Annotated in this window: 51 protein-coding genes (2 of these 51 running past the window's edge); 25 read left to right on the top strand and 26 right to left on the bottom strand. The window is 43.5% G+C overall.

The features are described from left to right. The 13 genes from BDI_RS07085 to BDI_RS07025 all read left to right on the top strand — a co-directional run. Nucleotides 1-664, top strand: partial view of an MraY family glycosyltransferase gene (locus BDI_RS07085; RefSeq protein ID WP_005856244.1) — the 3' portion only. 479 nt of this gene lie to the left of the window's left edge; the window shows 664 of its 1,143 coding nt (coding positions 480-1,143); the start codon falls outside the window, past its left edge; the stop codon is at nucleotides 662-664. Between the two features lie 51 nt (nucleotides 665-715). Then, nucleotides 716-1,474 carry a DNA-binding domain-containing protein gene (locus BDI_RS07080; RefSeq protein ID WP_011966450.1) on the top strand — a complete coding sequence of 253 codons (759 nt, stop codon included), beginning with the start codon at nucleotides 716-718 and terminating at the stop codon, nucleotides 1,472-1,474. A 137-nt stretch (nucleotides 1,475-1,611) separates the two neighbouring features. Then, on the top strand, nucleotides 1,612-1,953 hold the full coding sequence (locus BDI_RS07075) for a hypothetical protein (RefSeq protein WP_011966449.1): 342 nt from the start codon (nucleotides 1,612-1,614) through the stop codon (nucleotides 1,951-1,953). A gap of 225 nt (nucleotides 1,954-2,178) precedes the next feature. After that, nucleotides 2,179-3,990: an aminotransferase class I/II-fold pyridoxal phosphate-dependent enzyme gene (locus tag BDI_RS07070; RefSeq protein WP_011966448.1), complete on the top strand. Its 1,812-nt coding sequence runs from the start codon at nucleotides 2,179-2,181 to the stop codon at nucleotides 3,988-3,990. A gap of 84 nt (nucleotides 3,991-4,074) precedes the next feature. Beyond that, nucleotides 4,075-5,325 (top strand): oligosaccharide flippase family protein, encoded by a 1,251-nt coding sequence (locus BDI_RS07065; protein WP_011966447.1) that lies wholly within the window; start codon nucleotides 4,075-4,077, stop codon nucleotides 5,323-5,325. 6 nt (nucleotides 5,326-5,331) lie between these two features. Continuing rightward, nucleotides 5,332-6,291 (top strand): LicD family protein, encoded by a 960-nt coding sequence (locus BDI_RS07060; RefSeq protein WP_011966446.1) that lies wholly within the window; start codon nucleotides 5,332-5,334, stop codon nucleotides 6,289-6,291. Beyond that, nucleotides 6,284-7,249 (top strand): polysaccharide pyruvyl transferase family protein, encoded by a 966-nt coding sequence (locus BDI_RS07055; RefSeq protein ID WP_011966445.1) that lies wholly within the window; start codon nucleotides 6,284-6,286, stop codon nucleotides 7,247-7,249. Before BDI_RS07060 ends, BDI_RS07055 begins: the two co-directional genes overlap by 8 nt. A 54-nt stretch (nucleotides 7,250-7,303) precedes the next feature. Beyond that, nucleotides 7,304-8,281 carry a glycosyltransferase family 2 protein gene (locus BDI_RS07050; RefSeq protein WP_011966444.1) on the top strand — a complete coding sequence of 326 codons (978 nt, stop codon included), beginning with the start codon at nucleotides 7,304-7,306 and terminating at the stop codon, nucleotides 8,279-8,281. Between the two features lie 388 nt (nucleotides 8,282-8,669). Further along, nucleotides 8,670-9,572 (top strand): hypothetical protein, encoded by a 903-nt coding sequence (locus BDI_RS07045; protein WP_127908268.1) that lies wholly within the window; start codon nucleotides 8,670-8,672, stop codon nucleotides 9,570-9,572. Continuing rightward, nucleotides 9,550-10,707 carry a glycosyltransferase gene (locus BDI_RS07040; protein ID WP_011966442.1) on the top strand — a complete coding sequence of 386 codons (1,158 nt, stop codon included), beginning with the start codon at nucleotides 9,550-9,552 and terminating at the stop codon, nucleotides 10,705-10,707. The genes BDI_RS07045 and BDI_RS07040 overlap by 23 nt, the downstream gene beginning before the upstream one ends. A gap of 175 nt (nucleotides 10,708-10,882) precedes the next feature. Further along, a complete protein-coding gene (locus tag BDI_RS07035) occupies nucleotides 10,883-11,374 on the top strand; it encodes an acyltransferase (RefSeq protein ID WP_227742544.1) in 492 nt (163 codons plus the stop codon). Between the two features lie 14 nt (nucleotides 11,375-11,388). Further along, nucleotides 11,389-12,306, top strand: a complete 918-nt coding sequence (locus BDI_RS07030; protein WP_049762303.1) for a glycosyltransferase family 2 protein — start codon at nucleotides 11,389-11,391, stop codon at nucleotides 12,304-12,306. 51 nt (nucleotides 12,307-12,357) lie between these two features. Continuing rightward, nucleotides 12,358-13,449 (top strand): DUF1972 domain-containing protein, encoded by a 1,092-nt coding sequence (locus BDI_RS07025; protein ID WP_011966439.1) that lies wholly within the window; start codon nucleotides 12,358-12,360, stop codon nucleotides 13,447-13,449. Nucleotides 13,450-14,009: 560 nt separating this feature from the next. On the opposite strand, the gene BDI_RS07015 is transcribed toward BDI_RS07025, so the two are convergent. Beyond that, nucleotides 14,010-14,303 (bottom strand): nucleotidyltransferase family protein, encoded by a 294-nt coding sequence (locus tag BDI_RS07015; protein ID WP_011966437.1) that lies wholly within the window; start codon nucleotides 14,301-14,303, stop codon nucleotides 14,010-14,012. A 668-nt stretch (nucleotides 14,304-14,971) separates the two neighbouring features. On the opposite strand from BDI_RS07015, the gene BDI_RS21020 reads away from it, so the two are divergent. The 6 genes from BDI_RS21020 to rho all read left to right on the top strand — a co-directional run bounded on the left by BDI_RS21020 (nucleotide 14,972) and on the right by rho (nucleotide 22,572). Continuing rightward, entirely contained in the window at nucleotides 14,972-15,145 is a 174-nt protein-coding gene (locus tag BDI_RS21020) for a hypothetical protein (RefSeq protein ID WP_005856296.1), read from the top strand. Nucleotides 15,146-15,265: 120 nt separating this feature from the next. Next, complete coding sequence (aspS, locus tag BDI_RS07005; RefSeq protein WP_005856298.1) at nucleotides 15,266-17,023, top strand: aspartate--tRNA ligase; 1,758 nt, start codon at nucleotides 15,266-15,268, stop codon at nucleotides 17,021-17,023. A gap of 111 nt (nucleotides 17,024-17,134) precedes the next feature. Beyond that, a complete protein-coding gene (locus tag BDI_RS07000) occupies nucleotides 17,135-18,232 on the top strand; it encodes a Nif3-like dinuclear metal center hexameric protein (protein WP_011966435.1) in 1,098 nt (365 codons plus the stop codon). A 1-nt stretch (nucleotide 18,233) separates the two neighbouring features. Next, on the top strand, nucleotides 18,234-18,998 hold the full coding sequence (locus BDI_RS06995) for a zinc ribbon domain-containing protein (protein WP_005856302.1): 765 nt from the start codon (nucleotides 18,234-18,236) through the stop codon (nucleotides 18,996-18,998). 73 nt (nucleotides 18,999-19,071) lie between these two features. Further along, nucleotides 19,072-20,388 (top strand): tRNA lysidine(34) synthetase TilS, encoded by a 1,317-nt coding sequence (gene tilS / locus BDI_RS06990; RefSeq protein ID WP_005856304.1) that lies wholly within the window; start codon nucleotides 19,072-19,074, stop codon nucleotides 20,386-20,388. A gap of 201 nt (nucleotides 20,389-20,589) precedes the next feature. Further along, nucleotides 20,590-22,572 (top strand): transcription termination factor Rho, encoded by a 1,983-nt coding sequence (gene rho / locus BDI_RS06985; RefSeq protein ID WP_011966434.1) that lies wholly within the window; start codon nucleotides 20,590-20,592, stop codon nucleotides 22,570-22,572. A 93-nt stretch (nucleotides 22,573-22,665) separates the two neighbouring features. Here the strand turns inward: rho and BDI_RS06980 are convergent, their stop codons facing one another. Next, nucleotides 22,666-23,946 carry a DEAD/DEAH box helicase gene (locus BDI_RS06980; protein WP_011966433.1) on the bottom strand — a complete coding sequence of 427 codons (1,281 nt, stop codon included), beginning with the start codon at nucleotides 23,944-23,946 and terminating at the stop codon, nucleotides 22,666-22,668. Between the two features lie 136 nt (nucleotides 23,947-24,082). Here BDI_RS06980 and BDI_RS06975 point away from each other — a divergent pair, with 136 nt between their 5' ends. Continuing rightward, a complete protein-coding gene (locus BDI_RS06975; protein ID WP_011966432.1) occupies nucleotides 24,083-25,951 on the top strand; it encodes a PAS domain-containing sensor histidine kinase in 1,869 nt (622 codons plus the stop codon). Nucleotides 25,952-25,953: 2 nt separating this feature from the next. On the opposite strand, the gene BDI_RS06970 is transcribed toward BDI_RS06975, so the two are convergent. The 14 genes from BDI_RS06970 to BDI_RS06920 all read right to left on the bottom strand — a co-directional run bounded on the left by BDI_RS06970 (nucleotide 25,954) and on the right by BDI_RS06920 (nucleotide 40,605). Then, the gene (locus BDI_RS06970; protein ID WP_005856312.1) at nucleotides 25,954-26,778 is read right to left on the bottom strand and encodes a transporter substrate-binding domain-containing protein; all 825 of its coding nucleotides are present in this window, start codon (nucleotides 26,776-26,778) and stop codon (nucleotides 25,954-25,956) included. A 9-nt stretch (nucleotides 26,779-26,787) separates the two neighbouring features. Then, the gene (locus BDI_RS06965) at nucleotides 26,788-28,869 is read right to left on the bottom strand and encodes a putative porin (RefSeq protein WP_010182819.1); all 2,082 of its coding nucleotides are present in this window, start codon (nucleotides 28,867-28,869) and stop codon (nucleotides 26,788-26,790) included. Nucleotides 28,870-28,973: 104 nt separating this feature from the next. After that, complete coding sequence (locus BDI_RS06960; RefSeq protein WP_005856316.1) at nucleotides 28,974-29,516, bottom strand: 2-oxoacid:acceptor oxidoreductase family protein; 543 nt, start codon at nucleotides 29,514-29,516, stop codon at nucleotides 28,974-28,976. 18 nt (nucleotides 29,517-29,534) lie between these two features. Then, the gene (locus BDI_RS06955) at nucleotides 29,535-30,299 is read right to left on the bottom strand and encodes a thiamine pyrophosphate-dependent enzyme (protein WP_005856318.1); all 765 of its coding nucleotides are present in this window, start codon (nucleotides 30,297-30,299) and stop codon (nucleotides 29,535-29,537) included. Nucleotides 30,300-30,311: 12 nt separating this feature from the next. After that, nucleotides 30,312-30,482, bottom strand: a complete 171-nt coding sequence (locus BDI_RS21015) for a hypothetical protein (RefSeq protein ID WP_172580096.1) — start codon at nucleotides 30,480-30,482, stop codon at nucleotides 30,312-30,314. Between the two features lie 5 nt (nucleotides 30,483-30,487). Beyond that, nucleotides 30,488-31,567, bottom strand: coding sequence for a 3-methyl-2-oxobutanoate dehydrogenase subunit VorB (locus tag BDI_RS06950; RefSeq protein WP_005856322.1), 1,080 nt, complete (start codon nucleotides 31,565-31,567; stop codon nucleotides 30,488-30,490). A gap of 14 nt (nucleotides 31,568-31,581) precedes the next feature. Continuing rightward, nucleotides 31,582-31,809 carry a 4Fe-4S dicluster domain-containing protein gene (locus tag BDI_RS20180; RefSeq protein ID WP_005856324.1) on the bottom strand — a complete coding sequence of 76 codons (228 nt, stop codon included), beginning with the start codon at nucleotides 31,807-31,809 and terminating at the stop codon, nucleotides 31,582-31,584. A 65-nt stretch (nucleotides 31,810-31,874) separates the two neighbouring features. Beyond that, nucleotides 31,875-31,940, bottom strand: coding sequence for a hypothetical protein (locus tag BDI_RS20175; RefSeq protein WP_232044565.1), 66 nt, complete (start codon nucleotides 31,938-31,940; stop codon nucleotides 31,875-31,877). A gap of 210 nt (nucleotides 31,941-32,150) precedes the next feature. After that, the gene (locus tag BDI_RS06945) at nucleotides 32,151-33,068 is read right to left on the bottom strand and encodes a DUF368 domain-containing protein (RefSeq protein WP_005856327.1); all 918 of its coding nucleotides are present in this window, start codon (nucleotides 33,066-33,068) and stop codon (nucleotides 32,151-32,153) included. Nucleotides 33,069-33,085: 17 nt separating this feature from the next. Beyond that, nucleotides 33,086-34,543, bottom strand: coding sequence for a tetratricopeptide repeat protein (locus tag BDI_RS06940; RefSeq protein WP_011966431.1), 1,458 nt, complete (start codon nucleotides 34,541-34,543; stop codon nucleotides 33,086-33,088). Between the two features lie 10 nt (nucleotides 34,544-34,553). Continuing rightward, on the bottom strand, nucleotides 34,554-36,293 hold the full coding sequence (locus BDI_RS06935; RefSeq protein ID WP_008778287.1) for a glutamine--tRNA ligase/YqeY domain fusion protein: 1,740 nt from the start codon (nucleotides 36,291-36,293) through the stop codon (nucleotides 34,554-34,556). 52 nt (nucleotides 36,294-36,345) lie between these two features. Further along, entirely contained in the window at nucleotides 36,346-37,599 is a 1,254-nt protein-coding gene (locus BDI_RS06930; protein WP_008780456.1) for an Nramp family divalent metal transporter, read from the bottom strand. Nucleotides 37,600-37,946: 347 nt separating this feature from the next. After that, nucleotides 37,947-39,266 (bottom strand): sensor histidine kinase, encoded by a 1,320-nt coding sequence (locus BDI_RS06925; protein ID WP_009276068.1) that lies wholly within the window; start codon nucleotides 39,264-39,266, stop codon nucleotides 37,947-37,949. Next, a complete protein-coding gene (locus BDI_RS06920; RefSeq protein ID WP_009276067.1) occupies nucleotides 39,256-40,605 on the bottom strand; it encodes a sigma-54-dependent transcriptional regulator in 1,350 nt (449 codons plus the stop codon). Before BDI_RS06920 ends, BDI_RS06925 begins: the two co-directional genes overlap by 11 nt. An 86-nt stretch (nucleotides 40,606-40,691) precedes the next feature. Here BDI_RS06920 and BDI_RS06915 point away from each other — a divergent pair, with 86 nt between their 5' ends. Then, nucleotides 40,692-42,089 carry an MFS transporter gene (locus BDI_RS06915; protein ID WP_005856339.1) on the top strand — a complete coding sequence of 466 codons (1,398 nt, stop codon included), beginning with the start codon at nucleotides 40,692-40,694 and terminating at the stop codon, nucleotides 42,087-42,089. A gap of 5 nt (nucleotides 42,090-42,094) precedes the next feature. Here BDI_RS06915 and BDI_RS06910 read toward each other — a convergent pair whose 3' ends face one another. Further along, entirely contained in the window at nucleotides 42,095-43,441 is a 1,347-nt protein-coding gene (locus tag BDI_RS06910; protein ID WP_011966430.1) for an MATE family efflux transporter, read from the bottom strand. A 319-nt stretch (nucleotides 43,442-43,760) separates the two neighbouring features. On the opposite strand from BDI_RS06910, the gene BDI_RS06905 reads away from it, so the two are divergent. After that, nucleotides 43,761-44,324 (top strand): Crp/Fnr family transcriptional regulator, encoded by a 564-nt coding sequence (locus BDI_RS06905; protein ID WP_008780459.1) that lies wholly within the window; start codon nucleotides 43,761-43,763, stop codon nucleotides 44,322-44,324. A gap of 85 nt (nucleotides 44,325-44,409) precedes the next feature. Continuing rightward, the gene (locus BDI_RS06900) at nucleotides 44,410-45,789 is read left to right on the top strand and encodes an MATE family efflux transporter (RefSeq protein WP_011966429.1); all 1,380 of its coding nucleotides are present in this window, start codon (nucleotides 44,410-44,412) and stop codon (nucleotides 45,787-45,789) included. 22 nt (nucleotides 45,790-45,811) lie between these two features. Here the strand turns inward: BDI_RS06900 and BDI_RS06895 are convergent, their stop codons facing one another. From BDI_RS06895 to BDI_RS06870, 6 genes are all read right to left on the bottom strand, one after another. Further along, nucleotides 45,812-46,585, bottom strand: coding sequence for a prephenate dehydrogenase (locus BDI_RS06895; RefSeq protein ID WP_005856360.1), 774 nt, complete (start codon nucleotides 46,583-46,585; stop codon nucleotides 45,812-45,814). An 8-nt stretch (nucleotides 46,586-46,593) separates the two neighbouring features. Beyond that, nucleotides 46,594-47,664: a bifunctional 3-deoxy-7-phosphoheptulonate synthase/chorismate mutase type II gene (locus tag BDI_RS06890; protein WP_005856362.1), complete on the bottom strand. Its 1,071-nt coding sequence runs from the start codon at nucleotides 47,662-47,664 to the stop codon at nucleotides 46,594-46,596. Between the two features lie 34 nt (nucleotides 47,665-47,698). After that, nucleotides 47,699-48,877, bottom strand: coding sequence for a pyridoxal phosphate-dependent aminotransferase (locus tag BDI_RS06885; protein WP_011966428.1), 1,179 nt, complete (start codon nucleotides 48,875-48,877; stop codon nucleotides 47,699-47,701). Next, the gene (locus BDI_RS06880; RefSeq protein ID WP_005856371.1) at nucleotides 48,852-49,697 is read right to left on the bottom strand and encodes a prephenate dehydratase; all 846 of its coding nucleotides are present in this window, start codon (nucleotides 49,695-49,697) and stop codon (nucleotides 48,852-48,854) included. The genes BDI_RS06885 and BDI_RS06880 overlap by 26 nt, the downstream gene beginning before the upstream one ends. Nucleotides 49,698-49,972: 275 nt before the next feature. Further along, entirely contained in the window at nucleotides 49,973-50,809 is an 837-nt protein-coding gene (locus tag BDI_RS06875; protein ID WP_005856373.1) for an AraC family transcriptional regulator, read from the bottom strand. Between the two features lie 95 nt (nucleotides 50,810-50,904). Beyond that, nucleotides 50,905-51,486 (bottom strand): HdeD family acid-resistance protein, encoded by a 582-nt coding sequence (locus BDI_RS06870; RefSeq protein WP_005856375.1) that lies wholly within the window; start codon nucleotides 51,484-51,486, stop codon nucleotides 50,905-50,907. A gap of 159 nt (nucleotides 51,487-51,645) precedes the next feature. On the opposite strand from BDI_RS06870, the gene BDI_RS06865 reads away from it, so the two are divergent. Then, complete coding sequence (locus BDI_RS06865) at nucleotides 51,646-52,050, top strand: lipocalin-like domain-containing protein (RefSeq protein WP_005856378.1); 405 nt, start codon at nucleotides 51,646-51,648, stop codon at nucleotides 52,048-52,050. A gap of 124 nt (nucleotides 52,051-52,174) precedes the next feature. On the opposite strand, the gene ybaK is transcribed toward BDI_RS06865, so the two are convergent. Continuing rightward, entirely contained in the window at nucleotides 52,175-52,657 is a 483-nt protein-coding gene (ybaK, locus tag BDI_RS06860) for a Cys-tRNA(Pro) deacylase (RefSeq protein ID WP_005856380.1), read from the bottom strand. Between the two features lie 3 nt (nucleotides 52,658-52,660). Then, nucleotides 52,661-54,787: a Tex family protein gene (locus BDI_RS06855; RefSeq protein WP_011966427.1), complete on the bottom strand. Its 2,127-nt coding sequence runs from the start codon at nucleotides 54,785-54,787 to the stop codon at nucleotides 52,661-52,663. A 152-nt stretch (nucleotides 54,788-54,939) separates the two neighbouring features. On the opposite strand from BDI_RS06855, the gene BDI_RS06850 reads away from it, so the two are divergent. Beyond that, nucleotides 54,940-56,448: a sensor histidine kinase gene (locus tag BDI_RS06850; protein ID WP_022192859.1), complete on the top strand. Its 1,509-nt coding sequence runs from the start codon at nucleotides 54,940-54,942 to the stop codon at nucleotides 56,446-56,448. A 22-nt stretch (nucleotides 56,449-56,470) separates the two neighbouring features. Here BDI_RS06850 and BDI_RS06845 read toward each other — a convergent pair whose 3' ends face one another. Continuing rightward, nucleotides 56,471-57,671: the 3' portion of an ATP-binding cassette domain-containing protein gene (locus BDI_RS06845; protein ID WP_011966425.1), read on the bottom strand. Its footprint extends 158 nt past the window's final position; 1,201 of the gene's 1,359 nt are visible here — the last part of the coding sequence; its start codon lies beyond the right edge, outside the window; the stop codon is at nucleotides 56,471-56,473.

Genomic DNA, 57,671 nt, shown 5'->3' with positions numbered 1-57,671 from the left:
GGTTTTCGCCGTGGTTTATGTGACAAACGCTATCAACCTGATTGACGGGATCGATGGTCTGGCCTCCGGTTTGTGCTGTATCGCCTTATCGGTCTTGAGCGTGTTCTTTTTCATTCAAGATCAATGTGTTTATGCCTTGCTCGCTATCTGTACGCTGGGAATCCTCATGCCTTTCTGGTGCTACAATGTCTTTGGCAATGCCAACTGCGGGCATAAGCTCTTCATGGGCGATGCTGGGAGTTTGACGTTGGGCTACGTGATCAGTTTCCTGATCATTCATTTATGCGTATCGAATAGTACCTCTACGGAGCGTTCGAATCCTTATTTGGTGATTGCCTTTTCCACGGTCTTGGTACCGTTGCTGGACGTGGTACGTGTGGTGCTGCGCCGCCTTCGTGAGCACAAGAACCCGTTCTTGCCGGACAAGAACCATTTCCATCATAAGTTGTTGCGCACGGGTATGCGGGTGCGGATGGTGATGGTGACGATCATTTGCGTGTCCGTTTTCTTTATCGCATTGAATATTGTATTGGCTAATCATTTGAATGTCAATTGTATATTATTTTTAAACCTGTCTCTATGGACGGTTCTTCACTTGGTGATCGATTGGCTGATCGCCCGGAATCGGCAGAAGAGGGAATCGGCATTCGACAAGAGGTTCTAGACAAGGAAAGCCGGGAAGGGCAATTCCGTCCTTCCTATAAATCAAAATACCATGAAGAAAGTATTGAAAGGCTGGCTCATCGATAATGCGGTGACCACCGACAACAAGACGGACAAGATCTTGTTACTGGCCTCGGCCGGAAGTTTAACTTTGGATGACGTGTTGGAGGAGATGTACAAGCAAGACACCGGTCTACGCCCGGAGACGATGCGTCACTCTGTGACCCTCTACCATCGGATAGTAATGGACTTGATCTTAAACGGCTATAGCGTGAACACGGGTCTGTTCCGTGCCGTCCCCCAGTTGAAAGGCGTGGTTGAGGGCGGCGCTTGGAACAAGGAGAATAATTCCATCTACGTCTCTTTCACGCAAGACAAGGCTCTGCGCGAGGCGATCGCCAAGACCGTGGTGGAGATCCTCGGCGAGAAGTCTAACATCATGTACATCCTGGAGACCGAAGATCGTAAGACGGGCTTGAAAGACGGCAGCGCCACTGCGGGTCACAACTTCTTCGTCCGTGGGGCGATGTTGAAAGTGGTTGGCGACCACGAGTCGGTAGGTGTTACGCTGACCGACTCCAAAGGTGCCACCACGAAACTGACGGACGACCAGATCACCATCAACAACCCTTCTTCGCTCACGTTGCTCCTGCCGGCTGATTTGGCGGAAGGTGAGTACACGCTGACTGTGACGACGCAGTATTCGAACTCCTACACGCTGAAAGTACCCCGCAGTATCAGTACCCCGATCTGGATTGGCGGCAAACCGGCTGATGGAGGCGGTGACAGTGAGAGTCCGGATGAGGTTTGATGATCTTATGAGCTAGTGGTTCTTTGTCCCAAGTGTTGAGACAGGTAATTCCCAAGGCATGGGAGTTATCAGTCCCAATGCTTGGGACAAATGAGGAATACAGAACCTTGTGTTAAATGAATTAAAGGAAGGAAAGAATGGAATCAATTTATCATCATACATCATTCAATGTTTTAAAGAGTATTGTAACCGATACCGGATTAAACTTTAGAGCCAGTAAATATAGTAACTATATAAATGGCGAGTATGAATGGATCAAGGATAAGGCGAATGTTGCGATTCAGGAGATGTGCGAGGAGCAGGGCGAACCTTTTGATAGTGATCCCAAAGAACATAATCCTGATGTTTTTTCAATGTGTTTACATGACAAAAGAGGAAAGGGAAGAAAAACAGCAATGAAACGTGTTTATGATAAATGCATGGTTGGGCCTGATAACTATCAAGAGGATTTGTCGGTCTGTACTTCTTGCCTCAAATAGGAAGAATTTGAATAAGAGAAGGAGTATAGGTATATGATGCCTAAATATAACCGGATCCTTTTTAGTATGATAAACAAATAACATATGAGTTAAGTGCGGAGAGTCGTGTGATGGGAGACTGCTTAGTATGGTTCTGTGAGAAAGGAAGGTTAAAGTTTCCCTCTCTTTACTTGACCTTGAAACATCTTTTTGATAATTGAAATATAGACGTACAAACTAATTAATATGCAAGCGATTATTTTAGCGGCGGGTATGGGAAAACGCCTCGGGGAATTGACTCGTAATAATACAAAGTGTATGGTGAAAGTTAATGGTACTTCCTTGATAGATCGTATATTAACTCAGCTTTCCCTGTTGGATTTGTCGAAAGTAATAATAGTTATCGGATATAAAGGGGATCTTCTACGTAACTATATTGGTCACAAATATAAAGGATTGAAGATAGAATATATAGAAAATCCAGTTTATGATAAGACGAACAATATTTATTCGCTTTCCTTGGCAAAGAAAGAGCTGCAAAAAGATGATACATTATTGATAGAATCAGATTTGATATTCGATGATACTCTTTTCCCGATGATTGTCTATAATCCATACCCTAATTTAGCGCTGGTAGCAAAGTACGAGACTTGGATGGACGGAACAATGGTTCGCTTGGATGAGGAGAATAATATTGTCAATTTTATTCCTAAGAAAGCCTTTAAATACGGAGATGTAGATTATTATTACAAAACGGTTAATATCTACAAGTTCAGCAAAGAGTTCTCCACTACGAATTATGTTCCCTTTTTGGAAGCGTATACTAAGGCTCTGGGCAATAATGAGTATTACGAGCAAGTGCTTCGGGTGATTACACTGTTGGATAAATGTGAATTGAAAGCCTTGCCTTTGCAGGGGGAAAAGTGGTATGAGATAGACGATGTGCAGGACTTGGACATTGCGGAAACGATTTTTGCCACAGAAGAAGATCGCTTGTCGCTTTATCAAAAGCGCTATGGTGGTTATTGGCGTTTTCCGAACTTACTAGACTTCTGTTATTTGGTCAATCCGTTTTTTCCACCTCAGAAGTTGAAGGATGAGTTGAAGGCTAATTTTGACGTGTTATTGGCTGAATATCCTTCTGGAATGCGTGTTAATTCGTTACTGATAGCTAGGTATTTTCATATTAAAAAAGAGTATGCCGTAATTGGGAATGGTGCGGCTGAGCTGATCAAGTCTCTTATGGAACAGATAGAGGGAAAGATTGGTGTCATATATCCGACGTTTGAAGAGTACCCAAATCGTTGCGATAAGGAACAGCTAATTTGCTTTACGCCGGATAATAGGGATTTCTCTTATTCTGCTTCCGATTTGAGAGCTTTCTTTTCTGATAAGCCTATTTCTACTTTGCTGTTGGTAAATCCTGACAATCCTTCTGGGAATTTCATTCCATACGCTGATTTGTTGGATTTGATAGCATGGGCACAACAAAGAAGAATCCGTATGGTGGTTGACGAATCATTTGTCGATTTCAGCGTAGGTTATGAAAATAATACTTTGTTGTGTGATGATGTATTGGAACAATATGAGAATCTGGTAGTGATGAAGAGTATTTCCAAGTCATACGGTGTTCCCGGTCTTCGTTTAGGCGTGTTGGCTTCGGGTAACATCGAGTTAATCAAGAAGATCAAAAGCGATATCTCTATTTGGAATATCAATTCGTTTGCCGAGTTCTATATGCAGATTTACGGGAAGTATGAGAGCGACTATAAGAAAGGTTGTGAAAAGTTTATCGCAGAACGCCAACGCTTTTATGAAGATTTGCGATCAATACCTTTCTTGCGTGTGATACCCTCACAGGCTAATTATTTCTTATGCGAGGTGACAGATAAATATAAAGCTACAGAACTTACACAACTCCTTTTGAAACATTGCAACATTCTTGTTAAAGACTGTAGCACAAAATCAGCCTTTGCTTGCAAACAGTATATTCGCTTGGCTATACGCAACAGAATTGATAATGCTTATTTCATAAAAGCACTTAACGAACTTTTGTAATAGAAATTGTTGTTCCACTGATTATTGATATACGGGGAAAATGCAATATCTCCGATTTGGGTAAATATACTTAATATCTATAAAATGATTTCTTTCTTAAAACTGGAAAATAATAAAACAGCAAAAACGTTATTTGCCAATTTTACTTATTTGTCAATTCTAGAAATCATAGGATTATTACTTCCCTTGATCTCATATCCATACGTTATAAGGACTGTTGGAGCCGATAACTATGGGGTAGTTGTTTTTTGTCAAGCTATTATTGCGTATGTAGTTATTATAATAAATTTTGGTTATAACGTTTCTGCAACAAGGAAAATAAGTGAAAATAGAACTAATGTGTTTAAAATTAGAGAAATATATTCAAGTATTGTATATCAAAAGCTATTGATATTTGCGATATGCTTGGTGAGTGGGTTGTTCGTATTAATATTCTTGAAATATGATTACTCTGTTATTCTCCTTGGATTTATAGGACTTTGCATTCAAGAAGTGTTTTTTCCTACATGGTTGTTTCAAGGACTAGAAAGGATGAAGTTTATAACAATTATCACTTTTGTGGCAAAGTGTTCATGTCTAATTTTAATTTTTTTGTTCGTACATGATAAAAAAGACTATGCTTGTATTCCAGTATTATATTCAATAGGAGGTTTTTTTACATCAGTATTATCGGTTATTATCCTTAAAAAAAAGTTCGATATATATTTTGTGAAGGTGTCTAAGTATAGGATGAAAGAGGATTTTTTAGAAAGTCTTCCTTTTTTTACATCTCGTTTATCTGCTATTGTCATGGAAAGAGGTAATGTCTTAGTGATAGGAACTTTTTTTTCTTATGATATGGTTGCTATATACGATTTGTGTGCTAAGATAGTTTCAATTTTAAAAACTCCATTTTCATTAGTAGCACAAGTTATATATCCAAATGTAGCTAAGAGTAAAAATATGCTGCTAGTGAAAAAATCTATTAAGATAGTGCTGCTTTTTGGTGCTTTTGTTTGTTTGTTTGTTTACTTATTTGCTCCTAATATTATTTTATTATTAAGTGATACTTCAATGTTAGGGGCCGTTTCGATATTAAAGATTATGGTTTTATATGTTCCAATAGTGGGGATCAGCTATCTATTTGGTGCTTCTGTTTTAGTTGTTAAAGGGTATTCAAGGGAATATAATTTAAGTGTTGTATATTCTGTCTTGTTATATATATTGATGTTATTATCATTTATCAGTTTTTCTAAAGTAAATCTTTATACAATGGCATTGGCTTTTGTTGCACCCGAATTATTTGTTGCGTTGTATAGGATTTGTATCGTTAAATATAAAAATATATTAAATTGATGGCGTATGTTATCTGATAAGCAAAAAAAACATATTTTGGTTAATCGTGATGGTTTGAAGTATTATACTGTTGAAGGGTTGGAAAAAGTACACGAAGAAATGCTACGTCTATTATTGATAATAGATACTATTGCAAAAGAAAATAATATTCCCTATTGGATAGATGGGGGTAGTTTGATTGGTATAGTACGTCATAAAGGATTTATTCCATGGGATGATGATCTGGATATTTCTCTGCTAAAAAAGGATTACCTTAGGTTAATTAAAGAAATATCAATGTATTGTGAAATGCACAATGATGTTGCACTGTTCTATAACGAGCCATTAGTAGAACATACTTGTAACTTTTTTGCCAGTAAAAAAGTATTTTCTCGTACTCAGGGTTCTTGTGTTCTTGTTCCTGTTAAAATAGATATTAGACCTGTTAATTGTATAGTTAAAAATAAAGATAATGTAATAGAAAATAATATTTATAGAGATACTGCAAATTATATCATATTTGGTAAATCTTATGGTTATATGAAAAAAACTTTAAGCCATAAAAATGAACAAATGGATTTTTTAGAATACTATAATTATAAATATGGGTTAGTAGATTCTGGATTAGAAAATGTTATAATGGTTCATCCTTATTTTGAATTTTCTAATACATTTGAGCTTACCTATAATGATTTGTTTCCATTAAAAATGCTGCAATTTGAGAATATGTTGTTGCCGGTTCCGAATAATTATGATTATTTGCTAAAAGAGTTGTATGGAGATTATATGAGTTACCCAAATATTTGCCATAGAGCACCTGTAGCATGTCAAATTTATCAAAGGCAATTGAAAGATAATCGTTTTAACTTGTGCTTGTCGATGTTTAAACATACTAACAGAGGATTGTTGTACAGGATGCGTATTATATTAGTGCAGATAAGATTGTTGGGAGTGTTTGAATATATGAAAATAAAAATTTATGAGTAATCGTGATAAAATTTTGAGTTATAGGGATTTGATAAAGAAAAAGCTGATTCCTTTAATAAATGCTGATTATGTATTGTTGGATGTACCCAACCATCCTAATATTGGTGATAATCTTATTTGGGAAGGAGAACTTCGATTTCTTGAAAATATTCATTATAAGTGTATTTACTCGGCAAATGTTCATAATTGGGATGAGAATAAGATAAAGGATGCCAAAATTATTTTATTTCATGGAGGAGGAAATTGGGGAGATCTGTATCGAGAGTGTCAAGAGCATCGTTTATATATTGCAGAGAAATTTAAAGATAAGCGCATAATAATATTTCCACAAACGGTGTGGTATAATAATAAAAGTATTCTTCCAATAGATTGTAAAATATTTAACAATCATGCGGATATTCATATTTGTTTGAGAGACCAAATGTCTATGGATATATTGTCTAATTATGTAGATGCAAAAAAACTGTATTTACTGCCTGATATGGCTTTCTTTGTTGATGTTGAAGCCATGCCGATGAGAAAGGTAAGGAATGATTGTATATTATTCATGCTTCGCACTGATTCAGAAATAGATGATATAACTTTTAAGTTGGAATCAGATTTTGACGTAAAAGATTGGCCTACATTTTCTAATAATAAATATATTTTATTATTGTACTCATATTTTGAGTATTTTAAAGTGGTGGTTTCTAAGAGATTGCAAAAATGTAAATTTCTAAATGTTTTTGTGAGTCCTATATATGGTTTAAATAGAAAAAATAATAGAGAGCGGTATATTTATAAGGGAATAAATTTTTTTTCGAACTATGAAATTATTTATACAACGCGTCTTCATGGACTAATTTTAGGTATTCTTATGGATAAGAAAGTGATAATTGTTGATAATAAATATAATAAGTGTAAAAATTATTATGATACATGGCTCCGTGAGTTTGATAATATAGAATTGATGAGCTAATTTTTTTCTGTTATAGACATCATTGCGAAATCTTATCTGCAAACATAACAATAAATGAAAGTTACAATTTTACTACCTGCATATAATGCGGCACTTTATCTTAGAGACTCTTTAGATAGCATTATGCGACAAGCATTTAAAGATTTTGATGTGCTGTTGATTGATGATGGATCTATGGATGATACCTCAAAAATCGCAATTGAGTATAGTAATATTGATAGGCGTATAAAGTATTATAAGAATGAGAAAAATATTGGTCTAATCAAGACGCTTAATAAAGGATTATCGCTTGCTAAAGGTGAATATATCGTTAGAATGGATGCTGATGATATAATGTTTGATGATAGGCTTTACAAACAAGTAAAATATATGGATTCAAATCCTGAATGCTTTGTATGCGGAGGGCAAATGGAGTATATAGGAGGCTTGACTGGAATGGCTCCTATTTTGCCTCAAAAATATGAAGATTTACTTTATTTATCTTTGATAAACTGTCCTTTGTATCATCCTACAACTATTATTAGGAACAGTGCGATTAAGCAGTTTGGATTGAAATACAATGACTCATATAAACATGCGGAAGATTATAAGTTTTGGAGTGATATAATTTTTTCACATCCTAACTCTATTGCCAATATCAAAGATGTTGTATTGTTTTATCGTATTTCGAACAACCAAATAACCGCAAAATATAGTGATGAACAAGATTTAATATCAAAAATAGTGAGAAGAGAAAATGTTCAGCATGTTTTAGTGCCATATGGTATAAAGTTGCCGGAAGTAGTGAACTGTGAAATAATTGAAAAGGTATCTTCGCTTATAAGAAAGGAGCATATTGATGCAGCTGAAATTCTGACATTGGTACTATGTATGCTGTATATGTCTATGGAAAATTCTTATGTTAGAATAAAGCATTTTATACTGTCGAATGATTATTCTTTATTTGTTAAAAATTCTTCGAGAATCAAATTGGGATTGTCTGTTTTGTTAAGTGGAATTTTCTCTAATAGAGGGAAAAGATTTGTGATTTAAATCTTATAGTATTCGATTCATTATGCCTAAAGTTAGGTGCTATCAAAATATACTGATTATATTTTGCTTCTTTGTTTATTTCTTTCCATTTAAAGCTTACGGGTTTGATCCAAGGCTTTTAGTCTTTTTGTTTTTCTTTATTTATATGATTAAAGATGGATTGTTACTTAATAGAAAAGTAAAGTGTAGATATATAAAGACTTTGTTTTATCCTGTCTTGATGTCTTTGTTTACAGTGCTTTCAAGTGTTGTAAATACGATAACCGAAAATACGTTTATTATATTTCCTTTTCAAGTTATTTATTTATTACTTCTTTCTTACTGTATATACTATATTACAAAAAGGTTTTGCAAGGTAATAAGCTTTTATGTAATAACACGCTATTTTTTGATGACATTAGTTGTACAGTCTGTTATAGCTATAGTAATGTTTGTCAATCAACCAATATGTTTATTCCTGTTTGATTTACAAGGTATAGATCTTACTAGTAGGGTTATTAAAATGTATTTCGGAGTCCGGTTGATCGGACTCGGTTGTTTCTACTTTGGAGCTGGAGCTATATATGGATTAGGCTTAATTGCTATAATGCCATTCATGTTAAAAGCGAAAAACAAGCAGCAATTAATTAAGTTGATATTGCTATATGTTTATATATTCATTGTAGGTATCTTCTTTGCAAGGACGGCTATGATTGGTTGTGTGTTTAGTATAGTGTATTTGATTTTTTGTATATTAATACCTAAAATGTGTAATAAGGTATTTTTAGTTTTCAGACAATTTATAATCTATCTTACTGTTTTTGGTATAGCATTAGTTTTCATTTATACATCATCTCCCAAATTGCAGGAAGATTATGGTGATATCATTGATTTTGGTTTTGAAGCTTTTATTAATTTAGTTGAAAATGGAGAACTATCGACTGCATCAAGTGATGGATTAACGGAATATCATTTGAGTATATGGCCGCAAAATCAAAAAACATATTATATTGGTGATATGCGTTGGACTAAAGGCGATAGTTATTATGGTGATTCTGATGTTGGGTATGTTAGGTTATTGTTCTATTTTGGTGTTCCTGGAGTAATACTATTTCTATTATATCAATATAGTATAGTTAGAATTTCTGGTTTGATATTTAAAGAACGGATTCTTTCGTTTTTCTTTTTTACGGTGTTTTTTTATGCTTTGATATTATTAATTAAAGGGTATATTGATGTTGCATCATTGATATTCATTTATTTACATTATAAATCATTAGATTCAAAATATGAAAATCGTATACTTTGTTGATGGATTAAACAGAGGAGGCGTAGAGTCGGTTGTTTGTCATCTATCGTCAAGTTTCGCCAAATTGAGGAATAAGATCTATATTATATGTTTGCACAAAGATATGAATGATCTGCACCTTGAAATACCTGAATATATCTCTGTTTTTTACCTTCCTTTTGAAAGTAACAGGAATCATCATGTTAATTATATTCGTTATTTGCCGAATTTAGTGGATTTGTTGAAAAAGATAAAACCGGATATTGTTCATGCGCACAATTCCTCATTTTCATATTTCTTTTTATCTATAGGTATATTGCTATCGAGAACTGTTCCGGTTAATATTAGAAGCATACATTTTAGTGGTTTTTTTCTGGAAAAAAGAACAATCGAAGATAAAATACGTTTTATCTTCGATTGGTGTGCATGTCGATTGTTAAAAACGATAATTATATCTGTTGGTCCTACGGTAAGTCGTGTTGTTAAAAGATTATATACTTCTAATCAACATTTGACGATAGTAAATGGAATTGATACAAAAGAAAAATTTTGTAAACGTAATCTTACGAAATCGTGTATGGGGATTAGTGAAGATAAATATGTTGCTGTTTATGTTGCACGAATTTGTGAAGGAAAGAATCACGATACCCTAATCAAGGCGTGGGAAATAGTGACACAGTATCACCCTTCTGCCTTATTACTATTTATTGGAGATGGCCCACTTAAAGAACAATATCAATCTGTTGTTCATGAAAAATCATTAGATGATAAAATCACATTTACTGGTTCTATTCCCAATATTGTTGAATATCTGTCAATTGCAGATGTTGGAGTGTTTCCCTCAGAATCTGAAGGGCTACCATTGGTTCTTATGGAAATGATGGCTGTGGAACTACCTGTGGTTGCTTCTAAAATACCATCTTGCTGTGATCTAATAGAGGAGAATGTTAACGGTATTTTATATGAAACCTATGATTATAAAGATTTGGCTAACAAAATTCTGAGTGTTTTATGTGATAATGAGCTAAAGAAAAAACTTGGAGAACAAGCTAAGTTGCTTGTTTGTAATCATTACTCCATTGAAAATATGATAAATCGGCATAATATTCTTTATCAGAAGTTGCTATTAAAACAGAATTTTACAGATGCGTATAATTAACAGATTTATTAGTACTGTGAAAGGTGAAGATTTTAAATTAGATTCAAGGGTTCCATTATCTTATGTTATCTTACTTTTCCTGTCACGAGGACTATCCTTGCTTTGGGGTATTATTCGTTTTCGATCAATAAAAAAACTTTTTATACATCCTTCAAGTGTAATGAGGTGTACCTCTATGATTAAAGTAGGAAAAAATTTCAGTGTAGGAAGAAATTGTTATATAAATGCTCTTTCCCAAGAGGGGCTGATATGCGGCGATAACGTATCTATCGGTTATAATACGCACATAGAATTAACAGGTTCTTTACGGTATTTTGGAAAGGGAATGCGAGTAGGAAATTATGTCGGATTAGGTACACATGGGCATTATGGAAGTGGAATGGGCTTTTTAGAGATTGGAGATGATACTATATTCGGAAATTATGTGAGTATACATCCAGAGAATCATAATTATCATAATACAAATATTCCTATTAGGCTACAAGGTGTTAATGGTGTTGGCGTTAAAATTGGCAAGAATTGTTGGATTGGAGCAAAAGTTACGATTTTAGATGGTACTATCATCGGCGATAACAGTGTTGTAGCAGCAGGTGCTGTTGTGCGTGGACAGTTTCCTGATAATTGTGTTATAGGGGGGATTCCGGCAAAAATTATCAAATATATTTAACAATCATTCTATTTATGTTATTATCTATATGTATTCCGTGCTGTAAAAGGATTGAGCAACTAGAACTAACACTTACAAGTATTTTTCAAGATAATTCAGATGTTCCAATAACTGATTATGAGGTTATTCTTTCTGATAATGATCCTCTACATGAAATAGAACTGTTGGTTAATAAATTTGATTTTGAAAACTTAAAATATTTCCATACAGATTGTGAGGGATTTTTAAACTCCTATTGTGTTCTTACATATGCGAAGGGCACATTCTTAAAACTTCATAATAGTCAAGCAAAATTCAAAAAAGGGAGTTTGACGAAAATAATTGATGATATTAGAGGGTCGCAAAATGATAAAGCTTTACTATTCTATTCAAATGGAATGCTTAATAAAAACAGAGTGTTGGCATATGATGATTTTAATTCTTTTATGTATAACTTGTCATATTGGTCTTCGTCAAGCAATGGCTTCTGCATATGGAAAGATGAATTTGATAAGATAGGAGAAATAAAGTTAAATCCTTTATTTCCTCATACCTCCTTGTTCTTGACGCAACATTGTTTAGGAAAATATATTATTAATGATGAATATTTGTTTGATGTTCAAAGGATTCCTAAACGAGGTGGGCATAATAAATTCAAAGCTTTTACTATTGAATATCCGTCTTTGATTGATGCTGTATATAAATCTGGATATATTTCCATGAAATGTAAAAAGCATATATTGAATGATATATTATTCTATTTTCTTCCTACGCTTCTTTTTAATAAATATGTGGCAAGGATAGAATGCTTTGATATATACGGATATAAGCAAAATATTAAGAAGTATTTCCCGTGGTTTTCTTATTATTTGACATATATGTTAATACTTATTGTTCCTTTTAATAAACTATATAATCGTATTAAGAAGCGGTTGAAAAAATTATTTTTTTAGTGTATAGTGGTTGATTTTGCTATGATAATGTGTGTATAATAAGTTGTTTACATGAAATATATAACAATCATTGGTACGGTTGGAGTACCTGCTAATTATGGAGGTTTTGAAACCTTAGTCGAAAATGTGATAGGTGAAAATGCTTCTAAGGATGGGAATTATACGGTATATTGTAGTAGTAAAAGTTATCCTAAGAGGCTTAGTTTGTATAAAGGTGCTTCGTTAAAGTATATTCCTTTAGATGCTAATGGCATTCAAAGTATCTTTTATGATATTTTGTCTTTGATTCAAGCTACACGGAGAAGTGATGTTGTTCTGATATTAGGTGTCTCTGGATGTTGCTTTTTACCCATTTATCGTTTGTTCTCAAAAAAGAAATTGATAATTAATATTGATGGATTGGAACACCGAAGAAATAAATGGGGAAAGTGGACACGGCGATTCTTGAGGTTCTCAGAAAAAATGGCTGTGAAATATGCAGATGTAGTGGTGGCCGATAATAAGGGAATTCAAGATTATGTATTAGAAGAGTATGGTAAACAGGCTGAGTTGATTGCTTATGGTGGTGATCATGTTTTGTGTGACGTTTCTGATATAGAAGATGAAGTATTAGAGCAATATGGTCTAAAAGATGTAGATTATTCTTTTTCGTTATGCAGAATAGAGCCGGAAAATAACGTACATATAACATTGGAAGCTTTTAAACGGACTGGGAAAGAATTGTTTTTTATAGGAAATTGGGAAAGAAGTTCGTATGGAAAGATGCTAAAAGATAAATATGGTGATTGTGAAAATATCCATTTACTTTCCCCAATATATGATGTGAAGGTGTTGAATGTTCTTAGAAGCCATTGTTGCTATTATATTCACGGACATAGTGCAGGTGGTACCAATCCGTCTTTGGTGGAAGCAATGTTTTTTAATAAACCGATATTGGCTTATGATGTGATTTATAATAGAGAGACAACGGAAAATAAGGCGGATTATTTTTCTTCTGTAGAAGATCTTGTGAATTTATTGAAAATGCCTGATTCTTATTATGTTTTAAATGCAGAAAATATGATGGAAATAGCTCAAAGATGTTATCGATGGATAATGATAACAAAACAATATGAGCGTTTATATGGCGTATCTGCAAAATAAATTATTATGCCGTTAATTGAAGATTTTGGCATGTTGATTTATACTGTCCTTCCAAATAGATATTCTCTCCTTTGCAATTCATAAATGTATGATGGACTCTGAATGTATAGACTATTCTTCTTGTCTAACTTACAGACTTTTTGGGTGATACCGAATTGAAGAGTATCATGTCTGTAAGCACTCAATTTAGGGCTGAGATTTAGAATCCGTACCTTCGTTGCGAACAAAAACTTATAGATTTGTGTATAGCAACGAGGATTTAGAGCGATTTTATTTTCAGTACCAAACAGAGTCACTGCCAAGAGGCGAGTCTGTTCAGTCTTTTTGTAAAAGGAATAAGGTTTCTTGTAATATCTTTCAATCAAACAGAAGAGGGAGTAGTTGAGCAGGGAAACCTTCTTTCGAGCTCCTGTAAAATACAGTGAGGGTATGGCAGACGATCAAAAAGACCGATTCATTCAGTACTTGGCGGAACAACATTGGGAAGATGGGCTGACCAAGCGAGCGATCTATCTAAAGCCGTTTGTATCTTTGTCAAAGAGGAACGGACTAATTCTGTATCACACATAAATGCCTTCCTTTTCAATTCGGTTTCTCAAAAGTGAATCCATTTGATCCCGCAATCGGACAATATCGACATTACAGCCGAATAGGGATTGTAAATCTTCCTTTATATGTACCAATGCGAACATATTTGGCTTTGAGGTCTCTAAATAAACATCAACATCACTGTTTTCTGTTTGTTCCCCTCTGGCTACAGAACCAAATATTCCCATACGGGTAATGCTATATTTGGATGCATTCTTCGCCATATAGTCACGCAAGATGTTTATATATTCAGTTGTTGACTTCATGTCTTCTTAATTCATTTTACGCAAAGATATGATAATTAGGTAATATCTACTGTAACATAAGCCGGAAATCCGTACCTTTGGCACACGGCTTTTTCATTTAAGAAATATTGTTCATCGCTTGTTTTTTTGTTAAAAAATCCTTATATCCGTGCGCAGCGATACGGAAGCACCGCCTTAGGTGTTTCATCTTATCGTTCATTCTTATTTTTTTATAGGCGGAATTCAATAGCGATATGATGTTTATATTGTCTTCCGCTTTTGTTTTTGCGATAGCAAAAACAGGATTTATTTTCTTGATATACAACTTTTTACACATAATATTACTAAAGAAGAAACACCTTGACTGTCTTCGTGGCGGCATCATGACTCATTTGAGAAAATTTGTATCTTCAGTCCCTAAATACTGTAGAACAAGCAGGGAGAACTTCAAACACAAACTTGAAGACATACTCATGTTTGTCATATTGAGGAGGCTCAGCAAGTGTATTACCAGAGCTGAAATGGTATTTCTGCCTATGCCGCACTGGCGTGGCTAGGGGTATTGTTCCCTTAAATCAAAGCTTAAATGAAGATACTCCCCATGTTCACGGACAATGTCGCTATCGCTATAAACCATTGGCAGTACTTGCTTGTTTAATAGCCATTATTACGTTAATAAAATAGAGAATATGAGAACAAATGATTCAAAAACATCCGTAGACTCTAAATTGGAGGAGATGGAGGAAAAGTATCCTGTAGAGCAAATCGCTGTTAAAAATGAGAAGAAAATAACGGCCAAGGATGTAAAGGAGGCTGTGAAAGAGATTAATCCCGATACGGACAGCTTGGGTAGCAGAGGGTAAAACGTATTTTAATTTGCTTAAAAGAATAATTATTAAGATTTATAGTATTATCTTTGTGGTTGCGGTTTGTAATAAACCGAGGTATAAAGATTGGTAAATCTAGCAAATTAAATAATAAAGATGTATAGAACAAGAACTTGTGGCGACTTGCGCCTTGCGGATGAAGGTCTGGTGGTTACACTGGCCGGTTGGGTGCAGAAAACCCGCAAAATGGGAGGAATGACATTTGTCGATATCCGCGACCGTTATGGTATTACTCAGTTGGTATTTAATCAGGAGGTTGACGCAGCTCTTTGCGAAAAGGCGAATAAACTGGGCCGTGAATTCGTGATTCAGGTTACGGGTACGGTTCGTGAGCGTTCCAGCAAGAATGCGCATATCCCGACAGGTGATATTGAGTTGATCGTTTCTGAATTAAATGTCCTGAACACTGCGCTTACCCCTCCGTTCACGATCGAGGAGGAGACAGATGGCGGTGATGACTTGCGTATGAAATATCGTTATCTGGACTTGCGTCGTGCTTGCGTTCGTAAGAATCTGGAACTTCGTCATAGAATGGCGTTCGAGGTTCGCCGCTATTTGGATGAGCAAGGTTTCTTGGAGGTAGAGACTCCGGTTCTTGTAAATTCTACCCCGGAGGGTGCCCGTGACTTCGTGGTTCCTTCCCGTATGAACCCGGGACAGTTCTACGCTTTGCCTCAGTCTCCACAGACCTTGAAGCAATTGTTGATGGTTTCCGGTTTCGACCGTTATTTCCAGATCGTAAAATGTTTCCGTGACGAGGATTTGCGTGCGGATCGCCAGCCGGAGTTCACGCAGATCGACTGTGAGATGAGCTTCGTGGAGCAAGAGGATGTCTTGAATATGTTCGAGGGCATGGCGAAACATTTGTTTAAGGTAATCCGTGGTGTCGAGTTCAAGGAGTCGTTTATGCGTATGACTTGGCAAGATGCTATGAAACAATATGGTAGCGATAAACCGGATTTGCGTTTCGGCATGAAGTTCGTCGAGTTGATGGACATCATGAAAGGCCATGGTTTCTCCGTATTCGATAACGCTGCTTACATAGGGGGTATCTGTGCGGAAGGTGCTGCAAGCTATACCCGTAAACAACTGGATGCGCTGACTGAATTCGTGAAACGTCCGCAGGTAGGTGCTAAAGGTTTGGTTTACGCCCGTGTGGAAGCGGATGGTAACGTGAAATCAAGCGTAGATAAATTCTATAGCCAAGAGGTTCTTCAAGAAATGAAGAATGCGTTCGGCGCTAAGCCGGGTGATTTGATTTTGATCCTTTCCGGCGACGATGCGATGAAGACTCGTAAGCAACTTTGCGAGTTGCGTTTAGAGATGGGTAATCAATTAGGCCTTCGTGACAAGGATAAGTTCGTTTGCTTGTGGGTAATCGACTTCCCGCTGTTCGAATGGAACGAGGACGATCAACGTTTCTACGCTATGCACCATCCGTTTACCTCTCCGAATCCGGATGATATACCGTTGTTGGACACGGATCCGGGCGCTGTTCGTGCGAATGCGTATGATATGGTTATCAATGGCGTTGAAGTGGGTGGTGGTTCTATCCGTATCCACGACAGCCAATTACAGGATAAGATGTTCAAGCTGTTAGGATTCACCGAAGAAAGAGCGCAAGAGCAATTCGGTTTCTTGATGAATGCGTTCAAGTACGGAGCGCCTCCTCATGGAGGTTTGGCTTATGGCTTGGATCGTTTCGTGTCTTTGTTCGCCGGTTTGGATTCTATCCGCGACTGTATCGCTTTCCCGAAGAACAATTCTGGACGAGATGTTATGCTCGATGCTCCGGGTGTCTTGGATCCGGCCCAGTTGGACGAACTGAATTTGATCGTTGATATCAAGAAATAATCCAATCTGAAATTCCATTCGAATGGGAATCTTATTCCATCTGAATGGAATTTTCTTTTCTTCCGAAAGGAATTACTTTTTCTCCCGAACATAAATCAAAAGATATTTAGCATGGTAAAGGTTAAAGATATATTGAGAGAAATCGAGCATTACGCCCCGCTGCCGCTTCAAGAAGGTTTTGACAATGCGGGTGTGCAAGTTGGCGACGTGAACCAGCATGCGACGGGTGTGTTGCTATGCCTAGATGTTACCGAGGAGGTGCTTGATGAAGCGATCGAGATGGGATACAACCTGATCATCTCTCATCATCCTTTGGCCTTTAAGTCGTTTAAGTCGTTGACTGGCTCCAATTATATCGAGCGTTGCATGATGAAGGCGTGTAAGTATGATTTGGTGGTTTATGCCGCCCATACCAATCTTGATAATGCCGTAGGAGGCGTGAATTACCGTTTGGCAGAGTTGATCGGCTTGCAAAATGTACGGATCTTGAGCCCCCAAAAAGGCGCTTTGCTGAAGTTGGTGACGTTTGTCCCCGAGGCTTATGCCGAGATCATGCGGAATACCTTGTTCAATGCCGGTGCGGGAAGTATCGGGAACTATGATGCTTGCAGTTATAATTTACATGGCGAGGGAACATTCCGTGCCAATGCGGGATGCAATCCGTTTTGTGGTGAGATCGGCGAGTTGCATGTAGAGAAAGAGGTGCGTATCGAGATGATCTTTCCGGCATTCAAGAAGACGGCGGTGACCCGTGCCCTGTTATCCGTTCATCCGTATGAGGAGCCGGCTTTTGATTTTTATTCGTTATCAAACACATGGGAACAGGCAGGTTCCGGTGTAGTGGGAGAGTTGCCTGCCGAGGAAGATGAGTTGAGTTTCTTGTTGCGGATCAAGGCCCTGTTTAACGTCGGTTGCGTGAAGCATTCCCCATTTACTGGTAAGCCTATCCGAGAGGTCGCTATCTGCGGAGGCAGCGGCGCTTTCTTGATCAAGGACGCTATCGCGTATGGTGCCGATGTCTTTATAACGGGGGAGGCAAAGTACAACGATTTTTACGATGTGGAGGACCGGATTCTACTGGCGGTTATCGGTCATTATGAATCGGAAATCTGTACAAAAGACATATTTTATAACATAATATCGAAAAAATTCCCTACCTTTGCGGTACATTTTTCGAATGTTAATTCAAACCCAGTAAAATATTTATAGAATGGCTACAGATAAACAATCAGCTGAAAAGGAATATACGGTTGAAGAAAAGCTTTCTACGCTGTATCAACTTCAGACGATGATGACTGAAATTGATAAGATCAAGACCCTTCGTGGTGAGCTTCCTCTGGAGGTTCAAGACTTGGAGGACGAGATCGCAGGACTGGAAACACGTCTCCAGAACTATCAGGCGGAGATCAAGGAGTTTGAGGCTTCTGTTGTTGAGCAAAAGCATAAGATCACGGAATCTACCACATTGATAGATCGCTATAAGGCACAATTAGATAATGTGCGTAATAACCGGGAGTTTGATAACCTGTCCAAGGAGATCGAGTTCCAAGGTTTGGAAATTGAGTTCTCAGAGAAGAAAATCCGTGAGTTCGGAGAGGCGGTAGACGCTAAGAAAAAAGATATCGCTGAACTGACTGAGAAGCTGGAAGGCCGTAAGGCTGACTTGGTTCAGAAAAAGAGCGAGTTGGAGCAGATCATTTCCGAGACAAAGCAGGATGAGGAGAAACTTCGTGAGAAAGCGAAGAAGCTGGAAGCCACTATCGAACCTCGTTTGTTGACCGCTTTCAAGCGTATCCGTAAAGGTGCTCGTAACGGTTTGGCTGTTGTTTATGTGCAACGTGGCGCTTGCGGTGGTTGCTTTAACAAGATCCCGCCTCAGAAGCAATTGGATATCAAGTTGCGTAAGAAAATTATTGTTTGCGAATACTGTGGTCGTATTATGATCGACCCGGAATTAGCAGGTGTAGAAGATTAATTCAAAAGATCTATAAGTAATGGCTCTAGCTAAAACCGGCTAGGGCCATTATTGTTTTTAATACAAAGATGTTATGATACATACGATACGTTTATATATAGAGAAGTACCGGCTGTTATCCGAGGATCGTCCGGTTTTGGTCGGATTGAGCGGTGGTGCCGATTCTGTGGCTTTGTTGGGCGTATTGGTGCGTTTGGGATATCCGTGTATAGCGCTTCATTGTAACTTTCATTTGCGTGGGGAGGAGTCGGATCGGGATGAGGCATTTGCCTGTGAGTTCGCGGAATCTTTGGAAGTACCCTTTCATAAGATAGATTTCGATACGATCTCTTATGCCGGAGAGAGGCATCTCTCGATAGAGATGGCTGCCCGTGAATTGCGCTATGCTTGGTTTGAGGAGATGCGGGAGCGGCTGGGAGGGCAGGCGACCGCCGTCGCCCATCACCGGGACGATAATGTGGAGACGGTCTTGATGAATTTGATACGGGGCACGGGAATCCGGGGGATGAGCGGGATCCGTCCGAGGAATGGTTTCATCGTCCGTCCTTTGCTGTGCGTAAGCCGTGAGGATATCTTGGCTTGGCTGGCGGATCAAGGCTACGCCTATATGGTGGATAGCACGAATTTATCGGATGCTTATACCCGTAATTTCATCCGTTTGAATGTGTTGCCGCTTTTGGAGGAGATAAATCCATCGGCCCGGAATACCATCGCACGTTCCGCCGAGCATCTTTCTGCCGCAGAGACTATATATATATATGTATTGGAACAAGCCCGGAAAGAGGTTGTCGTATCGGATGATCGTCTTTCTATCGGGGCGTTGATGCGGTTTCCGGCTCCGGAGACGATTTTGTATGAGTTATTAAAAGAATATGGTTTTACCCGTCTGGTCTCGGACGATATTTTCGCTGCCTTGACCAAGGAGCCTGGTAAGCTGTTTTACTCTTCCACCCATCGTTTGCTGAAGGATCGGGATTATTTATGGATCACTTCTTTAGAGAAGAAGGAAAAGCGAACCTTCGTTTTAGATCCAGAAAAGGGCATTAATCATGAACCTATTGAACTATCTTTCCAAAAACTTGTTATAACTATAGATTTCCCTATCGAGAAGAATAAGCGGATCGCTTATTTGGATTATGATAAACTCGATTTCCCTTTAACATTGCGGACTTGGAAAGAAGGCGATTGGTTTATTCCCTTCGGAATGAAAGGACGTAAGAAGTTGAGTGACTATTTCTCCGATCATAAATTTAGCCGGATTGAGAAGGAGCGCACATGGCTTCTTTGTAGTGGCGACGCTATCGTTTGGGTGGTAGGAGAAAGGACTGATAATCGTTTTCGTATAGACGAATCAACAAAGCGTGTGCTAATTGTGAATTTTTTGGGCTAAATCCTCGTTTATTGTAAAAATATTCTTACATTTGCGAAGATTTACTCCGCAGATATGTTACTAATGGTTCAAATTAGCTGAACAATCCGGTTATTACATGAAAATTATAATTTAATAAAGATACAATGATACCATTGGGCGTACGTCGTGTTTGCATATGTGATCCGTGTGTATGTGCCATTTATATTATTACTTCGCAATATGCAGAAATATAACATTCTAGAACTAAATGAAAAACTTCTTCCCGAACTTCAAAGTATCGCGGAAGAGTTGGGAATAAAAAAAGTTAGCAGCTTAAAGAAAGAAGAGTTGGTTTATCGGATTCTTGATGAGCAAGCGATCTCCTATGCCGGCATTCAGGCTGAAAAGATGAAAGAGAAAGAGGCTAAGAAGCCTGTAGAGGGCCGTAAGAGAGGCCGTCCGGCTAAAGCCGCTTCTCCTAAAGTGGCGAAGGCTGAGACTGCCGAAGCTGCAGAGAGTGCCCAACAGGCTTCGGAAAAGCCAGTGGCTGCTCCGGCTGACAAGAAAGAGCAAAAAGAGCAGCCTGAACGTAAGAAAAGAGTCCGTATCGAGAAAAAGGAAAAGGTAGCGGGCGCTATCGCTCCTTCCGAGGATAACAAGGAAGTGGTGGTTTCGAAAGAGCCGCAAACGATCTCTATGGTAACGGAAATCTCGGCCGTGGAAACTCCGGCGGTAGTAGAGAGCCCGGTGGAGAAACCGTTGTTGCCTCCTGTTGTGGCGGAACTTGAAACGGAAGAAGAAGCCGCTTTGCCGGAAAATACGACTCCGGTAGAGGTAGCGGAAGAAACCACTTCACCACAAGCGACGGAAGAAGAGCCTAAGCGCATCGTATTTCGCCATCCGGACGCTAAATCCGTATTGGATCAGATTTTCCCGTTCTCCGCTCCGAAACCCGAGGCTAACAAACCTCAACCCGAGGCCGCTCCCCAGCAGAATAATCCTCGACAGAACAATCGACAGAATAATCATAATAACAACCGTAATAACAATAACGCTAATAACAACCAGCAGGCTCAAGAGAAAATGTATGAGTTTGACGGCATCCTTACAGGAACCGGCGTGTTGGAGATGATGCAAGATGGTTACGGTTTCCTTCGTTCTTCAGATTATAACTATTTGACTTCACCGGACGATATTTATGTCTCTCAATCCCAGATCAAGTTATTTGGCTTGAAAACGGGTGACGTGGTAGAAGGCTCGATTCGTCCGCCGAAGGAAGGTGAGAAGTATTTCCCGTTGGTGAAAGTGGACAAGATCAATGGCCGTACGCCGGAAGAGGTTCGCGACCGGGTTCCTTTCGATCATTTGACCCCGTTATTCCCGGATGAGAAATTCATGCTTACGGCACGTAAATCACCGAAAGTATACGATAATATCGCCGTACGTGTGGTTGATTTATTCTCCCCGATCGGAAAAGGGCAACGTGGTTTGATCGTCGCTCAACCGAAAACCGGTAAGACGATGTTGCTGAAAGATATCGCGAACGCTATCGCTTACAACCATCCCGAGGTTTATATGATTATATTATTGATCGACGAACGTCCAGAGGAGGTTACGGATATGGCTCGTAGCGTGGATGCGGAAGTAATCGCTTCTACATTCGACGAACCAGCTGAACGTCACGTGAAAATCGCTGAGATCGTATTGAACAAGGCGAAACGAATGGTAGAATGTGGTCATGATGTCGTGATTCTTCTTGACTCGATCACTCGTTTGGCTCGTGCTTATAATACGGTACAACCGGCTTCCGGTAAGGTGCTTTCCGGTGGTGTGGACGCAAATGCGTTGCAGAAGCCGAAGCGTTTCTTCGGTGCCGCCCGTAATATTGAGAATGGCGGTAGCCTTACGATTCTAGCCACCGCCCTTACGGAGACTGGCTCTAAGATGGACGACGTGATCTTCGAGGAATTCAAGGGTACGGGTAATATGGAGTTACAATTGGATCGTAAATTAGCCAATAAACGTATCTATCCGGCTGTGGATATCACGGCTTCCAGCACTCGCCGTGATGATTTATTGCAGGATGAGAGCACGTTGAACCGTATGTGGGTCTTACGCAAATATCTATCAGACATGAACTCTATGGAGGCTATGGAATTTGTTAAGCAACGGATGGAACAAACCGTTGATAATATGGAATTCTTGGCATCCATGAACGGTTGATAATATCCCATAAAAAACACTATACTTTTGAGTTCGAAACATATTGTTTTAGCTCCAAAAGTATAGTGTTTTTGATTTAAAAGAATAATGCTTTTATTGCGCCTTTTTAGGCCTTCCACGGTGTCCCGTATTCCGTTTTTGTGGGCTCGAGGATGATCCTTTATCCTCACTTTTACGAGGCCGTCCTCTGCCTCTTTTATTCATACCGTATTTTTCCGGCTCATACAAGGGCACTTCACCGAATTCCGGGCTGACCGGTATCTTATAAACCTCTTTTTCCAAGAAATCCTCTATGCGCTTGAATTGTGCTTGTTCATCGATCGATACGAAAGTAATCGCCAATCCTTCGCCGTTCGTACCCCGTGCCGTACGTCCGATTCGGTGTACGTAATCCTCCGGATCATGTGGGATATCGAAGTTCACGACCAACTTGATGTCATTGATATCAATTCCACGTGCCACGACATCCGTAGCCACAAGGATATCGATATGTCCGCTCTTGAATTCTTTCATGACCTCCTCCCTTTGGGATTGCTCCAGATCCGAGTGCATGGCGGCTACATTGAACTTTAATCTTTTTAGGGTAGACGCTAATTCTTTCACCTTCATTTTAGAAGAGGAGAAGATAATTACCCGTTGAGGGCGGCTTTGAGTGAAGAGATCTTGTAGAATCTTGAGCTTTTGTGGATCGTAGCAGATATATGCGGTTTGCATGATAGATTCGGGCGGGCGTGAGATAGCGATCTTGACTTCTTCCGGATCTTTTAGGATGGTTTTAGCCAACGTTCGTATCTTAGGCGGCATGGTAGCCGAGAACATGATCGTCTGGCAGTAGGGGGGCAGCTGTTTATGAACCTGCATGATGTCGTCATAAAAACCCATATCCAGCATGCGATCCGCCTCGTCTAAGACGAAGAACGACACTTTAGACAAATCGACAGTACCTAACTTAATATGGGACAATAAACGTCCCGGGGTAGCGATCACGATATCCGCACCCATCTCTAAACCTCTCTTTTGTTGTTCCCAAGCGATTCCGTCGGTACCTCCATACACGGCTACTGCAGATACGGAAGGTATAAAATAAGTGAATCCTTGAATTTGTTGGTCTATTTGTTGAGCCAATTCCCGGGTCGGTGCCATAATGACCGCATTCACCGCATCTGTCGGATGACAACCTTTGCTTAGTTCATTAATAACTGGCAAAACATACGCCGCCGTTTTACCGGTTCCGGTCTGTGCGCAAGCGATGATGTCTTTACCTTCTAAAATGACAGGAATCGTTAACTCTTGGACTGGAGTCGTTTCGTCAAAATTCATGTCATAAAGCCCGTCTAATACGGCATCTTCCAAATCTAATTCATCAAATCTCATCTTTTTACATTCAAATTCCCGGTAAAGATAAAGATTATTTAGAAATATTATGCAATAGGTAGGTTTCTCTTTGGTGATAAATAGAAAAATAAATACCTTTATCCCCGAGTTATACCCCAAAAACGAAAGAATTAATATGAATAGTCTAGAAAGCGGAAGTAACGTTCAGTCTGGATTAGAGATGATCATGGAGAAGAGTCCCGATACGATCGTATTAGTAGATCGAAATCTTACTCTTGTCAAGGTTATTTCTGCAAAAGACGATTATTATCATTATTTAGCGAATAACTGTATCGGAAAGCAACCTCAAGCGTTGTTCCCGGACGGGAAGAACTACGATCAATATGAGATCTATAGAGCTGCGGTTAAACGTGTTTTCGAGGAGCAAGTGAAAGTGGATTTCTCTTTTGAGGTCTCTTTTGAGGGAAAGAACTATTATTATCTATCGCAAGCAAGCCTTTTTAATGAGGAGCTTGTGATCGTTTATACACGCAATGTATCTTCTCTGAAAACAGAAAAAAATCTACAAGAACTGATCAATACGATATTAGATCGGTTACCGTTGGGTGTTTTCGTGAAAGATGGGGATAACCATTTTAATTACCTGTATTGGAATCATTTTATGGAGGAAATAACGGGTATTGAAACCCGGGAGATCGAGGGACATGATGATTTCGAGGTGAATTATAATGCCTTGATGACCGCCGAGGAGCGTCTGGAAACCGATATGAATGTGATCAAGACAGGACTGACCGCTAGATTTAAGGGCAAGGTAAAATCGGCCTCCGGCGATTACCGGGATATAGAGGTCGCTAAATATCCTATTTCCCTAAATAATGGCAAGCCGCTTGTCTTGGCTTTATGGAGAGATATAACTTCCGAGTTGGCTACGGAGAATACTTTGAGAAGAACCCGGATCTTGACGAAAATGGCATTGCGGATAAGTGATATACGTACATGCTCGATCTTCATCGATCCGGACAGTACCCATAATTTCAAGGATTCCGTTGTGACCTTGAACGATTGGAATACCATGTCGGAAGATATGATAGAGGTGTCATGGGGGCAGTTTATCAGCCGGGCGCATCCGGATGATCAAGAACATTATCATAATATGTTTACCCGTCTTTGCCGAGGGGAAATCTCTGAGGCAAGGATCGAGGCACGTATGCTATTTCCCGGCAAGAAGGAATATGTTTGGAGAGAGGTATTCGCTACCGTGTATGAACGGGACGATAAAGGAAGACCTTCGGTTATCCTTGGATGTTCAACGAATATTCAGGAACGGAAGAATCAAGAATTAAGCCTTGAGGAGGCGAAGGTGAAGGCTGAGGCCGCTGATAAGATGAAATCGAAATATCTGGCGGATATGAGCCATGAGATCCGCACTCCTTTGAATGCGATTACCGGTTTCTCTGAATTGATGGCTTTTGCTGATACGGATGAGGAACGTATGTCGTACTACGATGTGATCAAGATGAATAACCAATTGTTGATGCAATTGATCAATGACATCTTGGATATCTCGAAGATCGAGGCGGATGCGATAAAGATCACATATGAGCAATTAGATGTCAGTGAATTGATGGATACGATTTATGCTTCCGCCAAGTTACGGGTTCCGGGAGGAGTCAAGTTGGTTTTGGAGAAAGAGGCTGACCACCATATGTTCGGTACGGATAGCATGCGTCTGTTGCAGTTGATTAATAATTTGGTGAACAACGCTATCAAGAACACGAAAGAAGGTAGCATCACGATGGGATATACCATTCAACCGGATGATCAATTACGTTTTTACGTAAGGGATACGGGAATCGGCATCGATAAGGAAAAATTGAAAGATGTCTTCGACCGTTTCGTGAAAATAAACGACTATATGGAAGGAATCGGATTAGGACTGGCTATCTGCAAAGGATTGGTTGTGAAGATGGGAGGTTCGATACATGTTACGTCTGAATTAGGGGTGGGTTCGGAGTTCTCCTTTATTTTGCCGTCTCATGAATAGCCCTATTTGTAATAGCGCTTATAAATCTGGTCGTATAATCCACTGTCTTTGATTTGCTGGAGCCAACTATTTAGGCTATCCAGTAGGACAGGAGAGTCTTTACGGACCGCCCACGATTGCAATTGGGTAAAACTGACATCCGTTAGGATATCGACTTCCGGCAGTTTTTTCTGGGTCATGCGGGCGATTTGTTGGTCGCATACGGCATAATCGATATCGCCTTTGGCTACCATGATCATAAGCTGCTCGGTAGAATATAACTCATCTTCCACCACGTAGATCGTATCGCCTATCTCGTGTCCCAGATTTTGCAGACGCAATAAGGCCGGGGAATCTTTCGGTATGTATAAAGTCTTTTGGGCTAAATCCAATTGGTTACGGATAGGGGCTTGTCCGTTGTTCGCCTCTGCCGTACGTTGTACCAAGACTTGCTTGTTGAGAACGATCGGTTCGGTGAACAGGTAGTTTTCCCGCATCTCGGAGGTGATGGGTATGTTTCTTGCGATTACGTCGCATTTGTTGTCCGATAATTCCTCGAAGCTTTTCGCTAAACTCATTTCCAAATGCGTCTGAACCTCCAATCCGGATAATTTAGCGATCGCTTGGCTAAGCTCGTATTGAAAACCTTGCACCGTATCGCCGGATACGAAATATCCGGATTGATTGTACTCGGTTATCATCCGAAGAATTCCTTCTTCCTTGATTTCCGGATAATCACGAGGTCCGATCTCTTGGGGACGTTGGTTAAGTCTCCAAAGCTGTACCATTGTCACTACAGCGACAATCAGTAGAAAAGCGTATAGGATAAGCAACTTCTTAGATCTCATGGCAATCGATTAATTATTGAAAGTCACGGAGATACCCATTTTCAAGACCATCGGGTCCAACGGATAATGCGCAAGAGAGAAGTAATTCGGGTCAACGAACTTAGAGCCTAGATTGTATGCCATGATGAAGAAGCGAGCTTGCTTCAAATGGAAATTCGCATAAGCGTTGATCAACGGATAATTACCGACCTTCACTTTCTTGTCTTCTTCCTGTACTTGGAACTGCTGGGTAGCCGGCTCGTAATAAGGAGCGTAATAAGCGGTGTTGTAGTATACGTTCGCGCCAATCTGTACGGTTAATACTTTCGCCAACTTAAACGCTAGATATATATTCGAGTATGCGCTGATATCCGGCAACGGAAGTTGAGACTTCTCGCTAGAAAGCTGATAGGCCACCTCATTCTCCCATCCGAACGCACGATACATGATATCTTGCTTGATACGGGCTGAGACAACTTGGATGTTCTTACTGCTTTGCTCCGGCAAACCTTTGCCGTTGAAGAATACATAATTCTGGATACTTTCCACTCCTCCGGATAACTGGGTACGGGTGGATTCCAAGTTGATTTTCGCTCCGGCGTAAATCCTTTGCACATTTTTCAATGATAGATCCCACCAATAGTAACGCCCATGATGGTGACGTTGGTAGAACGCCGGGGTGATGTTCTTGATGTATCCTTCCGCCTTGATCGTAGCGTCTTTCTTAAAAAGTTTGAATTTTGTTTGCAGGTCTCCGCTCACTCGGACCTCTCCGGCGTCACTTCCCGCAAGTCCTAATTCTCCACGGACATTGTAGGTAAGAAGGCTACCACGGCGTTTGGATAATTCGCCGCCGATGTAGGTAGTAAACTCATCATATACTTCGGAAGTAGGGAAATTTAATGTGCTTGGCTCAGAGCTTCCACGACCATCCGGACCGTAGTCCAGTCCGGGAACTTGGGATGCCAATCTAAACCGGCGTTTCTCGAAAGTAACGAAGGCGGTCAGCCCGAACTTAGCCCAATCTTGGAAACCTTCCCGCAAGGCCAACGCAAAGGTATTCTTTAAATTCCAAGAGGAAGTCTGGTCATTCAAAGATGCGTCCATACCATAAAGATGAGTGTAGCAGGTATCGATCCCGGCATCATTAGAGATAAAGCGTCTGCGGTTATCTTCGTAATCGATGGTATGGATGATACTGGAAACCGGAATGAATACCTCTTTTACGTTCCCTTCCTCATCGGTTTCTTCCAATTCCTTAGTAAAACCGAGATTGTATCTCTGTGTCAGGAAATATTGTTTTCCACGGACACGGTTCCATGTGTCCGTGTAACGGACAGGGTATGATTTACTATCGATATTTCTTTGATTCTCGGCCAAGTCATCGGGATTCGTGATATACTGGTCATTTGTAAGTCCACCGTTCTCGTAGTTTACGAAATTGAAATTACTTAAATAAGCGTTTAACTCGTAACGGTCGGTGATATAACTTCCGAAAAAACGATAACTTAATAATTTATTACCGTTGGAGTTATAATATCCGCGGCTATAGATATAATCCATCTCGCCACCGACATTGATCTTTTTGCCAAAGTTCATGGTCAATACCCCTTTCAGTCGGTCCATCTTATTCTGGCTGGCTCCTCCTGTCGTATAAGTCACTTGGGTATAGGGTACTTTGGTATCGTAGAAATAAGCGTTTGTTGGGGTCGTGATATAATAATCATAGGCATCGGCGAAGATGAAATCACGTTCCTCCTTACGTTCGTTAAAAATACGGGTTTGCGCCGGCGATCCCACATTCGCCAGATAACCTACGGCCAATGAGTTCGCTTCCACCAACGTACTATTCCCGAAATTTAATCGATTGGTATCCATAGGAGCGATATAACGTTCTCCCAAAAGAGGCGTGAGCCGATAACCGATGATTCGTTTTGATTTCAGCGCCGCGCTATCTGTTTGCAGCAAGCTATCCGGTATTTCCTTGTTTGAGGATGATAAATTAGATAACGAGAATCCACCTCGTCCTCCCCGGCTCCCGGAACGTCCTTGCGCATGCGCGGAAGCCGCCGTTCCTATCAGAAAAAGTAATATGTATAGATAATACTTCATGGGTTGCAAAGATATAACAAAAAATAATGTGCCAATTATAAAATATGCCAATATGCCAATCAGAAAACTTAATTGGCATATCGGCACATCAATGAATGAGCTTCTTATATTTTCTGTATAATCTCCATTCCTTTCTTAATGGCAGCCTCGTTCATCGGCAACAAATGATGGTGACGCTCGGGCAAGGATTTCTTCAATCCTAGCATGACGTTCTCCAATTGAACCATCGGGACGATATTAAGCAACCCGCCTAAGATCAACATATTGAATGCCTTCTCGTTCTTCATCTCGGTAGCGGCGTCCATGGCATCTACCCGATATACGTTAATATCCGTACGTTTCGCTGGCGTATGGATGCCATAACCATCGTAAATCAAGATACCGCCCGGTTTCACCTTGCTCTCGAACTTATCCATGGAAGGTTGGTTCAAGATAATAGCGATATCATATTCATTCAATACGGGTGAGCTGATACGCTCGTCGCTCAAGATAACGGTTACGTTGGCCGTACCGCCACGTTGCTCAGGTCCGTATGAAGGCATCCAGCTAACCTCCTTGCCTTCCATCAAACCGGAATAGGCCAAGATCTTACCCATAGACAATACACCTTGTCCACCGAAGCCTGCTATAATTATTTCTTGTTTCATTGTCGTTTACCGTATTACTTATTCAACATTCTTTAAGTCGCCCAGCGGGTAGAAGGGGAACATGTTCGCTTCCATCCATTTATTGGCTTTTTCCGGAGTCATCTTCCAGCCGGATGAGCAAGTGGAGACGAACTCTACCACAGAAGTACCCTTACCGGCCATAGCGTTCTCGAAAGCCTTACGAAGCATCTTCTTCGCTTTCCGTACGGCTGCGGCCGTCTGTACGCTTTGGCGTGTTACCAAGCAAGTTCCTTCCAATTGGGCTAATAAATCACCGATCTTCAGCGGGTAACCGTTCAAGGCGATGTTGCGTCCGTAAGGACAGGTAGCCGTGGGCATACCTTCCAGTGTAGTCGGAGCCATCTGTCCGCCGGTCATACCATAGATCGCGTTATTTACGAATACGATCACGATATTCTCGCCACGGTTGGCTGCATGAATCGTCTCGGCCGTACCGATAGCCGCCAAGTCACCATCTCCTTGATACGTGAATACCATCTTCTCCGGATTCAAGCGTTTAACAGCAGAAGCTATGGCTGGCGCACGTCCGTGGGCTGCCTCGATCCAATCGATATCCAAGTAGTTATATGCGAATACGGCACATCCCACGGGGGAGATACCGATTGTCTTATCTTCCAGACCCATATCGGCTATAACCTCGGCGATTAACTTATGTATCACACCGTGGCTGCAACCGGGGCAGTAGTGCATGGGATTTTCATTCATCAATCTGGGCTTTTCATACACCAGATTTTCCGGTTTAATTATATCGTTGAGTTCCATAATCTTTAATTATTAATGTATATATCTTAAGACATATTGCACCAGCCGCAATACGATCGCCGCCCCGCCACAATACAAGAATACGGCCTTATCGCTAACAGCGAAGTAACATACCACGGCAGCTATGGCCAGTAGCATAAAAAACAGCGTCAATATCTCGTCAGCTTTACTTCCTCGTGTCATACGGATCAGAATAATTTTTCCTTCAGCGCGTTCAATACCTCATCCGGGGTGAATACGATTCCACCCAATCGGCCAAAGTGCTCTACCTTCACCTTACCATTTACGGCTAGGCGAACGTCCTCTACCATCTGTCCGGCGTTCAACTCAACCGATAACATACCTTTTACCTTATCCGCATAAGCGGCGATCACTTTTGTCGGGAACGGCCATAACGTGATCGGGCGTAACAAGCCAAGCTTGATACCTTCCGCACGGGCGATCTCGACTACCTTCTGGCAAATACGGGCGGAAGAACCGAACGCGATCAATAGATAATCAGCGTCCTCACATTGGAACTCCTCGTAACGAACCTCGTTTTCCTCGATCTTGCGATATTTCGCTTGGAAACGGATATTGTTCTCTTCCATCTTCGCCGGGTCTAGCTCCAAGGAAGTGATGACGTTACCTTTGCGTCCGCCCTTCTTTCCTTGTACGGCCCAAGGACATTGAGCGATAATCTCTTCCTCGGTACGGCGGGGTTGATAGGGAGGCAATACCACCTTCTCCATCATCTGTCCGATGATACCGTCCGCCAAGATAATAGCGGGGTTATTGTATTTGAAAGCCAGATCAAAACCAAGACCGACGAAATCAGCCATCTCCTGTACGGAAGATGGAGCCAAGGTTATCAAGCGATAATCGCCATGACCACCGCCTTTCACGGTCTGGAAATAATCAGCCTGACTCGGCTGGATCGTTCCTAATCCGGGACCGCCACGCATAACGTTCACGATCAGACAAGGAAGCTCCGCTCCCGCGATATAAGAAATACCTTCTTGTTTCAAGCTCACGCCCGGACTGGAAGAAGAGGTCATCACTTTCTTTCCAGTGCCAGCTCCGCCGTATACCATATTAATAGCGGCTACCTCGCTCTCCGCTTGTAAGACTACCATGCCGGTCTTTTCCCACGGCATCTCTGCCATAAGGGTTTCCAATATCTCCGACTGCGGAGTGATCGGATAGCCGAAGTAACCGTCCACGCCATAGCGGATAGCCGCATGGGCGATGGCCTCGTTACCCTTCATTAATTTTATATCTTCTGCCATATCTTGATATAACTTTATATTTTTACTTTGTAGATCGTTAGACAACCGTCCGGACAAACTAACCCGCAACTAGCGCAACCGATACATGCGTCCGGGTTCTTCATGTACACATAGTGATACCCCTTGTTGTTTACTTCTCGTGGGTGCAACTCCAGTACATCCGACGGGCAGGCTACTACACAAAGGTTACATCCCTTGCAGCGCTCTGTGTTTACAACAACAGCTCCTTTTATTTTCGCCATAATACTTGTTTATTTAAAATCTAAATGTAACACATTTCTATTGAGGCATCAAAGTTAGTAAAAAATTACTCGTTGCCAAGATTATAACGTTTCATTTTGTTGAATAGCGTCTTTCTACTGATATTTAACACCTCGGCGACTAGGGTACGGTTATAGTTACTTTTGATACTTCTTTATCACTTTATTGGTATAGAGAGGATTTCGCTTATTGGAAAAGTACGATGTGCGATGATAAAATGTAGGCAAATAAGAATGGGCATCGTAAGCTCTTTACAATGCCCATTCTTACCATCTTATAATGGGCATTGTAATCTCCTTATAATGCCCATTGTAATATTGGGTTACGCCTTAGCGCTTTTTTGTGAGAGCTTTTCTAGGAAATATACGATCCCGAAACCTAAGATCATCAATCCGACGGCCTCCCAAACAAACTGATTCGGAGCGATATTCGCCTCAACCAACGGCTTGGTCATGCCATGGCTATCCACATAGGTCTCGATCGTTTCTTTCCAAGGCCATACCTTGTTAAGCGAACCCAACATGAATCCGGCCAATACGGCGATCGTTATATCATGGAATTTACGAAGGGCGAATGACAACACGCGGGAGAACGTCGTGATACCAATAGCCGCACCCCCTATAAACACCAACATAACGGGAACGTTAAACGTCTTGACCGCCTCCATGATATAGAAGTATTTTCCGAGCAACACTAAGATAAAGCTACCCGAGATACCCGGCAAGATCATGGCGCAAATAGCGATCGCCCCACAGAGGAAGATAAAGAGTAAATTACTCGGAGTCTCGGCGGGAGTCGCCACGGTGATATAAAAAGCGATCATCGCCCCGACAACGAAACTCAAGATCGTCTTCCAGTTCCATTGCTTGATATCCTTAGAGACGAACCAAGTAGAGGCCAGCACCAAGCCAAAGAAAAAAGACCATACCAAGATCGGGTGATACACCAAGAGATACGTAATGATCTTCGCCAGCGAGAATATGCTGATACCGATACCGGCCACGATAGAAAGCAAGAAATTAGCGTTGATCCCTTTCCAGAAGGCCGCTATTTTCCCCGTGAATAATTGTTTCAATGTCGTCCCGTTAATACTTTTGATAGAGTCGATCAGTTCCTCGTAGATACCTACGATAAAGGCGATCGTTCCTCCCGACACACCGGGAACGACATCCGCCGCTCCCATACCCATACCTTTTAATACTAAAAAACCGTAGTCCTTGAGATTTCGTTTGTTAGGCATATTACATTATTAATTGTCTAATTACTGTTATCTTTATTCTTTAAAAACTCTTTTACCAGATCCTCGGGTTGGATATGTTTCTTCTCTTTATCGGGATCGATGGTAAAGTCAGCGAACATGTCCGATCCAAATTTGCGAAACAAGCGGAAAAGATCATCTTCGGATATTTGGCTGACATGATCTGTGAAATTCTCCAGATCCTTGTTATGCAGATAAGCCATAGCCAAATGGATATGAATCAGCGGGGTCTTCGGGTTGATTTGAAGGACTTTCTTGTAATAAGAGATCGCCTTGTCTACCTCTCCCTTAGAAAGCAAATATTCCCCGGCATGAATCAAGCTGTTGCATTCCTCTTGAGTTTCCGGATCGATACTATTGCTATCGATGATCTTGAATATCTTATTCGTAATTTCGATAGCCTCCTCCTTTTTCCCGCTATCAAGCAAGCAAAGCGCTAAAAGAGAAAGGAGACGGACATTGTTCGGATACAATTGCGCCGCCTTGAATAACTTGTTGGAAGCCTCGTTGTCACGTCCGGTCTCGGTACAACAACGGATATAATTGATATAATTGGTCGGCCCATCCTCCATATCCGGATCGTTTATGATCGTGGAAAGCAGTTGGTAAGCCTTCTCATATTGCTCCAGCTTCATATAACATTCCGCCATGAGTGGAGAGATACGGCGCATCACCTCCTCATCACCCTCGATTTCTTGATATTCCTCGATCGCCTTCTCATAGCTCTCGTTCATATACAGGCAGTACGCTTTCAATATTTTCAGTTCCGTATCGGAATCATCACACGTCAAGGCGAAGTCGAAAGCCTCGATCGCTTTCTCGTAATCGCCAACCATGGAATGTAGCCTTCCCAACGTAAACCAATACTCGTATGAGAAAGGATTCTTATCGATTAGCTCATTACATAACTTGATCGCCCGGGGAACGTCTCCTTCCGTCTCGAGGATGTAGCAAAGCTCATTCTTAAGGATCAAGTTATCCGGAAATAAAGCCAAGCCACGGTCCACGAAATCGCGGGCCTCTTTGTTCATGTCTAAATCATTCAGGATGGGGGAGATGTACTCGAAGACTTCCTCCAAATAGTCACAATCCCTAGTGATCAACTCTTCCGTGATCTCCAGAACCTTGGGATATTGGTTGAGCGAGCAATAGCATTCCATTTTTAACATATCCAGATCTTGGTTATCAGTCTCCGCTATATTCTCGAGCAGAGCGAGAGCGCTCTCATAATCCTCGTTATACGCGAATTGCCTGCCTTTCTTGATTTGCAAGGCGGAATTACCGGGATGAAGCTTTAGCCCGAGGGCTAAGACTTCATCAAAGTAAGTATAATCGTTCGAATCTTCAAAGCTGTCCAACATTTCATCGATTTGATCAGCGTCGAAATAAGGCTCCTTACCCTCTTCCTTCGCTGAAAGATAATGTTGTAACAAGCGTGAGATATCGTCTTTTTTCATTTACTATTCTTTATTTATTAATCTTGCTCCACGTGTCTTTTAGCCCTACGGTACGGTTGAATACCAAGTTGTCGGGGGTGGATTCGCTATCTATGTTGAAATAGCCGATACGCTGGAATTGAAGGTAGGAAAGCTTGGGCAAGGTAGCCACGAACTTCTCTACGTAACAGTTTTTCCGGATCTCCAAGGAGTTCGGGTTGATGATTTCCTTCATGGCCTCTAGCGGGGAGCAATTCTTCTCCTCCCGGATAGCGGCCAATTCGTCTCTGGGGTTCTCCACCTTCCAAAGGCGGTCGTATAAGCGTACTTCCGCTTTTTGGCAATGGGCGCAGCTTACCCAGTGCAAGGTACCTTTTACTTTACGGTTAGCGTCCGGCATACCGCTACGGGTATTCGGATCGTATTCGCAATATACCTCGGTAATCTCACCGTTCTCGTCTTTCTTGCAGCCCGTACATTTTACGATATAGGCGTTCTTCAGACGAACTTCCTGTCCCGGTGTCATCCGGAAATATTTCTTGGGAGCGTCTTCCATGAAATCCTCACGTTCCATCCACAACTCACGGCTGAACTCGATCGTATGGCTGCCGGCTTCCGGATCTTCCGGGTTGTTGATCGCTTCCAGCTCCTCCACCTGTCCTTCCGGATAGTTGGTGATAATCAGTTTCACCGGATTGATCACGGCGGATACACGGATGGCGCGGGCATTCAGATCCTCGCGTACGGCGCTTTCCAGCAAGGCGAACTCGTTCAGGGCGTCGTAAGTCGTATAACCGATCTTGTCGATGAACTTACGGATAGACTCCGGAGAGTAACCCCGGCGGCGGAAACCGCAGATGGTCGGCATACGGGGATCATCCCAGCCGTTTACCAAGTTCTCTTTTACCAATGTAAGCAGGTTACGCTTGCTCATCAGCGTGTAGCTTAGGTTCAATTTGTTGAACTCAGTCTGTCGGGGGCGGTTGTCGTTCAAGTCCTCGCCTTCCTTTAGCCAATCGATAAACAAATCATACAGAGGACGGTGTACGACAAACTCCAAGGTACACAAGGAATGCGTCACGCCCTCGAAGAAATCGCTCTGTCCGTGGGCGAAGTCGTACATCGGATACGCTTTCCACGTCGTACCCGTACGATGGTGCGGATGGTTAACCACCCGATAGATGATCGGATCGCGGAAGTGCATGTTCGGGTTTGCCATGTCTATCTTCGCGCGAAGTACCATGGCACCTTCCGCTATCTCACCCGTGTTCATCTTCTTGAAGAGAGCTAGGCTTTCCTCGATCGGACGGTTGCGATACGGGCTCTCGATGCCCGGTTGTGTAGGCGTGCCCTTTTGCTGGGCTATTTGTTCGGATGTCTGCTCGTCAATATATGCTTTACCTTCCTCGATGAGGCGGATCGCGAAATCCCACAATTGCTGGAAGTAGTCGGACGCGTAATAAATATTTCCCCACTGATATCCCAGCCATTGGATATCCTCCTTGATCGCCTCCACGTATTCCTCATCCTCCTTCGTCGGGTTCGTGTCGTCGAAACGGAGGTTGCAGATACCGCCATGGCGTTCAGCGATGCCGAAATCTAGGCAAATGGCCTTCGCGTGGCCGATGTGAAGGTATCCGTTGGGCTCGGGCGGGAAACGGGTTTGTACACGTCCTCCGTTCTTGCCTTCCGCTAAATCTTTCTCTACGGCTGCCTCAATGAAATTCAGGTTCTTCTTGCCTTCTTCTTCGTTTGTATTGATATCGCTCATACTTAAAAATTGATAGTTTTTCTTCGAATGGGGCAAAGGTAGCGATTTCTTTTTAAAATAGGCTGATGAGCAGGGCTATATTTAGGACGGTTACCATCGTTCCCAACAGCAAGAGGATGATGGTCGTAGAGCGGCTGTTCGCGTAGACACCCATGACCTTCTTGCTGGAAGTGAGGTACACTTGCGTGAAGACCGTGATCGGCAATTGCACGCTCAACAACATCTGCGACAGGATCAATCCCTTGAACGGATCGCCGATCAGGAATATGATGGCCAAGGCGGGGACGAACGATAGCAGGACTCCCAGCTTTGAGTGGAGGTCGGTATGATTGTACGCCTCGCCATAGAATCCGGCGAAGATGGAAGCCCCGGCGATACCGGATGTGATGGTCGAGGAGATACCCGCCAGTAATAGGGCGGCGGCGAAAATCACCCCGGCGTTGTTTCCTACGAGGGGTACCAATAACTGTTGCGCTTGGTCCAGCTCGTCTACGGCGATGTTTTGCTTGAAGAAGGTAGAGGCGGCCAAGATGATCATCGCCGAGTTGATCGCCCAGCCGATCACCATGGACAGGAGCGTGTCGTAGAACTCGTACTTCAGTTGTTTCTTGATGACCGACTCGTCCTCTAGGTTCCATTCCCGGCTCTGTATCACCTCCGAGTGCAGGAACAGGTTGTGAGGCATCACGACGGCTCCCAGTACGCTCATGATGATCAGCATGGAGTTCTCGGGGAAGGTGGGTTTCACCCAGCCTACCACGGCCTGCCCCCAGTCTACGTCGACCAACGCCAGCTCGTATAGGAACGAGAGCCCGATAATGGACACGAACGTGATGATCCAGCGTTCGGTCTTGCTGTATGTATTACTGAATAGCATGGCGAGGCATACGATGGTGACGATCACCGCTCCCGCCTTGATCGGCATACCGAACAGCATCCGGAGGGCGATGGCTCCACCGAGTATCTCGGCGAGGGAGGTGGATACGCTGGCGAGCATGGCCGATCCTAGGATCGGGCGGCTTAGCACGCGCGGCATGTATTTGTTGGTCGCCTCCGAGAGGCAGAGGCCGGTCACGATACCGAGGTGGGCCACGTTGTGCTGGATAATGATCAGCATGACGGACGAGAAGGTGACGACCCACAGGAGGGCGTAGCCGAACTCGGAGCCTGCCGCGAGATTCGTCGCCCAGTTTCCGGGATCGATAAAGCCTACGGTGACAAGTAATCCGGGGCCGATATATTTTAGCAAATCCAATGCCCCGGAGCGGGGGCGGTGGTTGATCTTCAGTTTGTCTAGTAAGTTCATGTTTGTATAGATACTTTTAAATTAAAAAACAGCGTAAAGATACGAATAGTTTCGTTGTTACCCAACGGTGGCCGGAAATACGTTCGTACGGCCGATGGCGGGTATCCGTACGGCTGTCCTCTTGTAGCTGCCCGGCTGTCCGTCCGTATCCGTACGGCTACAAAGATGTAACTACTCGGCTACAAAGATGTAGCTGCCCGGATACAAAGATGTAGCTACTCGGATACAAAGATGTAGCTGTACGGATACGCGGGTGTACCCGTACGGTCGCGCCCGTGTATCCGGGCTTGTGTGTCCGCGTATCCGCCCGGCCGCGTGTCCGCGTTTATGCGGATACGGTAAACGAGCTACGGGAATGTCAACACGAAGGTGGTCTGCCGCTGGGCCGGGTTGCTTCTCAATGCGATGCTGCCGCCGGACAAGCGCATGATCTGTCGTGAGATGGACAGCCCGATACCGCTTCCACCTTCTTTCGTGGTGAAGAACGGCACGAATATATGCTCGGCTTCCTCGGGGGGGATGATGGGGCCGTTGTTCGTCACTTCTAGGATAACGGCCTCGTTGGGGTCGCAATACGCCTTGAACAAGATAAGGCCGTTTTCTTGCTCGTGCCCGATCGCTTGCATGGCGTTCTTCAAGAGGTTCAAGACTACTTGCGTGATCAGGTTCTCGTCGGCGTAGACGATCAAGTCCTCCGGTTCCACGTCGATACGAATGGTTATGTTCGGGTAGTTATTGTGGTGGCGGGCCAACCGCGTGAGCCGTTCGGCGAACTTATTGACGTAGAATAAAGAGGGCTGAGGCGTCGGTATATGTGTAAACTTACGGTACGACTCGACGAACGCGATCAAGCTCTTTCCGGTAGAGCTGATTACCTCCAAGCCGCCCCGTATCTCCTCGTCGACATTCTGGTGGAGGGAAAGCAAGGTGTCGCTCAAGGAGGTGATAGGGGTGACGGAGTTCATGATCTCATGGGTCAAGACCCGTGTCAGTCGTATCCATGACTCGATCTCCTTATCGTCCAGCTCGCTGTTGATATCATTGATCGCAATGATGCGGACGTGTTTCTCTTGGAGCGTCATCTCGGAGACACGGACCGAGAGATGTACCGTGCCCCGCTCGTTGATAAAAGAGATCTGATGTTTCTCGCCGGGACGAACGTCGCTGATGAGGCGCTCTAGATTCTCGTCGATACGTCCGAGCTGGCGGGCATGGGTAAAGACCGTCAATCCCAGCAGTCGCAAGGCCTCGTTGTTGGTCTGGAAAATATTGCCCTTATCATCTTCTACGATGATACCCGTATTCACTTGGTTCATGATCAACTCGTAATATTTCTCTTTCTGGATCGCCTCGGCTTTCGCTTGAAAAAGTATTTGGGTGATGCGGTTTAAGGACTCGCTAACCAGCTTGTCGTTGGAGGAGCGCCCCCGGGTAGCGTACTTGAAGGCGTAATCGCTATTGTCGATCGCGTCGAACATGAAGGCTACCTTTTGCGCGTTCCGCTTGAACAAAAGGCTGATGCCCCGCAAGGCAGCCAGCCATCCGATGCCTAAGAACAGGAACCATCCCCATTCTTTCTCCAAGGCCTGGTAGGTGAGTGCCGCCGTCAGCCCGATAGCGAGGGCGAGGCGGAAGGTGAGGCTGTAATAAATGCCTTTAAAGTTCATACCGCTTGATCTTATTATAAAGCGTTTGCCGTGAGATACCCAACTGGTTCGCCACGAGCGAGAGATTACCGCCAAATTTATCCATGGCGGCCTTGATCATAGTATACTCCATTTCCTCGAGCGTAGTGATGTCATTCTTGACGGGCGCCTCCCGCTTACGAGGGAAATCGAAATTGCTGCCATCTAAAGTATCACCATCGGCAATGATAATCGCTTTCTCCACGGTATGTTCCAGTTCGCGGATATTACCCAGCCAAGGTTGGGCTTTCAGCTTTTCCTTGGCGTCGTCGGTGAGGGCCATGGGCTTTTTACCGTAGATATTGGTATATTTCGTGATGAATATCTCAGCAAGCGGTACGATATCCTCCGGCCGCTCCCTCAAGGGCGGGATCTCTACGTGTATCGTATTGATACGATACAGCAAGTCCTCGCGGAATTGCTCTTTCTGTACCATCTCCTGCAAGTCCCGGTTCGTGGCGCAGATCAGGCGGATATTGATGGGGATCGGGGTATTGCTACCTACCCGTACGATGCTCCGGCGTTGCAAGGCGGTCAGTAATTTGGCTTGCAGATGATAAGACAGGTTACCGATCTCGTCGAGGAACAAGCTTCCGTTGTTCGCTACCTCGAACTTACCGGGGCGATCCGTCCGGGCGTCGGTGAAGGCCCCTTTTACGTGTCCGAACAGCTCGCTCTCGAACAGCGTCTCCGTGATAGCGCCCATATCCACCGGTACCATGGCCTCATCCTTGCGGGGGGATAGCAGGTGTATTTCCCGGGCCAGCATTTCCTTACCGGTTCCGTTCTCTCCCGTGATTAATATATTGGCGTCTGTCTTGGCTACTTTCTCTATCAGCATCCGTAGTTGCTGCATGGCGTTGCTGTCTCCCCAGAACATACCGCTTTCCTTGGATACCAACTGCTTGTTGCCGACACCGCCTTTATGATTGGCCGAGCGGATTTGGTAAGCGGCTTGCAAGGTTTCCAATAATTTAGCGTTGTCCCAAGGCTTTACCACGAAATCGGTAGCCCCTTCCTTGATTCCTCGTACCGCCAGATCGATGTCGGCGTAGGCGGTAAAGAGAACGACTTGTATCGAGGGATAAGCCTTCTTGATCTCGGAGAGCCAGAACAACCCCTCGTTGCCGCTGTTTATACCGGCGCTGAAATTCATGTCGAGCAATACGACATCCACGTTCTCGTCGTGCAGCGTGTTTTTTATCTTGTTCGGGGTAGAGATGGTGATAACCTTCTCGAAGCAAGTTCCTAACAGCATTTGTACGGCGGTCAGGATACCTTTATTATCATCCACAACTAGTATAGTGCCTTGTTTTGCCATGTCATGTCCATTTATACGGGCAAAGATACTCGATCTGGTCGATACTTCCTAAACCAGATACATCCTATTTCTGTTTCATATACCGTATGGATAAAGAAATAACGAATATAAATGGTCAGACGGGAGGGAATATCCCGGATGGCTTGCCAATCCCTAGCCGTTATTGGGCGATCCTAGCGATTGGGCTTGGTGTTACCGTGTCGGTGTTGGATGGGGCGATCGCAAACGTGGCTTTACCTACGATTGCCGGCGATCTCCATACGAGTCCGTCTGCTTCTATATGGGTGGTGAACGCTTATCAGTTGGCGATCACGATTTCTTTGCTGTCGTTATCGTCGATGGGAGAGATCTGGGGGTATCGGAAGGTGTATACGATCGGGTTGCTGTTATTTAGCTGTACCTCTTTGGCCTGCGCTTTATCCGATTCCTTGTTTACGCTGATTATCGCCCGTACGCTACAAGGTTTTGGCGCCGCTGCCATAGCGAGCGTGAATACGGCCTTGATCCGTATTATTTATCCCAAACGTTTTCTGGGGCGAGGTATGGGGATTAATGCCTTGGTGGTATCCGTATCGGCCGCCGCTGGTCCTACGATAGCCGCTGGTATATTGTCCGTGGGGAACTGGCCTTGGTTGTTCGCTATAAATATCCCGATAGGTATTACCGCTTTGATATTGAGCTTTAAGTTCTTGCCGCAAAATCCGGTGAAGGCTGTCGGACGTAAGTTTGATGTTACGGCGGCACTCATGAACGCATTGACATTCGGTTTGGTGATAGCGATTATCGAGGCGTTCACGCATGATGTACATATCTCATTGATAATAGCGGCGATTGTTATCGTATTGTTCTGTGGGTATTTCTATATCCGGAGAGAGGAACGGCAGGCATATCCATTATTGCCGATAGACTTGCTGCGTATTCCTCTTTTTACCCTTTCTATCATTACGTCTGTGTTTTCTTTCATCGCTCAGATGCTGGCTATGGTCTCTTTCCCGTTTTTCTTGCAGCGGGTACTGGGACGCGATGAGGTGGCGACCGGCTTATTATTGACTCCTTGGCCTTTGGCGACAATGGTGTGCGCCCCTTTGGCCGGGATCTTGTCGGAGAAAATGAATGCCGGGGTCTTGAGTGGTATCGGGTTGATTATCTTCTCGGGAGGGTTGTTCTCGTTGGCGGAATTACCGGCGCATCCTTCCGATCTGGATATTATCTGGCGCATGGCGCTTTGCGGTTGTGGCTTCGGGTTGTTCCAGACTCCTAACAATAGCCTCATGATCGGGGCCGCTCCGGAAAGTAGGAGTGGAGGGGCTAGTGGCATGTTGGGTACGGCCCGTTTGCTGGGACAAACTTGCGGGGCTTCGCTGGTAGCCTTGATGTTTAAGTTATTTCCCGGCCATAGCATGCCCGCGGCGTTATGGCTGGGAAGTGTGTTGGCCTTGATCGGGGCGGTTATTAGTTTCTCCCGGATCAATCGTAAGGCTTGATCGGATTAGGCGAGATGCGATTTTACCTGCATTTTCGCCCGGTATCCCAGCAGGCATACAGAGCATAAGAAGCCTAATGGGTAAGCCATCCAAATCCCGGCGATACCCCAATGGAATGTGAATCCCAATAGATATCCGGCAGGTATGGCTATGATGAAATAAGCGAGAAACGAGATCCACATAATCGCTTTCACGTCGGCTAGCCCTCGTAAGGAGTTCGCTAAAATGATTTGTGCGCTGTCTCCTATTTGATAGAGCATCAATATGGGGAGTAGTGTCTTCACGATTGCGTTGACATGAAGATTATCCGTAAATATTAATCCAAGCCAGGATTGGGTCATGAATAAGGTGGTGCAGACAATACAAACGACAATAAGCCCTAGATGAAGCCCGGCAATGGTGATCTTACGCACCATATACCAGTCGTTCGCCCCTTTATAATAACTGGTACGAATCGCTACGGCGGCTCCAAGACCTAAATAGATGGTAAAACTGATCGTTGATATGGTAATGGCTATTTGATGGGCGGCAAGCTCAAGGCTACCCAGCCAACCCACCATGATGGCGGTGACGCAGAATGTTCCCGCTTCCAAGCCTTGTTGCAGACTGATCGGCCAGCCTATGGAATTCAGCCTTCTCCAACTTTGCTTATTGATACGAATATGGGTGAAACCTTTCCGGTAAGGCTTATAGTCGGTTCGCAGCATGAATACGGCGATGAAAAGCAATAGCATGATGATACGCGAGATAAAGGTGCTTATACCTGCCCCGAGCAGTCCGAGTTCCGGCATTCCGCATTTTCCGTAAATGAGGATATAGTTGCCGATGATATTCAGCAGATTCCCTGTCAATAGGACCCACATGGATATGGATGGGTTGGCTATGCCTTCCACGAATTGACGGAATGAATTATAAAGCATTACGAATATGATCGAGACTAATGAGACTGCGAAATAAGGTCTTATCAATGGCAAGAGTTCTTCGGGTTGGCCTAAAGAGTCTAGGTTTAGGTAAATCCCCAGTAAGACGGCTATCAATAATAAGGTGGTAGTCATATTGGCAACCAGACTGTTTTTGAGCCAGCCTCCGATCACGATCTTTTTATTCATCGCTAAATTCTGTCCGATCAGCGGGGTAAGATTATAGGAGAATCCGGTTCCCATTATGATAAATGCGTTTATTACATTATTGACGAACGATGCCGCCGCTAGTTCCTCCGTACTGTGTTGTCCCACCATGATGGTGTCTGCCAATCCGGTGATGATAGCCCCCAATTGTCCAATGATGATAGGTACCCCTAGCATTACTAAGGATTTATAATATTGTTTGTAACCCGCTATTCTATTGTACATATGTATTGTTCTGTTATTAATGATGGTGTAAAAATCCTTGATCGTATATGCCGGATATACGATAGAGTTGTTTTAAATGAAAATGTAAAGATAAATTAGAAGGAATAGGGTGCGGATACGGTAGAGCCTCTCGTAGTCCAATGGACGAACAAGATGCTTTTAGTCGTAAAAAAATAATATTCGAATTTACAGCTCATACCTCTTCTTTGATTTAGCGGCGCAAAATTACGTAAAATCACTGGAATCCGCAAACCTTCAAAATTACCTTTGTTTTTGGGATCGCACTTTTTTTATATCTTTACGGATATAAGATAAATGAATGATTATGGATCAGTTCGTAGAACAATTAAGGCAGGTGTCTCCTTTATCAGATGAGATCGTGGGGCAGCTGTTGGAAGAAATGAAAGAGGTTTCTTTTGCTAAGGGAGAATTATCGATTCGGGAGGGAGAAAGAGATCCGTTCGTTTGGTTCGTGAAAACCGGATTGGTCCGGGCTTTCGTGGAGCGTGAGGGGAAAGATATCTCGTTATGGTTCGCCTCAGATAGCGAGGTGATCAATTTTGTTTATCGGAATATCTCCGCCTATAATGTTCAAATGGTGGAGAACACGACATTATTGAGAATACCGAAAACGAAATTGGATTACCTATGCCGGAGCTCCCTTGAGTTGGCCAATTGGGGGTTGAAAATACAAGATTACTATCTTCGGGAATATGAGAACTATTTTATAAACGATAGTTGGATGGAAGCTCGTGAACAATATGAGTCATTGCTGAAAACCCGTCCGGACTTGATCTTGAAACTACCCTTGAAACATATCGCCTCCTATTTACAGATAACCCCACAGTCATTGAGCCGTATCCGTGCTTCCGTAAAAAAATAGGGAAAAGTCATTATTTATCATAGGGTAATTTTTCTTGTTTTCAATAGCCATATCTTCGCGTCGTTAAAAACGTGAAGTGGATAATATGAAAATGAGTGGAGAAAAGGCGATCCATCGCCAAGAGTTGGAGCGTGGTTTACTAACTCAAAAGATTTCAAGACTATTTCTGAAATATACGATACCGGGAGTAGCCGGCCTATTATTCCTCGGGATTCAGTCGGTGATCGATGGTGTGATATTAGGGCGGTTTGTCGGGGCGAACGCTTTGGCCAGCGTGAATCTGATCTTACCTTGCTATAGTTTGATGACGGCTTTGTCTATCGTGATAGGAGTAGGGTGTCAGACCTTGATCGGTATAAACCTCGGACGTTCGGATCGGCAAGAGGCGAATAACGCTATAACTACTTCGTTCTTGTTTCTTGGAGGAATATCCGTTTTGATTAGCGGGTTGATTTATATATTCGCCGGAGATATCGCCCGTATGTTAGGTGCGAATGACGTATTGGTTACGGGAGCCGTGGACTATATTCGTTCCCTTGTCCCGTTTTTCCCTTTATTATCATTGATGTTCTTAGGAGATTATATGATTAAGGCGATGGGGCATCCGCTTTATGCCATGATCGTAATGGGAAGTACGGTGTTGATTAATATCGGTCTGGATCTTTTGTTTATCCCGGTAATGGGTTTAGGGATTAAGGGGGCGGGATTGGCTACAGGTTTGGCCTTTACCTTGGGAGCGCTGTTCAATATTCCCCGGATGTTCCAGCGAGGGCAAGTCGTAGTGGTACAAAGAGGACGTTTCCGTTGGCCTTTGGTCTGGAATGCGTTATACAATGGCTCTTCGGAAGGAATATCCGAGCTATCTGCCGGAATCACGATTTTTTTGTTCAATATAACGATGATGCGATATTTAGGAGAGGATGGAGTCGCCGCCTTTACGGCGATTAACTATATCTTGTTTATCGCCACCACGGTATTCTTAGGGATATCCGATGGAATTATACCGATTATCAGTTATAATTTCGGGGCGGGAAGATTGGACCGGATCGAGAAAGTGCTGAGATTAGCAGGGCGTGTTAATTTTATGATAGGTATAACGTTATTCGCCATCTTATTCTTTTTCGGGCAACAGATCACGTCCTTTTTCTTTAAGGGAGGAGAGGCTTTGGACGCTTTGGCGATCGCTAATTACGGCATAACGATTTATTGCTTCACCTTCTTGATGAGTGGGCTGAATATATTGGCCTCCAGTTATTTCACGGCTATCGGCAACGCTAAGCTGTCGGTTGTTATCTCTATGCTGCGTAGCTTGGTATTCGTAACCTTTGGTATTATCGTTTATCCTTCTTTATTCGGCATCCAAAGTATTTGGTATAATGTACCGGTGGCGGAGTTGTGTACGTTATTTATCTCCTTTATGTTGGTAAGGAGAGAACTTTTAAAAGAGGCCGTGCTGAAAAATTAATCAGCACAACCTTCTTAATTTCTTATTCGATATTCTTCCGTATCTTGGTCAGATACTCTTTCATCTTCTCGGAATCCTTATCCTTGATGATTTCTTGCAAGATATGCAATTCCTCTTGTATCCGCTCGATTTGGCGAGGGGTACGGGGGTTGAAAAGGATCTCGGTCAATAGAAAATCGTCCTCGGACAAAAGGCCGCGGGCGATTTTCATATGGCGTTTGAAAGTGGTACCCGGGGCATCCTGATGCTTCATCGTAGCGGCAAATACCATAGTGGAGGCGAATGGGATACCTAGTGAGTAGGCTACCACTTTATCGTGCTCCTCGAACGTGTATTCGCAGATATGCAAGCGGAGGCTGGAATAAATATCCTTGAAGAAGATCTTGCCCAGATGATCGCCCTCGGAGATAATAATCGTATTCTCTTTCTCCAGTTGTCCCAGATTAGCGAATGTAGGTCCGAACATCGGGTGAGTGGAGACATACGGGAAACCGCATGTCTCATAAAACTCCTTCAAATAAGTCTTCACGGAAGCGATATCGGAAATAATGCAATATGGCTGCAAGTAAGGCATTACGGCCTTGAAAGCCTCTATCGTGTAACTTAACGTCACGCAGTTGATGACCAACTCGGGATTGAAATCCTTAACCTCTTCCGGGCTTTGTAGGCGAAGGGCGTTATAGATAAAACGCATACGTTTCGGATCTTTCTCCAATACGGCTACCTCATGATCAAAACTAAGCAGGTCGGTGAAGAAAGAACCCATCTTTCCTGCGCCTAAAATCAATATTTTCATCTTATAAATTATTGTTCGTTCATGATAATCATTTGCTGGCGCACGGATTCCTCATGGATCTCCTTCAAGATCTCCTTTACAAAGTCCGGGCTCAGGTCCATTTGCTCACCCATGCAGGAGCGTTTCTCTAAGATCTCGCTGTAGCGGGGAGACTGTAAGATCGGCATATTGTGCTCTTTCTTATAAACGCCGATCTCCTTGGAGATACGCATACGTTTAGCCAAAAGCTCCAATAATTGCTCGTCGATACCGTCGATCTGGCGGCGAAGAGCGGTCAGGTTCTCGGTAGTCTGGTTTACGTCACGGATCACCAATAGGTTCAATACGTAATCCAATACATCCGGGGTGATTTGCTGGGAAGCGTCGCTCCATGCGCAATCCGGGTTACAATGAGACTCTACGATCAAGCCGTCGAAACTCAAGTCCATCGCTTGCTGGCAAAGTGGGGCTACCAACTCACGCTTACCACCAATGTGACTAGGATCACAGAAAATAGGCAGGTCCGGCATACGGCGGCGAAGCTCGATAGGAATATGCCACAACGGAAGGTTACGGTAGATTTTCTTGTCGTATGAGCTGAAACCTCTATGGATAGCACCCAAACGATGAATGCCCGCTCCGTACAAACGCTCGAACGCTCCGATCCATAACTCCAAGTCCGGGTTAACCGGGTTCTTGATCAATACAGGTACATCAACCCCTTTTAACGCGTCGGCGATCTCTTGGACAGCGAATGGATTTACCGTCGTACGTGCTCCGATCCAAAGGATATCGATACCGGCTTTCAATGCCTCGAATACATGATCTTTAGTCGCTACCTCGGTAGATACCAGCATGCCGGTCTCTTTTTTCACTTTCTTCAACCAAGCCAATCCCTCGGCTCCGATGCCCTCGAATCCACCCGGTTTCGTACGAGGCTTCCAAATACCCGCACGGAATATCTTAACGCCTCTGGAGGCTAATCCTTGGGCTGTTTCTAACACTTGCTCTTCTGTCTCGGCGCTACAAGGGCCTGCGATTACGATAGGACGTTGTGTGTCAACTCCCGGTAATGCTAACGGTTCAATCTTCATTTCCATCTTTGTGATCTATATTTTAATTTTCAATTTTCAGTTATAAATTCTCAATTCTCTTCAAGGCTTCTTCTAAAGTCTCGTTCTTGCAGCAAAGGGAGATACGGATATAACGCTCGCCACGGCTACCGAAGATAAATCCCGGCGTAAGGAATACGTTTGCCTCGTATAGCACCTTGTTGGCGATTGCCTCGCCGCTCTCGGCGGAGTCGGGGATACGTCCCCAAAGGAACATACCTACTTGGTTCTCGTCGTACTCGCATCCCAAAGTACGCATGATTTGTCCGGCAAGGTTCCGGCGGCTACGATAGACACGGTTCATATTGTCGTACCACTCTTTCTTTGCGCTTAGGGCCTCTACCGCCGCATATTGCATCGGCTTGAACTGCCCGGAGTCGATATTGCTTTTTACCTTCAGTATCCATTGGACGAATTGGGCGTTGGAAGCCAGCATCGCCATACGCCAACCCGGCATATTATGAGCCTTACTCATGGAGTTCATCTCGATACAGATCTCTTTGGCTCCCGGTATGCTTAAGATACTTAGCGGATGCTCGTTCAAGATGAAGCTATAGGGGTTATCATTACATATAATAATACCGTGCTTCCGGCCGAAGGCCACCAGTTTCTCGTATAGCTCTACGCTAGCGTTCGCCCCTGTGGGCATATTCGGGTAATTGGTCCACATCAGCTTTACGTTGGAGAGATCCATTTTCTCCAGTTCCTCGAAATCCGGTTGCCATCCCAATTCCTCTTTCAACTCGTAAGGGATCAAACGAGCCTCTACTAGCTTGCTGACGGAACTATATGTCGGATATCCCGGGTTCGGAACCAGTACGCCATCCCCCGGATTCAAGAATGCCAGCGAGATATGCAAGATACCTTCTTTGGAGCCGATGAGTGGTTGGATCTCTGTTTTCGGGTCCAAGTCTACGTTATACCACGTCTTGTACCAATCGGCGAATCCCTTACGCAGTTCCGGTATGCCCACGTACGGCTGATAACCGTGCTCGTTCGCTTTGCGGGCATGTTCACACAACGTCTCGATGGTCTGTTCCGAAGGTGGAAGGTCGGGGCTGCCTACGCCAAGGTTAATGACGTTCTTGCCTGCGGCGTTCATCTCGGCTACTTCCTTCAGCTTCTTGGAGAAGTAGTATTCCTGTACGCTACCTACACGGTTAGCGGGTGTAATATTACACGCTTTGTTTTCCTTCTGCATATTCGCCTAATATTTTTAAGTCTTTTGTTAATGGTCTGATAGCGTCCAACGCTTGTTTGTAACGGGTGAAATCCGTGAAAGTAAGATCAATGTAGAACAAGTATTCCCATTCACGCCCGATAATAGGCAAGGATTGTATTTTAGAGAGATTCATGTCGTAAAAAGAGAGAACGGAGAGGACTTTGGAAAGGCTGCCGGAAGTGTGGGGAAGAGCGAATACGAGAGAGGATTTGTTTTTATCGGTTCCTCGAAGCATCTCATCCGCCGTCCAACGGTCCGCTATAGCGAGGAAGCGGGTGAAATTCCGTTTGTTAGTCTCGATCCCCTCGGCAAGGACTTCCATCTTGTAGATCTGGGCGGCCAGTTTCCCGCATATCGCCGCATGTCCTTTCAGTTGGTTCTCCGAGATCCACCGGGCACTCATGGCGGTATCTTCTTTCTCTACCACCTTGGCGTTGGGCAGAGTATCGAGGAAATCGGTACATTGCATCAACGCTATCGGATGGGAGTTGACCTCTGTTACCTCGTGTATCGAGGTTCCCGGAAGCGCTACTAAGGAATGGGAGATACGTAGCTTATACTCGCCGGTAACACTCAGCCCGCTCTCACGGATCAGCTCATGGTTTTGAAGGAGGCTTCCCGCTATCGTATTCTCGATGGCCATCATGCCTAGTACGGACGGGTCTTTCTTGATCGTCGTGATAACATCCCGAAACGTATTGCAAGGGATGATTTCTATTTCTTCACCTTCATGATAATTACGGGCGGCGATGTCGTGATACGAACCGGCTATTCCCTGTATTGCTACTTTCTTTTTCATCTTGTTTCTCTATTTTTACTCTAAACTGTTACAAACAAAAAAAGTCCCACCGAAACCGGCAGGACTTTATATTTTATTGATATTTATATTCAATCATCAACGCTTTACATACAAACTCCTGCCCTTACTCTGCTAAAGTAAAAGTAATAAAAGTAATATGTAAAGCTAAATCGATTCATTGTCTGTTTGTTTTTAAATACGCAGCAAAAGTAACGCTTTTTTGGAAACTACAAGCAAAAAGTGATATTTTTTTTCTGTTACATTTAAATTTTATCTTAACTGTTTCTGAACTTCTGTGGAGATACGCCTACGTACCGTTTAAAGTACTTACCGAAAAAGGATACATTCGGGAAGTTCAAGGAGTAAGATATCTCTTGGATAGTCAAGTCCGTAGCCATCAATTGCGATTTTGCGTCCATGATTATCATATCGGCTATGATATCGGATACGGAACGTCCGGTCTTTTGCTTGATGATCATGCAGAGATGCTGGGGAGAAATACTTAGTTGGCTGGCGTAAAAAGCCGTTTGTCGCTTTGAGGTATAATTTTTCATCACCAGTTGGATGAATTTCTTGTGGATCTCGTCGCTACGGGTCGTTATCTTGTTAGGCCATGATTTTCCTTGATACAAATCACTGATCCCATGGATCATGGTAAGCAGGATATGTTTCACCATCTCCCTGTTTATGGATTTCTCTTTCGCTTGTACCCGCTCTAGCAAATGGAAATAATCGTTAATGAAGTCCGCCCGGTCCTCACTCAGTGATATGATCGGATTCTCGTAGATAGTAGGTAAGGCGCTCATCGTAGACTTTATCATGTTCACGCAGTCCATGAACTCGGATGAGAATCCTATAAAGGAAAGGCGGAAACTCTCTTTCTGCTCACAGAACTGAATAATGCTTCCCGGCATCAAGGTGATGAAATCATTCGGTTTCAACGTGTACTCCGTCAAGTTGATGGAAGCCCGTAAATTTCCTTCAACGCATAACACGAAAATACCTGCTTTTAACCGGCAAGTCTGCTTGTAAAAGTTTAAGATTGCCTCGGTAATGTCGTTTCCTACGACATAATCCCGGGGCAAATCTAATTGTGGTAAGTTTGCGTTCATCCGTTAATTTATTAATGATTGAACACAAAAATAATAAAAGTGGTGTTGACTTACTGGATAATTTAAAAATAGACCAATTAATCCTTGAATCAGACTTATTCCGCTTGTGCTTCCTTATTTCTTTTATGCAAGCTTTTCAGTTCGAAGGATAGCATGACACGGAATATACCTATTATTAATAAGGCATAAGCGATCATGTAAACCAACGTGAAGGCCCCTAGGGCGGGTTGCCAGATAACACCGATGGAGCAAAGGATAGCCAAGATACCGAAGACCATGTACCAACCCCAGTTCCGTGTACCGTATCGTTTCAGGTCCATCGAGTAACCGGTAGCCGAGAAGCCTCTGAACATAAGCCAGAATGCCAAGACAAACGGAAGCACCTCCATGCTAAGTCCCGGGCTTGCCATCAAGAATATACCTAAGATCAAATCGATAATACCTCCGGCCAAATACCATCCCCAACTGCTGATACCCTTTTTGTTCGCCAAGGCGAAAGCGATCTCGAACAAGCCGCTTACGAACATAGAGACACTGAATAAGATACTAAGCGCTACGTAGCTCGCCAATGGCGCGAACATTAAATAAATAGCGACGATGATGTAAAGCAGTCCGACCAATAGTGATAACCACCAATTCTTGACCGCATAATCCATTTTATCAATAAATGTTTTCATATTGGATAATATTTGTATTGTAATTACCCAATTAACAAAGGGAAGGAAGAAAAAGTTCTGGGTATTTGTGGCTAGGATATCCTTAAAAACTTTGTCCTTTGGAAATTAATTCTTTTCTTTGACGTTTCAAATCAATATAGGTATATAAGTACGAGGATTATGATGAAAAATTTGATAGCGATAACTTGTTTTGTCGTGGCGTTGGTGTCTTGTAATAAGGTGGAACATAAGCTGGAAGGAAAATGGCAATTGAAAACCGTAGAGGCGAATGGGGTGGTCCAGACGGTGGATACGGTTTGGTATAACTTCCAGACCTCTTTGTTCGAGTACCAATTATATGACCCGGCAAAGGACGTATATCGTACGAATTTCGGTTATAAGACGTTGGAGGAAGATACGAGACTGGATCTGGAGTTGGTCAACTATGGAGGTACACCTTTGGAACAATTCATGCGTTATACGGATTGGACCTCACCTAAACAAACTTTCACGATCGAGCAGTCATCTGTGACGAATCTGGTAATGAGCTGCGAAGGAAGAACGTATACGTTTAAGAAATTCTAAGATATCATGTGCTGTTTGATCTCAGTCCCTCATAAGGAGTACTCCAGTACTCCCTAGGAAGTACTGCGATACTCTTTGCGGAGTACTGGAGTACTTCTTACGAAGTACTCTCAGCGATGTTAGATCATGCGATCAAATCCGCTTCTATAGCTTGCGCCACCTTGATTAAATCGGCGGGGGCTATCTGTATCTGCAAGCCTCGTTGTCCGGCGCTTACATAGATCTTATCGAAGCCGGATGCCGTAGGATGGATATACGTAGGGAAATGCTTTTTCATGCCGATAGGCGAGCATCCTCCCCGGATATAACCGGTGAGTGGTAACAACTCTTTCACGGGGATCATCTCACATTTCTTGTTCCCGGATACCTTGGCCGCCTTTTTCAAGTCCACCTCGTCCGCTCCGGGGATCACGCATACGAAATAACCGCTCTTATCGCCATGCAAGATCAAGGTCTTGAATACTTGGGCGATATCTTCCCCTAGCTGCTCCGCTACATGCGTAGCGCTCAGATCATTCTCGTCTACTTCATAAGGCACGAGCTGGTAGGCGATCTTAGCCTTGTCCAGCAGGCGTGCCACGTTTGTCTTATTAATCTTCTCTTTCATCGTTTAGATCCCTTTCATGGATAATTGAACACGTTTTCTGGATAGGTCTACGCTTAGAACCTTCACCTTGACATGCTGATGGATGGAGACCACTTGGGTAGGATCGCTTACGAAACGATCCGCCAGCTCGGAGATATGGACAAGCCCGTTTTCCTTGATCCCTACATCGACGAAACAACCGAAGTTGGTGATGTTGTTCACGATACCGGGCAATACTTGCCCTTCTTTCAAATCCTCGATCGTTTTCACCGTAGGATCGAACGCGAATACTTGGATCGTTTGGCGGGGATCACGGCCCGGTTTATCCAGTTCCTCCATGATATCAAGCAGGGTAGGCATCCCGACCTTATCCGTAAGGTAGTCCGTTAGTTTTAGTTTCTTTTTAAGCGCTTTGTCGGTGATCAGGTCGGCTACCGAGCATTTTAGGTCCTTGGCCATCCGTTCGACGATCGGGTAGCTCTCGGGGTGTACGGCTGAGTTGTCCAACGGGTTCTTTCCGTCGGGTATCCGTAGGAATCCGGCGCTTTGCTCGAAAGCTTTCTCTCCCATACGGGGGACTTTCATCAGTTCTTTCCGGGAAGTGAAGGGTCCGTGCTCCGCCCGGTAATTCACGATGTTTTGCGCTAGCGTAGGGCCTAATCCCGAGATGTAAGTCAACAAATGCTTGCTCGCCGTATTCACGTTTACACCTACTAAATTCACGCAACTCTCCACGGTTTGATCCAGACTCTTTTTCAAGGCGTTTTGCTCTACGTCGTGCTGGTATTGGCCGACACCGATACTCTTCGGGTCGATCTTGACCAACTCGGCCAAAGGGTCCATCAGCCGGCGACCGATGCTGACAGCTCCGCGTACCGTGACGTCGTATTCGGGAAACTCCTCCCTAGCGATCTTGGACGCAGAATAGATAGAGGCTCCGTTCTCGCTGACTACGAACACTTGTACCTTGCGGTCGTATCGTATATTCGTGATGAACTGCTCGGTTTCACGACTGGCGGTACCATTACCGATGGCAATGGCATCTATGGCGTAAGTGGCTACTAACTGGGCGACCTTAGCGGCGGCTTTGCCCTTCTCGTTCTGGGGCGGATGCGGGAAGATCGCCTCGTTATGCAGTAAATTCCCCTGCGCATCCAGACAGACCAACTTACATCCGGTACGGTATCCGGGGTCTACGCCTAATACCCGTTTTTGTCCCAAGGGAGGAGCGAGCAGCAATTGCCGGAGGTTCTCGGCAAATACCCGGATCGCCTCCTCATCGGCTTTCGCCTTGCTCTGGTTGGAGAACTCCGTCTCGATAGAGGGTTTCAGCAGGCGTTTGAAAGAATCGTCGACAGCTGTAGCCACTTGCTCGGAAACCTCTCCACGACCTTTTACGAAACGCCGGTTCAAGCGATCCAGACAAGATTCCGCGTCGGGAGAGATACTTACACGAAGGATACCTTCCGCCTCTCCCCGTCGGAGAGCCAATAAGCGATGGGAACTGGCCCGGTTCAAAGGCTCGCTGAAATCAAAGTAATCCCGGTATTTGGCGCCTTCCTCTTCTTTCCCCTTGATCACTTTGGATGTGATCATGGCGGTATGAGCGAAAGAGTTACGTACGGTGTTACGTGCCGATTCGTTCTCGTTGATCCATTCGGCGATAATGTCCCGTGCCCCTTGCAAGGCTTCTTCGGCGTTTTTCACTTCCCCCTTGATAAAGCTCTTGATACGTGCGGATAGGTTATTCTCGTTTTGCATCATAACGATCTTAGCCAAGGGCTCCAGTCCTTTTCGGCGTGCGATCTCCGCCTTGGTGACCCGTTTCGGTTTGTAAGGGAGATATAAATCCTCGATCTCGGTGCTATCCCAAGACTCCTCGATGCGTTTCCGGAGCTCGGGAGTAAGTTTCTCTTGCTCTTCTATCGTGGCGAGGATCGTTTCCTTTCGTTTGCGCAGTTCCGTCAGTTTATCCAGTTGATCTTTGATGGCACCGATTTGCACCTCGTCTAATCCTCCGGTCACCTCTTTCCGGTAACGACTTATAAAAGGTATGGTAGCGCCTTCGTTCAAGAGCCCGATTGTCCGTTCCACTTGTCCTTCCGGAATTTGTAGAAAACGGGCTATAAGCGTGTGAAATACGTTTGTCATATCTAGTTTTCTTAGAATTGGAGTACAAATATACGGTTTTGCTTATATTTTCGGTCGGGATGCTCACTTCTTGGGCTTATTATTTGTATCTTTCATTAATTTTCAAGAATTTTACGGCCGGAATATTCAAGCCTTTGATTAAAAAAATCAACATGGAAGTTAATACTACGGAGAACAAAACTTTGGAACAGGATTATAGGGATTTAGCAGGATTGTTATCTAATATCGTGGACTCGTTGCCCATCTACTTTTTCGTGAAGGATACGGGTGATAATTTCAGGTACGTGTACTCCAGCCCTTTGATGAACCAACTTTACGGACGATATCATAATGATGTGGTCGGGAAAACAGATTTTGACCTATTTCTAGATCCGGTCGTCGCCCAATCTTTCAGGGATATGGACGAGGAGGTGGTGAAAACGGGTAAGATGCAGCGTTTCGTGGAGCAAATGATCGATCCGAAAGGTATCTTGCGTACTATGGATACGATGAAACTGCTAGCGCCCCGTGAGGATAAGCCTCCTTATTTAGTAGGGATTTCATGGGATATTACAAAGCAAAGGCAGGTCGAGGAGGAGTTGCATAGCTATAATAAGCGCTTGGCGCTCGCTTGTCAAGCGGGTAAGATCTACCCGTGGCTTTGGGATTTGGTAAACGGTACGGCGGAGCTTTCCTTGGAAGAAAACGGCCAGATCAAGCATGTGCAGATCACCCACGCTAGTTTTACGGAGAAGATCCATCCGGATTACCGGAAGGTATACGAGAATATTACAACCGCTTTCATGCGGGGCGAGATCGATTCCATGCGATTCAGTTTCCCTTGTCGTTATTTCTCGGATGAGTATGTATGGTTGGAGAAGATCGGTGAGGTCTATGAGGCCGATCCGGATGGCAAGCCGATCCGCTCGATCGGAATCCTTCGGGATATGACCGTCGATAAACGGCACGAGGCGGATGTGCAGGCTAAGCGTTTGGCGGAAGAGAGCGACCGGATGAAGTCCGCTTTTATCGCTAACATGAGCCATGAGATACGTACCCCTTTAAATGCCATCGTCGGCTTTTCCACCTTATTGGCGGAGAGTGACGATGAGGAGGAAAAAAAGGAATATCTGAGGATCATAGAGAGTAGCAATGAGTTTTTGTTGCAGTTGATCGGTGATATCTTGGATATCTCGAAGATCGAGTCCGGAAAGATGGAGTTTATTTATACGACCCTGCGTTTGAGTGAGATATTCGCTCCCCAGCAGCAAGCTTTCGCCTTGAGAGTGGCCCCGGGTGTAAAGGTTATCTTTGAGTCGGACGGTAATGACTATTGTATTGTGTCGGAGAAGACCCGTTTGACTCAGGTTTTGACCAATTTCCTTTCCAACGCCGTGAAGTTCACCAGCTCGGGTTCTATACGGTTTGGTTATCGTTTGACCGATGATGGTATCTATGTCTACGTAACGGATACGGGTATGGGAATCAGTAAGGAGTCTCAAGCGAGCATATTCAATCGTTTCGTGAAATTGAACAGCTTTAAGCAAGGAACAGGATTAGGTCTTTCTATCTGCAAGACGATTATTGAGAAGTTGAAAGGTAAAATCGGGGTTGAGTCGGAGGAGGGAAAGGGCTCTACATTCTGGTTTACGATACCTTGCCAACCGATGAAAGTGAAATAAGACATTCAAGTTTGGTTGGAATTTATAGGTAAATCACCTCATCCGCCAACAACCGAATCTCATCCGGATTATGTGACGTGAAAAGAATGATCCGTTCTTCTTTCATTTGCTTTTCTCGTATTCGTTCTATAATACGATGGCTTAAGGCTTCATCCAAGCCTTTGAACGGCTCGTCCATCAAAAGGAGAGGAGAAGGGTATGCCAATGCCCTAGCTATAGCGATACGTTGTTGCTGTCCGTAACTAAGCTCTTTAGGATATCGGTTCCCGAAGGGCTCCATTTCCATTTCCTGTAAGTGTTTTTGGGCAATTCGCCGGGCTTTTTCCTCCGTGAGAAAAGAGGAGAGGGGGAGGATGATATTTTCTTCTGCGGTTAGATGGGGCAGGAGTTGCGGTTGTTGGAATATGGTGGCGATTCCAAAGTGTCTTGTGGGATGTATCTCTCCTTCCGTAGGCAATAAGATACCTCCGATTAGGTTTAATAACGTTGTTTTTCCTTTGCCTGAAGGTGCGCTAATTCCATAAATAATCCCTTTTTGAAAGGAATGGGAAAAGTGCTGTATGCCGTATTGGTAACTTATATCTTTCGTGTCTAAAACTGATAATGTAGGGGTCGGGATGGTCTGATCCTCATTCGCGAAAGATATTTTAGGGGTGATATCAGCGACTTTGCTAATTCCTTTGTCAAAAAAGAAACTGATGAATACCGCCACGATTGTCCAAGCGAGTAGCTCAGGGACAGCGATAAAGTTTTGCGCCCTTTTCATCTCGCTTCCGATTCCGAATGCGCATTGCGACAAGACTTCTCCCATAATGATCGCACGCCAGCCGAATCCGGCGGCGGAGGCAAGTCCGCTATATAAGAATGGCTTTAGCTGCGGGTAGATGATCTGGAATAAGACATTGGAACGTTTGATATGGAACTGACGTGCCATAATGGATAAACCCGGACGTAGATCGAGGATTCCCCGTGTCAGATTCTCTGTTAGTAGCGGGAACATGGTGAGAAAGGCGATCATCAAAGGGATACTTTCCGGATTTAGGAATATAAGCGCCAAAAGTATGAAGGATATGACCGGGATCGAGCGCATGATGGCAAGCAGAGGTCTGAATAATTCATACACCCACTCAAAACGGGCGAATAACCCGGCCATCCCTATCGCACAAACGAATGAGATCGACATGCCTAAGATTCCCCGGAATATAGTAGCTCCGACCGACTGA

It is taken from the genome of Parabacteroides distasonis ATCC 8503, from assembly GCF_000012845.1.
In the GTDB taxonomy this organism is placed as follows: domain Bacteria; phylum Bacteroidota; class Bacteroidia; order Bacteroidales; family Tannerellaceae; genus Parabacteroides; species Parabacteroides distasonis.
The sequence above is the reverse complement of the archived record's forward strand: the minus strand, read 5'-3'. Positions and strand labels throughout refer to the sequence as shown.

Excerpts from the sequence above, each read along its gene's own strand:
- BDI_RS07080 (WP_011966450.1), top strand. The coding sequence starts at position 716 with ATGAAGAAAGTATTGAAAGGCTGGCTCATCGATAATGCGGTGACCACC.
- BDI_RS07075 (WP_011966449.1), top strand. The coding sequence starts at position 1,612 with ATGGAATCAATTTATCATCATACATCATTCAATGTTTTAAAGAGTATT.
- BDI_RS07070 (WP_011966448.1), top strand. The coding sequence starts at position 2,179 with ATGCAAGCGATTATTTTAGCGGCGGGTATGGGAAAACGCCTCGGGGAA.
- BDI_RS07065 (WP_011966447.1), top strand. The coding sequence starts at position 4,075 with ATGATTTCTTTCTTAAAACTGGAAAATAATAAAACAGCAAAAACGTTA.
- BDI_RS07060 (WP_011966446.1), top strand. The coding sequence starts at position 5,332 with ATGTTATCTGATAAGCAAAAAAAACATATTTTGGTTAATCGTGATGGT.
- BDI_RS07055 (WP_011966445.1), top strand. The coding sequence starts at position 6,284 with ATGAGTAATCGTGATAAAATTTTGAGTTATAGGGATTTGATAAAGAAA.
- BDI_RS07050 (WP_011966444.1), top strand. The coding sequence starts at position 7,304 with ATGAAAGTTACAATTTTACTACCTGCATATAATGCGGCACTTTATCTT.
- BDI_RS07040 (WP_011966442.1), top strand. The coding sequence starts at position 9,550 with ATGAAAATCGTATACTTTGTTGATGGATTAAACAGAGGAGGCGTAGAG.
- BDI_RS07035 (WP_227742544.1), top strand. The coding sequence starts at position 10,883 with ATGATTAAAGTAGGAAAAAATTTCAGTGTAGGAAGAAATTGTTATATA.
- BDI_RS07030 (WP_049762303.1), top strand. The coding sequence starts at position 11,389 with ATGTTATTATCTATATGTATTCCGTGCTGTAAAAGGATTGAGCAACTA.
- BDI_RS07025 (WP_011966439.1), top strand. The coding sequence starts at position 12,358 with ATGAAATATATAACAATCATTGGTACGGTTGGAGTACCTGCTAATTAT.
- BDI_RS07015 (WP_011966437.1), bottom strand. The coding sequence starts at position 14,303 with ATGAAGTCAACAACTGAATATATAAACATCTTGCGTGACTATATGGCG.
- BDI_RS21020 (WP_005856296.1), top strand. The coding sequence starts at position 14,972 with ATGAGAACAAATGATTCAAAAACATCCGTAGACTCTAAATTGGAGGAG.
- aspS (WP_005856298.1), top strand. The coding sequence starts at position 15,266 with ATGTATAGAACAAGAACTTGTGGCGACTTGCGCCTTGCGGATGAAGGT.
- BDI_RS07000 (WP_011966435.1), top strand. The coding sequence starts at position 17,135 with ATGGTAAAGGTTAAAGATATATTGAGAGAAATCGAGCATTACGCCCCG.
- BDI_RS06995 (WP_005856302.1), top strand. The coding sequence starts at position 18,234 with ATGGCTACAGATAAACAATCAGCTGAAAAGGAATATACGGTTGAAGAA.
- tilS (WP_005856304.1), top strand. The coding sequence starts at position 19,072 with ATGATACATACGATACGTTTATATATAGAGAAGTACCGGCTGTTATCC.
- rho (WP_011966434.1), top strand. The coding sequence starts at position 20,590 with ATGCAGAAATATAACATTCTAGAACTAAATGAAAAACTTCTTCCCGAA.
- BDI_RS06980 (WP_011966433.1), bottom strand. The coding sequence starts at position 23,946 with ATGAGATTTGATGAATTAGATTTGGAAGATGCCGTATTAGACGGGCTT.
- BDI_RS06975 (WP_011966432.1), top strand. The coding sequence starts at position 24,083 with ATGAATAGTCTAGAAAGCGGAAGTAACGTTCAGTCTGGATTAGAGATG.
- BDI_RS06970 (WP_005856312.1), bottom strand. The coding sequence starts at position 26,778 with ATGAGATCTAAGAAGTTGCTTATCCTATACGCTTTTCTACTGATTGTC.
- BDI_RS06965 (WP_010182819.1), bottom strand. The coding sequence starts at position 28,869 with ATGAAGTATTATCTATACATATTACTTTTTCTGATAGGAACGGCGGCT.
- BDI_RS06960 (WP_005856316.1), bottom strand. The coding sequence starts at position 29,516 with ATGAAACAAGAAATAATTATAGCAGGCTTCGGTGGACAAGGTGTATTG.
- BDI_RS06955 (WP_005856318.1), bottom strand. The coding sequence starts at position 30,299 with ATGGAACTCAACGATATAATTAAACCGGAAAATCTGGTGTATGAAAAG.
- BDI_RS21015 (WP_172580096.1), bottom strand. The coding sequence starts at position 30,482 with ATGACACGAGGAAGTAAAGCTGACGAGATATTGACGCTGTTTTTTATG.
- BDI_RS06950 (WP_005856322.1), bottom strand. The coding sequence starts at position 31,567 with ATGGCAGAAGATATAAAATTAATGAAGGGTAACGAGGCCATCGCCCAT.
- BDI_RS20180 (WP_005856324.1), bottom strand. The coding sequence starts at position 31,809 with ATGGCGAAAATAAAAGGAGCTGTTGTTGTAAACACAGAGCGCTGCAAG.
- BDI_RS06945 (WP_005856327.1), bottom strand. The coding sequence starts at position 33,068 with ATGCCTAACAAACGAAATCTCAAGGACTACGGTTTTTTAGTATTAAAA.
- BDI_RS06940 (WP_011966431.1), bottom strand. The coding sequence starts at position 34,543 with ATGAAAAAAGACGATATCTCACGCTTGTTACAACATTATCTTTCAGCG.
- BDI_RS06935 (WP_008778287.1), bottom strand. The coding sequence starts at position 36,293 with ATGAGCGATATCAATACAAACGAAGAAGAAGGCAAGAAGAACCTGAAT.
- BDI_RS06930 (WP_008780456.1), bottom strand. The coding sequence starts at position 37,599 with ATGAACTTACTAGACAAACTGAAGATCAACCACCGCCCCCGCTCCGGG.
- BDI_RS06925 (WP_009276068.1), bottom strand. The coding sequence starts at position 39,266 with ATGAACTTTAAAGGCATTTATTACAGCCTCACCTTCCGCCTCGCCCTC.
- BDI_RS06920 (WP_009276067.1), bottom strand. The coding sequence starts at position 40,605 with ATGGCAAAACAAGGCACTATACTAGTTGTGGATGATAATAAAGGTATC.
- BDI_RS06915 (WP_005856339.1), top strand. The coding sequence starts at position 40,692 with ATGGATAAAGAAATAACGAATATAAATGGTCAGACGGGAGGGAATATC.
- BDI_RS06910 (WP_011966430.1), bottom strand. The coding sequence starts at position 43,441 with ATGTACAATAGAATAGCGGGTTACAAACAATATTATAAATCCTTAGTA.
- BDI_RS06905 (WP_008780459.1), top strand. The coding sequence starts at position 43,761 with ATGATTATGGATCAGTTCGTAGAACAATTAAGGCAGGTGTCTCCTTTA.
- BDI_RS06900 (WP_011966429.1), top strand. The coding sequence starts at position 44,410 with ATGAAAATGAGTGGAGAAAAGGCGATCCATCGCCAAGAGTTGGAGCGT.
- BDI_RS06895 (WP_005856360.1), bottom strand. The coding sequence starts at position 46,585 with ATGAAAATATTGATTTTAGGCGCAGGAAAGATGGGTTCTTTCTTCACC.
- BDI_RS06890 (WP_005856362.1), bottom strand. The coding sequence starts at position 47,664 with ATGGAAATGAAGATTGAACCGTTAGCATTACCGGGAGTTGACACACAA.
- BDI_RS06885 (WP_011966428.1), bottom strand. The coding sequence starts at position 48,877 with ATGCAGAAGGAAAACAAAGCGTGTAATATTACACCCGCTAACCGTGTA.
- BDI_RS06880 (WP_005856371.1), bottom strand. The coding sequence starts at position 49,697 with ATGAAAAAGAAAGTAGCAATACAGGGAATAGCCGGTTCGTATCACGAC.
- BDI_RS06875 (WP_005856373.1), bottom strand. The coding sequence starts at position 50,809 with ATGAACGCAAACTTACCACAATTAGATTTGCCCCGGGATTATGTCGTA.
- BDI_RS06870 (WP_005856375.1), bottom strand. The coding sequence starts at position 51,486 with ATGAAAACATTTATTGATAAAATGGATTATGCGGTCAAGAATTGGTGG.
- BDI_RS06865 (WP_005856378.1), top strand. The coding sequence starts at position 51,646 with ATGATGAAAAATTTGATAGCGATAACTTGTTTTGTCGTGGCGTTGGTG.
- ybaK (WP_005856380.1), bottom strand. The coding sequence starts at position 52,657 with ATGAAAGAGAAGATTAATAAGACAAACGTGGCACGCCTGCTGGACAAG.
- BDI_RS06855 (WP_011966427.1), bottom strand. The coding sequence starts at position 54,787 with ATGACAAACGTATTTCACACGCTTATAGCCCGTTTTCTACAAATTCCG.
- BDI_RS06850 (WP_022192859.1), top strand. The coding sequence starts at position 54,940 with ATGGAAGTTAATACTACGGAGAACAAAACTTTGGAACAGGATTATAGG.